This is a genomic window from Pseudoalteromonas sp. SG43-3 (genome assembly GCF_014164385.1).
Lineage (GTDB): Bacteria > Pseudomonadota > Gammaproteobacteria > Enterobacterales > Alteromonadaceae > Pseudoalteromonas > Pseudoalteromonas distincta.
On sequence record NZ_JACJFC010000001.1, the window covers coordinates 1 to 57,671 of the forward strand.

Genomic DNA, 57,671 nt, shown 5'->3' on the forward strand with positions numbered 1-57,671 from the left:
CCGGTGTTTTTTCCGTTTAAGTAGACATGTAATGGACTATGGTGTCACATTTTAAATTATATTACGTCGGTGTGGGGTTACCTCGGGCCGTACAAGAATAAAAGGTAAGGTATATTAATGAGCCAGGATGAAAATATAGTATGGCACACGCAAACGGTGTCACGAGAACAAAAGCAAGGTCATAAAGGACATAAGCCGGTTTTGCTTTGGTATACGGGATTAAGTGGCTCAGGTAAATCGACTATTGCTAATGCGGTGGAATCAAAATTATTTGAATTAGGTTGTCATACTTATTTGTTAGATGGTGACAATGTTCGTATGGGTCTAAATAAAGGGCTCACATTTAGCGATGAAGACCGTATTGAAAATATTCGTCGTATTAGTGAAGTTGCTAAGTTATTTGTTGATGCTGGCTTAATAGTGTCGACAGCATTTATTTCTCCATTTGCTACAGATCGTGCCCAGGCTCGCAGTATTATGGCCAACGGTGAGTTTATTGAGGTGTTTATTGATACTCCAATAGAAGTATGCGAAAGCCGCGATCCTAAAGGTTTGTATAAAAAAGCGAGAGCTGGCGAAATACCTAACTTTACGGGGATTAGCTCTGCTTTTGATGTACCAATATCACCAGAGTTACATGTAAAAACAGCACAGCAAAGTATTGAACAAAGTGTTGAGCAAATTATTCAGTATTTAAAAGAAAAAGAAGTTATAAAATTATAGGTATTCAGATTTTGATACCTGAATAATTTAAAGATTAACCGCTTAGTTAAGCAAAGTACTTTGTTTTCTGACTTTGAGACTATTATGAAATACGATGTTTTTAATGGTGATGCTGATGGTATTATCGCATTACTTCAGTTACAACTCGCTAATCCGACAGACACAGTTAAAGTAACTGGGGTTAAGCGTGATATTCAGTTACTAAAAAAAGTAACACCACAATCAGGCGACTGTATTCGTGTGCTTGATATTTCAATGGAAAAAAATATGCCAGCTCTTCATGATGCTTTAACGGCTGGCGCTAAAGTTATGTATGTTGACCATCACAAAGCAGGTGACATTCCTAATCACGCAAATTTATTTCCTCATATAGATCTGGATGCAAATATGTGCACCAGTTTAATTGTGAGTGATTTACTTAATAATCAATTCCACCTGTGGGCAATTACTGCTGCATATGGGGATAATTTATTTGCAAAGGCTGATGCTGAAGCTGATAAGTTAAAACTGACTGAATTACAAAAATCGCAGCTAAAAGCATTTGGTACGTATATTAATTATAATGGTTATGGGAGTGAAGTTGCTGATTTACATTTTTCTCCAGAAGATCTTTACGAGCAACTTTTGCAATATAAATCGCCGCTTGATGCCATAAACGATGAAAACTCTGCTTACTATACTTTAGAGCGTGCTTATAAAGCTGATATGAAAAAAGCTGCAGGAGCCAAAGTCCTGCATGATTGTGATACTGCCAAAGTTATTTTATTAGATGATGAGCCTTGGGCGCGTCGTGTTAGTGGTGTATTAGGTAATGATTTAGCTAACCAAGCTCCGACTAAAGCGCATGGTGTTGTTACAAGCAATAATAAGGGAAGTTATACTGTTAGTGTACGCGCTCCGCTTAGTAATAAGCAGGGAGCTGTTGATATATGTAGTAAGTTTGCAACCGGTGGTGGGCGAGCCGCTGCTGCTGGAATTAATGAGCTGCCTGAGTCGCAACTTTCAAATTTTATAACTGAACTAGTAGGTTACTATAAGTAATGTATTTAGATGAGTTCTAAATCTTATTTATTAAGTGAATAAGTAATAGTTATCAACACAGAGGGTACAGAGAAGTGAAGGAGAGGAGCTAATAACTTCTCCGTGTAGCGCGAAGCGCCTCGGTGCTCTCGGTGGTAGAATTGTTTTGGGCTAAATGCTTATAAAGTGATTAAGACATTATTATCACCACCGAGAAGATAAGGAGAAGTGAAAGAGAAGATCTAAGAACTTCTCCGTGTAGCGCGAAGCGCCTCTGTGCTCTCGGTGGTAAAATTGTTTTGGGCTAAATACTCATTAAGTGATTAAGACATTATTATCACCACAGAGAAGACAAGGTGAAGTGAAAGAGAAGATCTAAGAACTTCTTTGTGTAGCGCGAAGCGCCTCTGTGCTCTCGGTGGTAAAATTGTTTTGGGCTAAATGCTCATAAAGTAATTAAGACATTATTATCACCACCGAGAAGACAAGGAGAAGTGAAGGGGAAGATCAAATAACTTCTCCGTGTAGCGCGAAGCGCCTCTGTCCTCTCGGTGGTAAAATTGTTTTGGGCTAAATGCTCATAAAGTAATTAAGACATTATTATCACCACCGAGAAGACAAGGAGAAGTGAAGGAGAAGATCAAATAACTTATCTGTGTAGCGCGAAGCGCTTCTGTGTTCTCGGTGGTAAAATTGTTTTGGGCTAAATGCTTATAAAGTGATTAAGACATTATTATCACCACCGAGAAGATAAGGAGAAGTGAAAGAGAAGATCTAAGAACTTCTCCGTGTAGCGCGAAGCGCTTCTGTGTTCTCGGTGGTAAAATTGTTTTGGGCTAAATGCTCATAAAGTAATTAAGACATTATTATCACCACCGAGAAGACAAGGTGAAGTGAAAGAGAAGATCTAAGAACTTCTCCGTGTAGCGCGAAGCGCCTCTGTGCTCTCCGTGTAGCGCGAAGCGCCTCTGTGCTCTCGGTGGTAAAATTGTTTTGGGCTAAATGCTCATAAAGTAATTAAGACATTATTATCACCACCGAGAAGACAAGGAGAAGTGAAGGAGAAGATCAAATAACTTCTCGATGTAGTACCTCTGTGTTATGGGTGATAAAATTGTTTTTAAGTGAACGCTCATAAAGTAAAATTAGAATGATTAACACTATAAATATTAAGGGAATAAAATGAAAATTGCCGTTGTAGGTACAGGCTATGTAGGCCTTTCTAATGCTATGTTGTTAGCACAACACAATGAAGTGGTTGCATTAGATATAGACGAACACAAAATTGCGCTTTTAAACAATAAGCAATCGCCTATTGTTGATACTGAAATTAGTGATTTTTTAACACGCAGTGATTTAAATTTTACAGCCACAACTGATAAAGTAGCCGCATACAAAAATGCCGATTTTGTAATTATTGCGACTCCAACCGATTACGATGTTGAAAATAACTACTTTAATACAAGCTCTGTAGAGGCTGTAATTAAAGATGCGATAGCGCATAACCCAAATGCAGTTATGGTGATTAAGTCGACTATACCGGTTGGTTTTACGCAAAATATTAAAGAGACGTTGGGTATTAGTAATTTAATATTTTCACCGGAGTTTTTACGTGAAGGTAAAGCGCTACACGATAACCTATACCCATCGCGTATTGTTGTTGGTGAGCAAACTGAGCGTGCAAGTGTATTTGCTAACTTACTTAAGCAAGGCGCTATCAAAGAAGATATTGAAGTACTTTTTACTGACTCAACTGAAGCCGAAGCTATTAAGTTGTTCTCAAACACTTATTTAGCAATGCGTGTAGCTTACTTTAATGAGCTTGATAGCTACGCTGAAGCGCATGGCTTAAACTCTAAGCAAATTATACAGGGTGTTAGTTTAGACCCACGTATTGGTGATCATTACAATAATCCATCGTTTGGATATGGCGGTTACTGCTTACCAAAAGATACTAAGCAATTACGTGCAAATTATGCAAATGTACCAAACAACATTATTGGTGCGATTGTTGATGCTAATACGACACGTAAAGACTTTATTGCGGACTCAATAATTAAGCGTAGCCCTAAAGTGGTTGGCGTGTATCGTTTAGTAATGAAAACAGGGTCTGATAACTTTAGAGCTTCTGCTATTCAAGGTATTATGAAGCGCATTAAAGCTAAAGGTATTGAGGTAGTAGTTTACGAACCAGTACTTGAAGAAAGCGAATTTTACCATTCTCGCGTAATTAAAGACTTAAATGAGTTTAAGCAAATATCTGACGTTGTTGTGTCTAACCGTATGGTTGAAGAACTCAGTGATATTGCAGACAAAGTTTATACACGCGATTTATTTGGTAGTGATTAAACTACTAACAAGCTATTAGCTTCTTATTGTTTAATACGTATGTAACCCCGTGGTAATCACGGGGTTTTTTATATCTATATAGTGTGAAGGTCTATAGCATTAAGTGCTATACATTTTATTTGGCTTAATAACAATAATACTTAATAAATTTGAGGGGTTAAATCTGACGCTAACTGTGTTAAAAATTCCGATATATAACAAATAAATAACGAAATTTTTGTCTTGTTACCTACACGATTTTATTACCTCAAAATAGATCACCTAATTAAGCGAATTGATATAATTTAAATGTAAGCACAAAACAGCTATTACTAATTAAAATTAGCCGTAACACCTAATTTAGCAAATGAGTCACCGTATACATCCTCACCGCCATAAAAATCTACACCCCAGCTTTTAACTCCCCAAGCTGCTCTAGAAAGCTTTCTATTATAAGTTATTTGTAACTCATAGCTGGTCGTATAAACATCACTTTTGTTTTTTAAACTGCTGAATGTAGTTTGCAGGCTCTCTTTTCGATTCAATTGCCAGTTCCAATTTAAGCTAACGGCCTTAGCAGCAACATAGTCGTCGTAGATATGCTCATCACCAGCCCAGTGGCCAATTACATTGCCGTTATTTCTATTTCCATCTAGATATATACCATTGGCATACCAAAGCTCTTGCCAGTTACTGTGTTCGATGCGTAAGCTGTGTTTGTCGCTGATAAATGGAAGAAATAAACCAAAGCTATATGCATTATTACGATCCCCTCCAAGGGTGTCTTCTAATGCTATTTCTGCATATAGTTCATAAGGTGTATCATAGAGTGTGTTCGAATACTCAAAAGCAATAGCACCTAGTTGATCACCTAATTCAAAGTTAACGTCGTTTGTGTCATCTTCGCCAACATTATCTTTGCTTCCGGGGCTAAAAAAACCTTCAGCAAAATCTTTTAATGATACATCTCTTGGTCCCCCACCGAACTGCATGAGACGGCTTAAACTGACAGTCAGATTGTCAGTTATTGCTAAGCTAGTATGTAGGCCGAATAAGTAAGGTTTTCCGGGTTCATACTCTCGATCTTCTGCGTTTTCGACTCTTTTGTTTTTTAAGATACCTCTTTGCTCAGAGAGTTGAGTAATAAACATATCGTATCGAATATTAAAGCTAGTTATGGGGGTTACATTACTTATGGATATAGACGGAGTTGTTTCGGCTTGTGTGCTGAGTAACATTGCGCTGTTGTTAAAAGGTGAATACCAATGCTCTCTATAACCGATATCTAGTTGTGCATATTTGAAGCCTAAGTACATGATACTTTGCGTTAGTAATATTTCATCCTCGTTGGCTATACCTACAGCACTCATACCGAAGTAATCACCAAAATTAGAATAAGCACCACCTTCAACTATTAGGTTTGTTTTTGTTGTTTGGCCGCGTTGATTTGGTATGTTCTTTTCATTCGTGCCTGCTGATAAAGTTACTTTAGCAAGAGTGGTTGCGCTTGATTGTATATAAGGATTAATTTGATAAGTAAGTGTGTGATAAAGCTCAGGGTAGTCATACCTTATGGTTTGTAATATTCGATAAATATCGTGAGATTTATAAGGTTTACTCATAATGTGTGTGTTTTTACTTACAGCTAAAAGTTGTTGTACTAAGTGCTCAAGTTCTGGGGCTTGATTTAAAGGTAAGTAGGGTGATACGCCACCTTTAGCAACAGCATTTGCACTGATTGCCATCCCGATAAACAGTGATATTTTTTTGAGCATAATTATTCCGTTAGCAAAAATTTGTTTAAGTAAAAACGTTAACGCGAGGTTAGCAATAAACGCCTAAGTAAGGAAGAAAAAAGCGATATATTAGTGGGGATATATAGGAGTAAGCTATCATTCGCAGGTGATAGACTTTCCGTTAAATTCCGAATTCGAGCGCGTTTTTGCATGTAGTGTTTTGCTATAAAGCAGGTGGCGAACGCATTTAATAAGTTATACCTACAAAAAATAGATTTATAAGTTATTTATTCACAAAGAGGCTAAGAGGGCGCTGCGCTTTAGAGAAGTAAAAATACATAATTACTATTATTTTAATGTCTTCTCATTTACTCCTCTTTTGCTTCTCTTTGTGCAATAAGGTTTTAAGTAATTTATTCTCAAAGAGGCTAAGAGGGCGCTTCGCTTTAGAGAAGTAAAAATACATAATTACTATTGTTTTAATGTCTTCTCATTTACTCCTCTTTTACTTCTCTTTGTGCAATAAGGTTTTAAGTAATTTATTCACAAGGAGGCTAAGAGGGCGCTTCGCTTTAGAGAAGTAAAAATACATAATTACTATTATTTTAATGTCTTCTCATTTACTTCTCTTTGTGCAATAGGGTTTTAAGTAATTTATTCACAAAGAGGTTAAGAGGGCGCTGCACTTTAGTGAAGGCAAAAGTAGGTAATATAAATGTTTAAAATTGCGTTTTTACGTGAGTAAGAGCGGCGCTTACCGGTAAGGTTTTATACCTCACTTTAAAGCCCTAATAAACAAAAAACCCGATGGTGCATAGTACCATCGGGGTTTTTTTAATCGTTTTAGTAAACTTAAACTTTAAATTCGTCTACCGACAAGCGAAGTTCTTCAGCAAGTTTTGCTACTTCTGAACTTGAGATATTAGTTTGATTTGCGCCTTCGGCTGTTTGCTCTGCGATGGCTACAATCGACTCAAGGCGTTCGCTAATTTCTTGTGCTACTTGTTGTTGCTCAAGTGCGGCAGTCGAAATTTCTTCACTTACGTCGTGAGCTTGCGAAACCGCAAATGTAATCGAATCAAGTGCGCTACTTGCTAGGTCTGTTTGTTCAACACACGATACCGCACGTTGTTTACCTTTACTCATTGCGGTTACGGCAGCTTCTGCGCCTGTTTGTAGAGACTCAATCATTGATTGTATCTCTTGGGTCGACTCTTGAGTTTTACTTGCTAGAGAGCGTACTTCGTCAGCTACAACAGCAAAGCCTCGGCCGTATTCACCTGCACGTGCAGCTTCAATTGCGGCATTTAGTGCAAGTAGGTTAGTTTGATCCGCTATTCCGCGTATTACATCTAAAATGCTGCCTATTGATGCGCTATCTTGATGCAGTTTATTAATGACTTGTGAGGCGTCGTCTACTTCACGCGCTAGCTGTTCAATCGTTGCTTTATTGTTATTCGAAATACCTTTAACGCGTTCAGCTTCTTTATCAGCATTTTTAATTTCGCTAAGCGCTTGTTGAGCGCTGTTACTAACTGTTTGCGATGTACTGCTCATTTCGGTTGTTGCAGTAGCTGCTTGTTCAACTTGTGCTTGTTGGTTACGAATTGCTTGGCTTGATTCTGAGGTAATGGCCGATGTTTGCTCTGATGCTGCTGCAAGCTGAGTAGAGCGCGAAATAATACCTTTAATTAGGCTGCGTAGGCTGTCAATTAGTGTATTACAACTTTTAGATAGTTCGCCAAACTCGTCTTGAGCACTGTCGTCTAAACGTTGTGTCATGTCGCCACTGGCAACAATATCTAAAATGCGATTAACTTCGGCAAGTGGTTTAGTAATGCGGCTAACAGTAATAATGGCAATCACAATTGCTAAAAGAGTGGCTATAACCATGCCAACCCACGTCCATAAATTAGCTGAGTCAACGTCGCTGCGCACACCTTGTTGTAATTTAAACGCAACGTCACTCGCTTGATTAACTAGTTCGTCAATTTGGTTAAGTGCCATTTTGGTGGCTTGCTCTGACTGCGCAAGCTCTGATTGCGTAAGCGTAATCGAATCAATTAAACGTTTTTTGTTTGCCGCTAAGCTGTTATTGCCCTTTATGTTATTTTCTAAAATATCAACATACTCTTTTAGGCTTGAATATAAGTCGCTATGCGTTTGCTCTATTGCTGGCTTAATTAAATCAACGGTACGGATTACTTCTTCAAGGTAATACGTTTGCTCGTTTTTAACAATATCGAGAGTATTAAGCGTTTTAACAGTTAGCATGTCGGTGCTGTTACTAACTACCGACATAAAGTTGTTTTCTAAATTATTTGCAGCTTGATAAGCGCGAGGGTGGTTTTGTTCAAATCCGTCAATGTCGATAATGTCGAGTACAACAGAGTTAGCATCTTCTGCACTTAGTTCTATATTTTCTAATTGTGCTTTTAATGCTTTATTTAATGCTAGTTGCTTGCCTTTATCTGCTAATAAATTTTCAACGGTGCTTAAAAAGCTTAAATAGGTTTTTTCTACGTTTTGGCTGCTTTGATTAAGTGCAGCATCGTTTTTTACTACATCTTGAAGCTCACGGTGCAGCGTGTTGAACAATTGTTTTTGTTCAAGGACCTGTGCTTTTATTGGCGCAAGCTCATTGGCTGATGTAGTGTAAAAGCTCGCTTGTGCGGCTTTACTCATTAAAATAAATTCGGCTTGTAGCTCAGAGCTTTTATTTAATGCTGGGAGTGATAGTTGGTTCACTTTTTGAGTGGAACGGTCAATATTTGCAATTTTTATTAAGGAATTACCACCAATTATTAATAATAATAGTGTGATAAATATAAAACCACCCCAAATACGCTGGCTTACTGTCAGGTTCATAAGATTTCCACTCAAAAAGTACTTCAATTAAGACTTATCGGCGTTTGTACCAATAAGTTAAGTAATTAAAATCAATTACTTTAATTAATTTTAACTATTAATTGATAAATCTAACAGATGTATTGTTTTTTTTCAGTTTATTTAGACGAAAGGTGGGAATTTTCTACAATTACTTTTTTAGTACTCAGCTCCATTAGGCTCATGGTGTTACCCCATACGCAGCCTGTATCTAGGGCGTGAACCCTTGGATTACCTGTTCTACCTTCAAGTGCGGCCCAGTGGCCAAAAATAATATCGTGTTTAGATTTAGCTATATTGGGGTGGTTAAACCAAGGAGTGAGAGTTTCGCTGTCGGTTATTGCACCCTTTGCATTAAGCTCGAGTTTGTTATCACTTGTTAAAAAACGCATGCGGGTAAAGTAATTAACTATGTATCTAAACTTTGCAAAGTCATCAAGGGTGTTAGACCACCTAGCGGGGTGAGCCTGGTACATGTGTTCAAAAAACGCTTTTGCGTTACTTGATTGATAACAGCTTTGTGCAAATTGAGCTTGTTTTAGCGCATCTTCAACAGACCAATCGGGATTTAACCCCGCGTGAGATATAAAGCAGTTATGTTTTTTAAGCTCTAAAGCCAAAGGCTGGGTTTGTAAAAAAGCGATGTAGTTAGCCAATTTAGGGCTTTCAAATATTGAGTTTAATTTATCTTTTGGATTAGTGGGTTTGTTAAGAAAGTAGCAGGCAACCATGTGAAGGTCGTGATTGCCTAAAGTAATGGTCATGCTATTTTGATGTTGGTAAATATAGTCTAAGCAGGCTAGGGAGTCTGGCCCGCGAGCAACTATGTCGCCAACTAAATATAGGTGATCTTTACTTGGGTTAAAATCAACCCGTTGTAAAAGGGTGTTAAATTCACTAAAACACCCTTGTAAATCACCTATCGCATAATCTGCCATCTAAGTGCTTAATGCAAAATGTTAGGGCAAGCCAAACGAAAGACATTAATAGGCGCCTGAAACTCAGAGCCAAATTCGTTGCGTAACGTGTAATGGCCTTGCATAGTGCCTACAGGTGTATCTAAAATTGCACCGCTGGTGTATTTATAGCTTTCGCCTGGGCCAATATCTGGCATTTCGCCAACAACGCCTTCGCCTTCAACTTCTACTTGTTTGCCATTTGCATCGGTAATTAACCAATAGCGGCTCAGTAATTTTGCACTGCATAAACTATGGTTTTTAATTGTTACCGAGTAAGCAAATACGTATTTTTCAAGCTCAGGTTGAGATTGGCCTTCTACGTAAAATGTTTCTACAGATACCTTTACAGGCGATCCAATGTTACTGCTTGTTGTCATAAATCCAGTTAGCTATATCAATAAATTGTTGTAAAGATAAGCGCTCAGCACGCAGCGTTATATCAATGCCAATGCTAGTTAGTTCTTCTGCGGTAAGTAAATTACCTAAACTATTACGTAGCGTTTTGCGGCGCTGGTTAAATGCTTCTAAACACACGGTGTTTAAAATTTTAACGCTTTTTGCTGTACGTTGCTCTGGCTTTTTAGGTATTAAACGAATAACAGCAGAGTCAACTTTTGGCGCTGGTTTAAAGCACTCAGGTGGTACTTCAACAACCGGCATTGCATTACAGTAGTATTGAGTCATTACGCTTAAGCGACCAAATGTTTTACTACCTGGGCCTGCTACCATGCGTTTTACTACTTCTTTTTGAAGCATAAAGTGCATGTGCTCAATATGATCTGAAAATTCAAAAAGGTGAAACAATAACGGTGTCGAAATATTGTAAGGTAAGTTACCAAACACTTTTAATTTTTTGTCATCGCGAACCAAGCTTGCAAAGTCAAACGTCATTGCATCGCCTTGGTTAACGGTTAATTTAGGACCCAAAAATGGGTGTTCAATTAATCGTTGTGCTAAGTCTTTATCTAATTCAACAACCGTTAAATGGCCGCTTAAGTCGGCTACTGGCTCAGTAATTGCGCCAAGGCCGGGGCCAATTTCTACTAAGTTGTCTTCTGGTTTAGGATCAATCGCAGAGACTATTTTATCGATGATAGATTCATCAAATAAAAAGTTTTGCCCAAAACGCTTACGAGCGCGGTGTCCTAAATGTACTTTATCGGTCATTGATTTTGTGCTTTTTCTTGGGCGAGCTTAATTGCTTCGCGGATCGCTAATTCAAAACTGCCAACGTCAGCTGTACCAGTCCCTGCTAAATCGAGAGCAGTACCGTGGTCAACTGAGGTGCGGATAAATGGTAAGCCAAGGGTAATATTTACCGATTTACCAAATCCTTTGTATTTTAGCACAGGTAATCCCTGATCGTGATACATAGCAAGTACTGCATCTGCTTCAGATAGGTATTTATGTTGAAATAAGGTATCGGCCGGTAGTGGGCCAATTAAATTCATCCCTTCGCTTCTAAGTATTTCAAGCGTTGGGGTGATTGTTTCTATTTCTTCACGGCCTAAATGGCCATCTTCACCTGCATGTGGGTTTAAGCCACACACTAAAATACGTGGTTTTTCTATCCCAAACTTAGTTTGTAAATCGTGATTTAAAATACCCGCTACTTTAGTTAAGCGCTCAGGAGTAATGGCACGCGACACATACGCAAGTGGAATATGCGTGGTTACAAGTGCAACGCGTAAACCTTCAGTTGCAAGCATCATAACCACATCTGCAGTATTTGATTGCTGCGCAAAATACTCAGTGTGTCCGCTAAATGAAATGCCCGCTTTGTTAATAATGCCTTTGTGAACAGGGCCCGTAACAACCGCATCGAACGTGCCATCCATGTTTTTTTCGCTTGCTATACGCAAGGTATCTAACACGTATTGGCCGTTACCGTCGTTTAGTACGCCAAGCTCTACATCCGCACCTAAATCAACCTGATGAATATACAAACTGCCCGCAGGTGCTGCTATGGCGGGGGCATTATCATCAAATTCAATTAAATTTATTGTTAAGCCTAAATGCTTTGCACGCTTTTTTAATAGTTTGCCATCAGCAATCGCTATAAGTTGAGCGTCCCACGCTTGCTGAGCAAGCGTGAGTAGCAGATCTGGGCCAATACCGGCTGGTTCACCCGGTGTAATAGCAATTCTTAGAGTCATATTTATTGGTCTATAGGGAAAATTTCAACGTGAGCTTGCTCGCGCATTTCTTGCTGCCAGTTAAAACTTTCTTCCTTAAATTTACGGTTAAACAACATGCCATGAGCACGGTTACGTTTAGCTAGTTCAGTTTTATCAGCTACACGTTTGCCAAGTAACTGCACAATATGCCAACCAAACTGTGTTCTAAACGGTTCGCTTATTTCATTTTCTTTAAGAGAAAGTAATGTATCTTTAAACGCAGGTACGTAGGTAGTTGGATCTGTCCAATCGTACTCGCCACCTTTAAGTGCAGAGCCAGGATCTTCTGAGTACTCTTTAGCAAGTTCACCAAAGTCGGCTGTTCCTGCGCGTAAGTCTTTTGCAAAGCCTGCAAGCATTGAGCGTGCTTTTTCTTCACTTAAAATAATTGAAGGTTTAATAAGTATATGGCGTGAACGTACTTCAGTTGTTTCTACAACTTGTAGACCACGAACGTCTTGTACTTTAATGATATGAAAACCAGCACCAGAGCGAAGTGGGCCAACAATAGCGCCTTTCTTTTGGCCTTTTACTGCTTCAGCAAAAAGCGATGGCATTTCGTTAATGCCCATGTAACCAAGTTGCCCACCTTCAAGTGCTTTTGAGCCGCTTGATGATGAAATAGCAATACGCTTAAATTCTTGGCCATCGTTTAATAGCTCAATAACTTTATCTGCACGTGTTTTTGCATCAGCAATTTCGTCAGCTGTCGCATCGTTAGGGATATCTATTAAAATATGACCAATGTCGTACTCTTCAGCACTTTGACCTTGGGTTTCCATAATTTTTAGAAGGTTATCAACTTCTTGTTCGCTAATATAAATACGACGATCAACGCTTGCACGTGTTACTTGCTGCGTTGTGATTTCTTTACGAATTTCTTCACGGTAAGCTTGAAAGCTTTCGCCCGAACCTTCAATAGTGCGGCGTAAGTCGGCGATTGTTCCGCCTTGCTCTTTTGCCATGTTAGCGAGAGTTTGATCGAGTTGGCTGTCTGAGATTTGTAACCCCATACGCTCAGCCATTTGCATCATAAGCGCTTGATTAACTAAACGCTCTACAGCTTGTACACGAAGTGTTTCATCTTTTGGTAATTGCTGGCCTTGTTCTTGTGCTTGCTTTTTAACACGATCAATTATGGTGTCTACTTCGCTTTTTAAAATTACGCCTTGGTTTACAACGCCAATAACTTTATCTATTTCTACTGGTGCAGCCATTACACTTTGACAAAGGCTGGCACTTAAAACTGCTGATGTTAATAATTTTTTTAAATTCATATTCTTTTTACTACTCTTGCTGATAGTACTCTAGTTACTAAGAAAATACGGTCTACGATAGCCAAAAATACCTTGTTGTAATAATTTTTGTGCATCATAACGGCTTTTACTGCCAAGTCCTTTTAATACAAAATTCAAACTAATACCTGAATCAAAAGTTGCTTGTTCTTGTCCTATTGACTGATTTAAATCAGTTTCAATTTGGCGATGGCCAGTAATTTGGATAGCCCAACAGCATGATTCATACTGTAATCCGCTCAATACTTCGATACTTCTGTTGTTTTCAAGATCTCGATGATAGCTCGCAATAAATTGCCATTCGTCGCTAATAGGAATACTTGTAAATACACCTGCTTGCTCGATTGTATTTCCTGAGACATCATTTGCATAGCGATGGTTCAATTGTACTAGCTGATTATTATCACCTTTATAATCAAGCGTTACATTTGACTGTACCATTTGCTTGCCATCTGTATCATATTGAATACCTCCAGCGAGGTACCAACGGCGGTGCCAATGTAACATGGTTTGAGCTGCAAATAGTGCATTATAATTAGTGTCTGAGTTTAAGCCTTGCTCTGTTGGCTTAGCATCGTCACTTAAATAAAATATTTGGCCCGCACTAAAGTTAAACACTTCTTCTTGTTTTTTATCAAATAAGCGCGTTGTAGCACCTAAAGTAAACTGATTAGCAGCTGCTATACGGTCAACACCCGAAAAGCGCACGTCTCTAAATAAACCATAATAATCATCTTGCAGTTTGGTTGTATCAAACAAGCCAATATCTGACTGATCTTTATTAGGTGTATATAAATACTGAATTTGCGGTTCTAGTGTTTGTATACCATCTTCAAAAAAGTAAGATGCGTCACGCTCAAAATTAAGCTGAGAGTACAAACGTACTTTTGGGATAGTACGCGATACAGTATCGCTGTATTGCGTGCCGGTTAAGTTTCCGCTTTGCTTATAATTAGTTTGTAATAAGCTTACTTCAGACAAAAATGACCACGCATGCGTAGCGTAGTTGTAGCGTGCTTTTGGCTCTACGTGTACACGAGTTGCGCTGTCTATGGCCACTTCTGATGAATCATTAGTAAAATGACTAATCTCGCCCGACACACTAAAGTCAAAATTATCAAAACGCCAAGGGGCTGTTTGCGTAAAATTAACTTGTGGTATTGCAGTGTATGACTCTAAGTGATCGCCGAGTACTTCAAAGTTTTGCACTTTAATATCGGTGCGCCATGTATCACCTAAATGGGTAAGTGAACCAGTACGATACAATTGAGTATCGGTTTTACTTGCGTAGTTTGAAGTTAAGTCGGTGATGTAGTTATCATCGCTCACATTGGTTACATCAACGTTTGCGCGCCAGTTTTCACCTAGGTAGCTTTGCTGTTGCCAATGAAACATGTAGCGTTCATTCAAATCAGGCTCAGAATCATCACTATCTAAGTATTCAATCCCTACTAAGCCTTCGTGTTGCTCTGTTAGGTATCTAAACTCTGTCTGTAATTGCAGCCCTTTGTTAGACATATAACGAGGCGTAATTGTGGCATCAAAATTAGGTGCAATATTTAAATAATAAGGCGTAATTGTTTCAAGGCCGTATTTGTCAGAACTTGAAATAGTCGGAGTAAGTAAGCCCGATTTACGGCGTTCATCTAGCGGGAATGTAAAATAAGGTAAATATAGAACCGGTGTATCTAAAATACGCAATACGGCGTTATATGTTTCGCCCCAGCCTTCTTCGCGTGAAAGGTTTATTTCGTCAGCTTCAATTTCCCATGCAGGGGTGTCACTTGGGCAAGTAGTAAAGCTTGCATTCATGAGTAATAGGCCAGACTGATTAACAGTGAGCTTTTCAGCGCCGCCTTTACCTTGTTGTTCGGTTAGGCTGTAGTCGGCGCCTAACAAACTGACTTCTGAATTATTTAAATCGGCATTTAATCCGGTGCTGTTTACTTTACTTACGTAGTCTTGATAAGTAATTGGCCCCGTTGCATTTAATAAACCACGCTGTTTGTCTATCAACGCAGTTTGTGCGGACAAACTCATCTTAAGGGTGTTAATATCAACATTGCCGGTAAATTCAGCGCTTTGAGTGCCAAGTAGCTCAACATCATCAGCTTGGATATCAACTTCACCAAGGTTAAGGCCTTCAAGTGGTTGCCAAGCTCTGGTTTGCATTGAAATGCCACAAAGGTTGTGTGCCAGTTCAGTTTCGGCAAGCGATGGTGCGCTAACTACGCTTAGCATCAATATGCCCCAGGTTTTGCTCATTTATCGACCTTAATACTTTGTGTTTAATATAATATACACATAATAAAGGAAAATAATGGCAATTACAGTAATTGACCTATAAAAATAGATATCTAATAAAATGACACGCTTTGAGAATTTACAACAATTTATAAACACACACCTTAATGCCAAGTCGCATACTTTAAACGCGATCACGGGGGATGCTAGCTTTCGCCGTTATTATCGTTTAAATCACGATAATAAACATTTAATAGTGATGGACTCAGATCCAAAAAAAGTGAATAACGAACCTTACATTTTGCTAAACCAAGTGTTTGTTGAGCAAGGTTTTTTACTTCCCACTATTATTGCAAGCGATGAGAAACAGGGCTTTTTTATTCTCAGTGATTTAGGCAGTACGCACCTAGCTGACATGCTTGATGATGCAAACCGCACCGAGCATTATCAAGCATTAATTAATTTAAGTGCTCAGTGGGCAAAAACGCCCACAGCTTCTGCTATGCAAGCGTATAACGAAGATTTTATAAAGCTAGAGCTTGATATATTTAGCCAGTGGTTAGTAAGCGACTTTATTAATGAGCCACTCAGTGCAGAACAAAAAATAATGTGGCAAACAAGTTCAGAGCTATTAATAAAGGCGATGCTTGAGCAACCTACGGTTACCGTTCATCGTGATTACCATAGCCGTAACATTATGAACAGTAACGGCCAGTGGGCCATTATAGATTATCAAGATGCTGTACGCGGGCCGCTTTGCTACGATTTAGTATCGCTACTGCGCGATTGCTACTTTAAATTGCCAGAGCAAGAATTAACAAGTTTACTTGATTTTGCTTATCAAGAATTTACAGTTCAAAATTTACTGACTAACACTTCATTCGATGAGTTTAAATATTGGTTTGATTTAACCGGATTACAGCGCCACTTAAAAGCTGCGGGTATATTTTGTCGATTGTATTTACGCGATGGTAAAACAGGTTATTTAGATAATATTTTACCGACGCTTGATTACATTATTGAAGTAGCAGCAAATTACCCAGAGCTTAAAGCATTGAGTGAGTGGACAAAAAATACCATAGTGCCAAAAGTGACTGAAAAGTTAGCAAAGGAGCACTCATGAAAGCGATGATTTTAGCTGCAGGGCGCGGGCAAAGAATGATGCCGCTTACGCAAAATATGCCAAAGCCAATGTTAAAAGTGGCAGAAAAACCACTTATTGAGCATCATATAAATAACCTTAAAGCAGCCGGCATTACCGATATTGTAATAAACCTTGCGTGGCAGGGTGATAAAATAAAAGACTACTTTAAAGATGGCAGTCAATTTGGCGTAAATATACTTTATAGCCAAGAAGTTGAAGGTGGCCTTGAAACAGCCGGCGGTATTATTGAAGCGTTACCGTTGTTGGGCGACTCGTTCATTGTAATAAATGGCGATGTATACACCGACTATGATGTAAGTGCGCTAATGCAACTTCATTTGCAACCCGGTGAGGCGCACATAGTGCTTATAGAAAACCCGCCACACAACCCAGATGGCGACTTTGCATTGAGCTATTTGTCGGCCGAGAGTCAAAAATATACCTTTTCGGGGATTGGCCGCTATCAGGCTGATTTTTTTAAAGGATTAACGCAAGGTATTCGCCCTTTAGGGCCTATTTTACGTGAAAAGCTAAATGAACATTTAGTCTCTACTGAGCTCTATATAGGGCAATGGGATGACATTGGTACACCAGAGCGTTTAAACCAATTAAACACGCGCCTTGAGGCGTAACAACTCAATTTTTAAGAAGGCAGTATTATAGATGTGGGGAAAAATTCTCGGTTTTTGTTTTGGCTTTATGTTTGGCAAAATATTTGGTGCTATTTTAGGTTTATACCTAGGTCATTTATTTGATAAAAGCTTAAAAAATAACTTTGATAAAGCAGGCGGTTTTTCTAGCTTATTTAGTGGTGACGATGTTCACGAGCGCCAAGCTTTATTCTTTTCAAGTTGCTTTGCTGTCATGGGGCACATTGCAAAATCGAATGGCCGAGTGAGCGAAATACACATAAAAGCGGCTAACTTGTTCATGGACGAAATGGGCTTAAAGGGCGAAGAACGCCGCGAAGCACAACATGCATTTCAGTCAGGTAAAGAGGGCGACTTTTCACTTAAAGAAACCGTACACGATTTTAAAGAACGCTTTGCTAAACGAAACGATCTAATACAGTTGTTTTTAGAAATACAAATACAAATGGCGTTTTCTGACGGGGTATTAGCCGAACAAGAAAAGCAATTATTAGCAGAAGTAAGTAAACAGCTAGGCATTTCTAAAACACACTTTGCATTTGTATTAAAACGTTATCAAGCTGAGTTTAACTTTAGAAAGCAACAACAGCGCTTTAATCAGCAGCAACAAAGCCAAGGTCAAAGCAGTAGTTACCGTGAGGGTTCTGGCCACCATGTACCGCCAAATAATAATATGAACCGTGCGCAAGCATTGGCGTTATTAGGCTTAAATAGCGATGCAACGCAACGTGACATAAAAGTAGCGTACCGTAAACTTATGTCGCAACATCATCCAGATAAATTAGTATCGCAAGGTTTACCAAAGCACATGATGGAATTGGCTGTTAAAAAGAGCCAAGATATTCAAGCCGCTTATGAGTATTTAAAAAAGTCGGCGTAAAAAACCGTCTATTTCTTTTGTTAGGCGTGCGTGTTGACCAGGTTGATCGCGCAGGCCAAACAATTGGCGTTGGCGGTAATCAAATTTTGCATTTCGCTCAACCCAGCGCTGACGATTTTTAAGGCTCATTAAAATGTCTGTGCTGTCATTTGCATAGTAAATATCAAGCAAGGCGGGTGTAACAAGTGACGCTGTTTGGCTCAAATTTTCGTTACGTTTAGTATTAGGTAAGTAACTGCTTAAACTTATAAACGCATCTAGTCTCTCATCTGGAAAATCTGCATAGTACTCCAACAACACACCCGCACTTGTGCCTTGTGCAATAACCACTATATTACTCGAATCTTCCATAGCGGTTTGATACAGCGCATTAAACCGAGAAATGAGATTTATTTTATAGTCATCAAGTATGTCGTCAGTTACTTTTTCAATTGCATTAACGTAATGAGGCTCATCTTTGATTTTTGCAGGCTGTGATTGTGCGTTTGTTGCTGTGTCGGGCGATGCAGGTTCATAGGCTTTACTAGGCGCTGTTTCTGCTTCATTAGGCGTAGCTTTGGCCATTTTACTTGCTTGCCAATCAATGTCGGGCACTGTCATTGCGTAGGTGCTGTAACCTAAATTATTAAGCTCTTTGCGCAAGTAGTCCACACCTGAGTTATTGGTAGGTGAAGAATGCCAGTCGGGTATAAGTATTACGATACCTCTAAAATTACTACTCATATATTCGCTGTAAAGGCTTAAAAATTCCGTTTCACCCGCTAATATTGGCTTTATTTCATCACTTGGAAGTAGTCGCTCAATATCGCTATTTTCAATACTTGATAGACTAGGTGGGGCAATATGTTCAGCCGCGCTGATGAGGTTAGCTAAAAGTAGCGCACAGCTGAGCTGTATATAAAAAGCTGCCTTTAAAGACCGTGAAAATAGCATAACGCACCTAACTAATGACAATTAGTTAGGTATCGGCAAGGTTATCTAAAAGTTTAATAATTTACGAAGTATTTGCGCCGGTTAAAATTCTGGCTCAGCTTCAAAAGTAAGTACTTGCTCAGTTTTAGGGTGCTTTAATTGCAGCATTTGAGCATGTAACTGTAAGCGAGGAGCTGCAGCAAGTGCCTCTTTGTGGGCGTAAAGCCTGTCACCTAAAATAGGATGACCCAGGCTTAACATATGCACACGTAACTGATGCGAGCGACCAGTGATGGGGGTTAGCTCTACACGGGTTGCATTTTCTTTACGCTCAAGTATTTTAAAATGCGTAAGTGAAGGTTTACCTCTGTCGTGATCAACCATTTGTTTAGGGCGATTAGGCCAATCACAAATAAGGGGTAAATCTACTGATCCTGTTTCAGCTTCAAGTTGTCCGTATACACGTGCTATGTAACGTTTAGCTGTTTCGCGCTCTTGAAACTGCATACTTAAATGTCTGTGCGCTGCTTTATTCATGGCAAGGCACAGTATGCCAGAAGTCGCCATATCTAAGCGGTGCACTATTCTTGCTGTTGGAAAAACACGATTAACACGATTAATTAAGCTGTCGGCATGTTTAGGATCTTTACCTGGGACAGTTAATAACTCACTTGGTTTATTAACTATCAGTAAATCGTCATCCTGAAAAAGTATCGTTAAATACGGACTCATGGGGGGATTGTAGTTAACTAACACGGCCGACCTTAGTAATTTTGAAGGGCGCTATTTTAGTAGAGCAAGCCAACAGGCTCAAGTAAAAGTTTGGCTATATTGTTTTAGTTAGGGCGTGTTGAACGTTGGTGGTTGAATTTGCAGTAGTATGTTTGGTTTTTAGGCAAGGCAGAGCCTATGTAGTGTGGTTATTCCCCATAATTAGGCGATAACGCAGCATAAATGCCAAACATGCTCTGCCCTTTGGGTTCTTTCTAGGGGCGATTAACTCTTTGTTGCTCGATTTTTACTTAGCCCACTAGGTTACAAACCTCGCGCCGCGATTAAATCGCCCCTAGATTGAACAAATTTCAATCCACAAAGCTCAACACGCCCTAGTATATCCAAACTTAGGCTCCTTTAAAGCGCTTTTATAACTTAATTTCTTCGGGTGTTAATAATCGATATTCACCACTGGCCAAGTTTTCATCTAGGGTAATCCCCGCAATCTGCTCGCGATGTAACTCAACCACTTTGTTATCTACCGCGTAAAGCATACGCTTAACTTGATGATACTTTCCTTCACTTATTGATAAACGCAGTCCGTAATTAGCAAGTCGTTCGGCAATAGCTGGGCGGGTTAAATCTTTTTCGTTATGCAGCATGACGCCTGTACGTAATTGCTCAAGTGCTTCATCGGTAATAGGCTCTTGAGTTTCTACTAGGTAGGTTTTAAATTTATTGCTTTTAGGCGACGTAATTTTATGTGACCAATCGCCATCATTAGTAATAATAACTAACCCGGTGGTATCTATATCAAGGCGACCTGCTACGTGAAAGTCGCTCATATTTGGCTCATCAAGTAAGTCAAAAACAGTTTCATGAAGCTCGTCACTGTTGGCACATACATAGCCAACAGGTTTATTTAGCATGTAATAGCGCTTACCTAAAAATACCAAAGGCGTACCTTGGTGCAGTACTTCATCTTGCTGGGCTAGCTGAAAATTATGTGATGTGATTATTTCGCCATTCACGCTTACTTCTTTTCGCTTAATACTAGCACGAGCTTGGGTGCGCGGTATTTCAGCTAAGTGGCTAATAAATTTATCTAAGCGGCAAGGGAATTTCATTTTGGTTCACATTTTTAGTCGGCTACAATGGGCGCGATTATAGCCGATAGTGAAATACCATGACAGTGCACAGCACACAAATTTTAAGCCTTTACCAAGCAAAAATAGACACGGGTGAACTGTGTTTTGATGCAGCGCAGCAAAATGCAGTGGAAGCTTTAAATACGCTAAGCGAGCAACTTCAAGCTCACACATCATGGTGGCAAAAAGCGCCCTTAATAAAAGGCATTTATTTATATGGACCCGTAGGGCGCGGTAAATCCATGTTAATGGATTTATTTTATAAAAACCTACCTACTGAGCAAAAGCAGCGGCTGCATTTTCATCATTTTATAGCGCAAGTGCATGCCCAACTTACGCAGCTACAAGGTCAAAAAAATCCATTAACTCTGATTGCAAAACAGTGGGCTAAAAATATTCGAGTACTGTGTTTTGACGAGTTTTTTGTGAGCGACATTGGCGATGCTATGATCATGGCGAGATTGTTCAATGCGTTGTTTGAACAAGGTGTTGTGCTGGTGGCCACATCGAACGCAAAGCCAGAGCAGCTTTATTACAACGGCCTACAACGAGCGCGGTTTTTACCTACTATTGATTTAATTAATAACCATTGTCATATAATTAACGTGGCAGGGGAGGACGATCACCGCTTTAGATATGGTAAAAACAGCCGTCACTATTTTATTAATTTATCAAATCACGATTATAAAAATGAGTTTTTAGCTTCGTATCCAGTAGTAACATGCAACAATACAATTACTGTGCATGGGCGCAATTTACCTTATTTATTAAGAGCCGATAATGCCTTGATGATTGATTTTATGGCGCTATGTTCAGGCCCACGCAGTGCTAACGACTATATGTTTTTAGCAACGCAATTTGATGTGTTATATGTATCGAACGTGCCGCAAATGGGAGCTAAAGCAACGGGTAAAGTTATTGTTCACGGTATAGAAGATAGTTACCAACGCGAAAAACAAACACTTGATGAGCACACATTTGACGACGAAGCACGGCGCTTCATTGCCTTAGTCGATGAATTTTACGATTGCCATAAATTGCTGGTAATAAATGCGCAAACCGACATTGAACATTTGTACAAAGGTAAAAAGTTGAGCTTTGAATATGCACGCACGCAATCACGCATAGTCGAAATGCAAAATTGGTAACGCTTTAATATATATTGTAAACGAGCTTGCTCACGCGAAAAGCGCAGCGCCTTCTCAACCTCTTTGTGAATAAATCACTTAAGATCTTATTGCACAAAGAGAAGCAAAAGAGGAGTAAATGAGAAGACATAAAACAATAGTAATTATGTATTTTTACTTCTCTAAAGCGCAGCGCCTTCTCAACCTCTTTGTGAATAAATCACTTAAGATCTTATTGCACAAAGAGAAGTAAAAGAGGAGTAAATGAGAAGACATTAAAACATAGTAATTATGTATTTTTACTTCTCTAAAGCGCAGCGCCTTCTCAACCTCTTTGTGAATAAATCACTTAAGATCTTATTGCACAAAGAGAAGTAAAAGAGGAGTAAATGAGAAGACATAAAACAATAGTAATTATGTATTTTTACTTCTCTAAAGCGAAGCGCCCTCTAAACCTCTTTGTGAATAAATTATCTAAAAACTTATCGCACAAAGAGAAGTAAAAGAGGAGTAAATGAGAAGACATAAAACAATAGTAATTATGTATTTTTACTTCTCTAAAGCGCAGCGCCCTCTAAACCTCTTTGTGAATAAATTACTTAAAACCTTATTGCACAAAGAGGGGTAAATGAGAAAACATCAAAGCATAGAAATTACGAGCTTTGCTCGTCACAGCCAGCAAGCTGTGCTTATACAAGTAAATTTAACCACGGTGTTAAACTTACCCTTCTTGGCGCACTATATTCTCAAGGGCGCGAATATTAGTAATTAAGTCCTGGCGTTGTGGGTTGGCTTGTAATGCTTTTCTAAGATGCTTTAGCGCACTCGGGTAGTCTTTAGAATCAATCGCTATTTGCGATAATCCAAGCCACGCCGATAGTTGGTAATCAGGCAGAGCTTGTGCACGAACATACATAAGTTTAGCTTGGGTGAGTTGGCCTTTACTACGATATATACTTGCTAAACTAAGTAGGGCATCACCTAAATTCGGGTTTATTTTAAGTGCATTATTTAAGCTTTTAAGAGCACGTTTAGTATTACCTTGTTGCATAGCAATTTGTGCGCTGTATACAGAAAACTGCGCTTGTTCATCACGGGGTAGCTGCTTAGTTAATCTTTTTGCGCTGCCTATTAGCTCTTTAGCTAAATCCCATTTTTGTTGAGATACAAGCCAGCCTAAAGTTTGCATCGTGGTATTAATAACCTCAACTTGCTGCTGTTTAGTGGCGTGTTTTAAACCTTGCTTTAATAAACTCACAGCGCGTTCAGTGCTGCCTTCACTTAAATGCAGTTGGGCTGCTAAAAGCTGGTTACTGGTATCTTTAGGGTTGAGTTTTAAGGCCACTTCAATAGCAGCAAGCGCTTGCTTTTTTTGATCAAGCTGTAATGCTATTTGTGCACGTTGCAGCCAAAGTTCAGCTTTATCAGGGCTTTTATTAAGTAATTCTTTTAGTAATGCACTTGCCTGACTTAAATCACCCGATTCAATTAACGCAAACAATAGACCTTGTTGATATTGGCTTGTTTCTGGCGCTAGCATAAGCGCTTGGCGGTAGGCCGCTACTGCGCTCCAAGGTTGGTTGTGCTGTACGTGTATATAAGCAAGTTGCGCATAACTTTGTGCATCAGCTTGGCCAAGTTCAATACTGTGAACTAGATGTGTTTGCGCTTTATCATACTTTGCTTGTTGCATGTATAAAAGGCTCAAACCTTGGTGAGCTTTTACTAAATCAGGTGATGCTTTTAAACATGCTAAATAAGCGGCTTCTGCTTTATCAAAATCTTTTGTTGAAAGCAGTACTTGTGCACGTAATAAGTTTAAAGCAGTGCTATCTTGGCTTATATCTCGGCCTTTAAATAGCGCCGCAACTTCACTGTAATTACCTGCTTGTAAAAGTGGTTGCACTTGGCGAGCAAAACCGCGCTCGGTCGGTTCAATAAGGACCTCTGTAGGGCCTAGTAATTTATTATTTATAGCCAACTGCCATGTTGGATCGCTAGGCGATAACGTTACTTTTAGTGGCGCACTTTTTAATGGCGTACTAGCAGCGCTTGCATGCACGCTACTTACACCTAATAAAGGGAGTGAGCACATTAAAGTAGTGATAACTGCGCGAGTTAATGGTTTTAGCGTTTTAAATATATTCATATTTTTCATTTTAATAGGCTTAAGGTTTAAATTCGATTGGCCAAATAAAGCGAGCGCGTACGGTTTCACCTTCTTTTTTAGGTGCACTAAAGCGGCTTTGTTTAATAATTTTGTCGATAGCTGGTTTAAGTTCAGGGTATGGGTTTTGTACTACCTCAATTAAACTTAACTTGCCACTTTCATCAATAAATACATCGAGTTTTACAGTAAATACATCAACACCTCGGCGGGTTAAGCTTTTTGGTAAAACGGCCTTGACGGGAGTAAGTAAAGTGGGGAGACCATCGAGTTGATTTAAGCTAAATGCATCCCAATTTACACTCATTGATTGCCATTGTGGCGCGCTTACTTTTACGTTGGGTGTATCGGGTTTTACAATACTTAAATCACTCTTTATCTTAATTTTTACGGCTTGAATTGACGCGCCTGCACCTTCTACCGCTAAGCTTTGCATTGGCTCACTTGTTTGCTGTTGTGATATTGATGGAGGTGGCGGAGGTGGCAGTGCCACCATGGCAATCTCACGTACAACCACTTTGTCTTGTATATGGTGTTCAGCAAGTTGCCCAAGCCATAAAAGCAGTAATGCAGCACTAAGCACAATGAGGCTAAGGCCAAATGCAAACAGCGGATGGCGATTGTTTTTTGTTTTTTGAAGCGAGTTAATCGTGTGCATACTATTGCTTGGTCGCTAAGTTAACTTGCGCCGCGCCTGCCAGCTTTGCTTCGTCAATTACTTGAACAAGTAACTCAGTAGGTACTGTTTTATCAGCTTGAATAACCACAGGACGTTGTTGCTGTTTTAACATTTGCTCGACACTACTACGCACACCAGCAACACCAATTTGGCTGCCATCAAAAAATACTTGTTGGTTGTCGGTTATTGCTAAAAATATAACTTGCTGCTCAAGACGACTAGCCGATACGGCTTGTGGTTTATCAACCTCAACGCCGCTTTCGCGTACAAATACGGTTGTAACAATAAAAAATATTAGCAATATAAATACCACATCAAGTAGCGGCGACATATCGATATGTTGCCCCGCTTCTTGCTCTAGCTTGTGCTTTAAACGTGATTGCATAGTGTTACCCTAACTGCTTACTTAACGTATGTAATTTAGGATTACGCTGTGAATACGCTAAATACGCTTGCATTAACCACGCAGGAATAGCGCACACAAGACCCAATTGAGTTGTTAGTAATGCGTCACCAATGGCGTCACTCATTAACTCGTTATGGCCCAGCGCCATTACTTTAAATGTATCAAGCAAACCAACAATGGTGCCTAATAAACCAAGTAGCGGAAGCGCTGCAGTTAAAATAGAGCTAACTTCTTGCCAATAACCTTTGCGCTGCGCTTGGTATTGTTTAAGGTGCAGTAAGTCATGAAAAATCAGCTGGTATACAAATAAAGCGAGTAAAAGAATACACCAGCAAATAGGGTTACTAACGATTTTCTCAAACATTGTTTTCTCCTTTTTCTAGTTGACTTAGCTGTAATGCAAAGCCTTCTAGTTGGCTGTAGTACGCTTTTGCTTTACGCGATAACAGTGCATTTAAAACGAGTGCTGGTATAGCAACAACTAAACCTAACTCGGTTGTTATAAGTGCCTGTGCAATACCGCCCGATACAACTTCTGGGTCGCCTGAGCCAAACAAAGTCATCATTTTAAATGTTTCGATCATGCCGCTAACAGTGCCTAACAAGCCAAGTAGTGGGGCTACTGCAGCCGTAACGGCAATAGCGCCAATAAAGTTATCGAGTTTATGCTTATCATGAATTAACTGATTAAATAATTGATCGTCTCGTACTTGGCCTTTTTCGCTTTGCAGCGTTAAGTTAAATAGCTGCTGCTGCATACCTGAAAATTCACTGCTATTTTCAGCTTTAAAAAGTTGCTGTAATTGCATTTGAGAGTGCATTTTAATTTTACTTAAACGCAGTAGCTGTGCGGCTTTTAATAGCGCAATGGTAAGTGCAAAGCAGGCAAATAAAATAATAGGGATAGCCCATAAACCTCCTTTTTCTAGGTGTTCAAGCGGACTTTCTTGTTGGGCTTGGCTAGTTACTAAGTGCGTTAAACTAGGATCAAAAGTAAGTAATGTAGAGCCTACACCGTTTTGCTTTAAAGTATTATCGAGTGGGTTGTCGTCACTTGTTGATTGTACTAACGCTACTTTTAATGCATTAGATTCATCATCTAAATTTAATAAACCCATAAGTTTAGGTGTTTGCGTACTAAACCATGCAACAGGCCCGACTTGAAGGGTATTAGCTTGGCTTAATTCGCCATTACTTAGCACAACCGATTGTTTTTTAAACTGTGGATAAAGTGCCTGCTCTTGATTATTAATTAGCGATACAACACGGCTTAATAACTCGTTTTGGCTATTAGCCGACTCGTTACTGCTAGCACTATTGCTGGTGTTTTGGCGTACAAAACGGCTAAGTAAGTTTAATTGATATTGCTGCTGCTGTTGCCAAGTGTCTAATCGGGTTTGTAACTGATCAAGACTTAATGTGTTTTCGTCAGCTAGGCGGCGATTAACAGCGGCTTGTTCGCGTAATTTACTGAGCGATTGCTGCTTGGTAAAAATTTGCTTTGCAAGGGTCGCTTGCTCTTTTGAAATGCTATTTTGAGTTTTACTTAGAGTACGCTGCGCTGTTTTAATATCACTTAAAATACTTTGCTTAGCATCATCACTGCTAGCTGCAAAAGATATGTTTGCACTAAAAAGTAAAACTGTGGCGCTAAATACTTTAATTATGCTGTTAGTAGCCATTATTTAGCCCCTTGCTGGTTTTTATTTACATAACTTAATATTGGGAGTGTTACCCAATCAGCAGCGCGCTTTTTTTGCTGTACAGCAATACCCAGTGCAACTTGTTCTGCATTAATGCTTGGATCAAACTCCCACTGCCAACCTAAATCACTTGGAAAACCAATACCTACATAACTTAAGTCTTCGCTTACAAACCATGCTTGAGCTGCACCTAAATAAAGCTGCTTAACCCATACTTCTTGCCCGTCAGGGTGTTTAATAGCCATTTCGTGAATAGAAATACGTTGTTGAAAATCATTAAGTAGAGTCAGCATTTTTAGTGCTGTTTGTAATTTGTCAGTTGTACTGAGTTTTGAATCGCTTAAATCACCAGCGTTTTTCCAACTACTCAAAAGTGGCGGGGGGAGTTGCACTTGTAATGAAAGTAATTGCCCAGAAATACGTGCTAGTTGATCATTTAATTGCTGTTGATCATTTTCAAGCTCTGATTGCTGAGTTACAAGCTGTTCGCGTTTTTGGGCAAGCTCACTGGTGCTTTTTTTTCTACGCTGATTAAGCTCGCTAAGTTGCTGCTGCTCGGCATTAAGAAGCGTTAAGGTTTGCTCCATACTGCTTTTTTGTTCAAGCCAATGAGTATTTAATTCTGTGTTTTGATTTTCTATTTGTAGCCATTTATTAACGAGTTGTTCTAGCTCACTAACAGTGTCGGCTTTTACTGCCATAGTGCTACAAAGCGCGATAACTACGCTAATTGGTTTAATTAAGCTTCGCATTACTTAACAACAATCCTGAAAGTTACGACAAGCAATTACAAGGACGTAATTACTGTTAATTTTTAAGTGTGTATACAATATAGGAATTCACATAACAATGCAATTGATAACAGTTATCGTTTACATTGCTTTGTTTGAGTGGTAGGATTTCGCCGAAATTAAATATGTACCTTAAATTAACAATAGTTAAGTGCTTAATAAAAACTACGGAGTAACCATGAGTAAGCCATCGAATAAAGGAAATGCGTACGTGAAGCCAATTGCAGCGGTTGTTACAGCTACGCTTTCAACTTGGGCAAGTGCACAGGATGTTCAAGAACTATCGGTAACCAAAGCAGAAACTAAAACTGAGTCTAGTTATGTTGTAGAAAAATCAACGTCGCATAAATACACTCAACCGCTACTCGATACAGCTAAAACGGTAACAGTAATCAACCAAGCGGTAATGAAAGACAGAAACGTAGATAGCCTACGTGATGCTTTGCGTAATGTTTCAGGTATTTCTTTAGCAGCAGGTGAGGGTGGCTCACCTACTGGCGATAGCATGTCGATTCGTGGTTTTAGTGCAACAAATGATATTTTTGTTGATGGTATTCGCGATGTTGCAGGTTACACACGTGATATTTACAACATTGAAGCCGTTGAAGTTGCAAAAGGCCCAGGCTCTGCAGTTTCTGGTCGTGGCGCAACAGGTGGTAGTGTTAATTTAGAAAGTAAAAAGGCGAAGTTAGACAACTTTAACGACGTTTCGCTACGTTTAGGTACAGAAAACGATTACCGTGGTCGTTTTGATACTAACATTCAAGTAAACGACACAAGCGCACTACGTATAAACCTTCTTACTGATAAAGGTGATGTTGCAGGTCGTGATCATGTTGAAAACGAAACAAATGCTGTTGCGTTTGCATTTGCAACAGGGCTTGGTACAAACAGCCGTTTTGATTTAAATCTAGAGTATCAACGCCAAGACAATTTACCAGATTATGGTATTCCTTGGGTTTACAGTGATACGCCAGTAGCTGAACTTGCAGATAGCGCGCGCTCACCTTCTCCTGTCGACTTTGATAACTTTTACGGTAATATTTACCGTGATTACGAAGATATTGAAGCCTACTCAACAACAGCTCGTTATGAGTATGATTTTTCTCAAAATACTACGTTACGTGTGCAAGGTCGTTTAGGTAAAGTTAAGCGTGAATCAGTAACAACTGCACCGCGTTATTTCTCGGTTACAACAGACACTGACATTACCTTTGCAGATGAAAAAACACGTGATACTGAAAATTCACTTGCTGCACTTCAAGTTGATTTAATTGGTAACTATGAATTTGCTGGCTTTACTCACGACGTAGTAGTGGGTGTTGAACTTGCAAATGAAACGTTTACACGCCATAACTTTGTTGCAACTACGCCTGATAACCTGATTGAAGATGGAATACGCAATGACTTATACAACCCTGACGCAACAATTGCATTTACGGGTGTGTACGGCCGTGACGGTACAAGCATTGAAGCTAAAGCTAAAAACCAAGCTATTTATGCATTTGATACAGTGACGCTTAACAAGCAATGGGAAGTTACAGGTGGAATTCGCTTTGATAGCTTCACTACGGATTATCACAACGATTACAATGATCCAAGCGCTTTAATTTCTACAAGTGACGATTTATTTAGCTGGAATGCAGCTGTAGTTTATAAACCTACAGAAAATGGCAGTGTGTATTTAGGCGCAGGTAATTCATTTAATCCATCGGCGGAAAGCCTAACGGTATCTACGCGTTCAAATGCAGCTGATTTAGACGCAGAAGAAAGCCGTAGTTATGAATTAGGAACTAAATGGAGCCTAATGGATGGCCGCCTGCAAACTAATGCTGCACTTTTCCGTACTGAAAAAACCAATGCCCGTACTGATGACCCATTTGCAGATAGCTCAAGTGACGAAATACTCGGTGGTGAACAGCGCGTTCAAGGTTTAGAGCTTTCAGCAACGGGCCTAATTACTAAAGAGTGGACTGTAATTGCTTCATACACTTACCAAGATAGCGAAGTAACAGAAGCATTAGGCGACGACGCAACTCAAATCGGTAACGAGCTTGCACGTACGCCTAAAAATAGCGCAAGTGTTTGGACTACGTACGATATGTCGGATAAGTTATCGTTTGGTTTAGGTGCGCAGTATATAGGTGAGCGTTACAACGGCACTACGTCAACACGCTCTCGTGCGCCAGGTTATACTATTTTTGACCTGATGGTTGCGTATGACATATCAAAAGATTTGAGCCTGCAGCTTAATGGTGAAAACCTAGGTGATAAAGATTACGTTGATCAGTTAGGTGGTGGACACTTTGTACCAGGTGATGGTCGTAAGTTTAGTTTAACAGCGAGCTACTCTTTTTAATTTTAAAACAAATTAAAAAATAAAAGTAAGCATAAGGGCAGGCCTATTACCTGCCCTTAATTATTTGATGAAAATGTGAGAGGGCGCACATGATAGTTAAAATTCCAGAGCTATTAACGAAAGAAGAAGTGGCGTATTGCCATGAGGTTTTGCTTAAAGCGCAGTGGGCCGATGGCAGTATTACCGCAGGTCATCAATCAACCAAAGCAAAAAATAACTTACAGCTACCTGAAAATAGTCCTGAATGCCAAGAGCTTGGCGATATTATTATGGCAGCACTTGCGCGTAGTAATTTGTTTATGTCGGCAGCGCTTCCTGCAAAAATTTTTCCTCCGTTATTTAATTGCTATCAAGGCGGGCAATCGTTTGGTGTGCATGTAGATAATGCAATTAGACAAGTGCCGGGTACGCCAGTAAAAATTCGTACAGATGTATCAATGACGTTATTTATTAATGACCCTGAAGACTATGAGGGCGGAGAACTTGTTATTGAAGACACTTATGGCTCACACAGTGTAAAGCTGCCCGCAGGCAGTATGGTGTTATACCCTTCAACGAGTTTACATCGTGTAATGCCTGTAACGAGTGGGCGCAGATTAGCCTCATTTTTTTGGCTGCAAAGCATGGTAAACAGCGACGAAAAACGTGGTTTGTTATTTGATTTAGATATGTCGATTCAAAGTTTGCGCAGCAAAGTAGAAGATAGCCCAGAGATTATTCAATTAACAGGTGTGTACCATAACTTACTAAGACAGTGGGCACAGACATAATGAATATACTCGTTATTAAATACTGGATATAAGTAATTAAATATAAGTAATTAAAAGCTGCGCTTTTCGCGTGAGCAAGCTCAACGCCTACAGCCAAAACTTAACGCTGTGGTTAAATTACTTGTAGGTACCATCTCTCATTTTAAGCTTCAAGGTCTTAATTAACTTTCTTGGAGCTTAAACGCTTCTTGGTTTTTTATTACACCAAAACATATATGAATTAGCTTTCGCATATTTGCATACACAGCTTGCATCGGTGTTCTACCATTATTTATTAACGTTAACTTGTGTCTCTTTATTGTTTTATTCCATTGCCCTGCAACAATGGCTGCCATATAAAGTTTGCATCGAATTCTGGCTGGCCCAAGTTTACTGATTGATGTTCGCCCTTTTAATTTACCCGATTCATTATGCCGTGGAATTAATCCACAATAAGCGGCCGCTTCTTTGGCTTTATTAAATTTTTTAGCCGCAAATAAATACGTCAGCTCTCTCGATAGTACGGGCCCAATGCCAGGAATAGACTCAAGTAGTTTCCTGTTTCTTTTTAAATCAGGTTCATTATCTATGTGGTTATCAATGTCAGATTTAAGTTGTTTAATTTCATCGTCTAAAAACGCGATAGTCACTTTTATAGATTGGCAAACACGTGCTGAAACGCTACTGAATTCACTTGCTTCTAATCGGTTAGCTTCTCGTTGTCAGTTACTCTCAAGCGCATCTAAACGACGAATAAGGGCTTTAAGCTCTCTAATTGCTAATGCTTCAGGTTGCCAATAATTAACGACTGCGTGCTTAGCACAGCCATAATGAGCAAGCATCGTTGCATCAGATTTGTCTGTTTTGTGAATTATGTTTAAAGCGTCTGCATACTTTTTAGCTTTACCGGGATTCGCTAAAATAATATTAAAGCCTTGCTCGTGTAAAAAATACATCAGTGCTTCATGATAAACACCCGTTGGTTCGAGGGTGATAACGAGCTCATTAGCAGCGCTTTTTGTTGTATTTAAAAGCCATTTTTCTATTGCTAAAAAGTCTTGATGCTTGTTTTTAAAGACTTTTGTTTTAATCTTGTTTGTAAGTTGGTCTCTCAACCACGATAAATCAATCTTCTCTTTACTAATATCAATGCCGATAAACATCATCTCTACTTACTCCCCTTGTACATACAGCATCTACTTAAATAAAAGTGTGCTTGGATACCATTCAGTTTGTGAGAATAGAAAGTCAGGGCTTTATCTACGGAGCAGTATTAAATACTAGACGCACAGGCAAGCTCACTGACTTCGATGTGATAAATGATAGCTAATCATTTATCAATGAGAGATACAAGACGCACAGCTTGCTGGCGTGACGAGCGAAGCTCGTAATTTCTAGGTTTTGGTTTCTTCTCATTTATTCCTCTTTTACTTCTCTTTGTGCAATAAAGTTTTTAAGTGATTTATTCACAAAGAGGCTAAGAGGTCGCTGCGCTTTAGAGAAGTAAAATACATAATTACTATGTTTTTATGTCTTCTCATTTACTTCTCTTTGTGCAATAAGGTTTTAAGTGATTTATTCACAAAGAGGCTAAGAGGGCGCTGCGCTTTAGAGAAGTAAAAATAAATAATTACTATGTTTTATATCTTCTCATTTACTCCTCTTTTGCTTCTCTTTGTGCAATAAGATTTTAAGTGATTTATTCACAAAGAGGCTAAGAGGTCACTGCGCTTTAGAGAAGTAAAATACATAATTACTATGTTTTTATGTCTTCTCATTTACTCCTCTTTTACTTCTCTTTGTGCAATAAGATTTTAAGTGATTTATTCACTAAGAGGCTAAGAGGGCGCTGCGCTTTAGAGAAGCCAAAATACATAATTACTATTGTTTTATGTTTTCTCATTTTCTCCTCTTTTACTTCTCTTTGTGCAATAAGATTTTAAGTGATTTATTAACAAAGAGGCTAAGAGGTCGCTGCGCTTTAGAGAAGTAAAAATACATAATTACTATGTTTTATGTCTTCTCATTTACTCCTCTTTTACTTCTCTTTGTGCAATAAGATTTTAAGTGATTTATTCACTAAGAGGCTAAGAGGGCACTGCGCTTTAGAGAAGCCAAAATACATAATTACTATTGTTTTATGTTTTCTCATTTGCTCCTCTTTTTCTTCTCTTTGTGCAATAAGGTTTTAAGTGATTTATTCACTAAGAGGCTAAGAGGGCGCTGCGCTTTAGAGAAGCCAAAATACATAATTACTATTGTTTTATGTCTTCTCATTTACTCCTCTTTTACTTCTCTTTGTGCAATAAGATTTTAAGTGATTTATTCACAAAGAGGCTAAGAGGACGCTGCGCTTTAGATAAGCAAAACTACATAATTTCTATGTTTTCTCACTTGCCGTTTTTACTTAACCCTTATAACCGTTAGGGTTATTTGACTGCCAGCGCCAGGTATCTTGCATCATTTCATCAATACCGCGCACTGCTTCCCAACCTAGCTCTTTAAGTGCTTTTTCTGGCGCTGCATAACACGCTGCAATATCACCAGGACGGCGAGGTGAAACCTGATAGGGTACAGCCTGATCGCTTGCTTTAATAAATGCATTAACCATTTGTAGTACAGAGTAACCATTACCAGTACCTAGGTTATAAACTAATGCCCCTGTGCTGCTGGCAATTTTATCAAGCGCTTTTAAATGACCAATCGCTAAATCTACAACGTGTATATAGTCGCGCACACCAGTGCCATCAACTGTGTCGTAGTCATCACCAAATACAGCGAGTTGCTTTAATTTACCTACCGCAACTTGTGCGATAAAAGGTAAAAGGTTGTTTGGAATACCATTAGGATCTTCACCAATTAAGCCCGACTCATGTGCACCCACTGGGTTAAAGTAACGCAAAATAGCAAACGCAAAGCGCTCATCTGATTTAGCGATATCTTGTAGCATCATTTCAACCATTAGCTTTGACGTACCGTATGGGTTGGTAGTGCCGCCTACAGGGAAATCTTCTTTGATTGGTAAGCTTGCTGGGTCGCCGTAAACCGTGGCTGACGAGCTAAATACCAATTTAAATACACCTGCGTCGCGCATCGCATCAACAAGTGTAAGCGTACCTTGAACGTTGTTTTGATAGTACTCAACTGGCTTTGCAACCGACTCGCCTACTGATTTTAAACCCGCAAAATGTATAACACTATCAACCGTGTGTTTTGCAAATACAGAATCTAAAAAGGGTTTATCGAGAATATCGCCTTGGTAAAAAGTGGCTTCTTTACCTGTTATATTTTTTACGCGCGCAAGTGATTCTTGTGATGAGTTACTTAAGTTATCAATAACAACAACATCGTTACCTTGCTGTAAAAGTTCTAAAACAGTGTGCGAGCCAATATAGCCTGCGCCACCGGTTACTAAAATAGTCATGAAAGCTCCGTGGGTACCTTTTATCAATTAAGTTAATTTCACCATAAATAGAGGTGTTTTACATGTTTTATCTGTAATTTATATGATTTTAATCGTATTTTTTTGATATCAGCACATTAAATACTTTTGATTACATTTTGTGCAAAACAAGTAACACTTGATTCGTAAGATTAAGTTATAGTTAATAAACAAGTGCTAAAATAGCTTTAGTAATAGCTAATGCTAGGTTTACTCCAATCCACACTTTTGTGATTGGTTACCTCTTTGGAGAAAGATATGAATTTAGTTAAAAAAATAGCAACAACAATGTGTATCGCATTACCTGCGCTTGCCCATGCTGGTGAGTCTGTTGTTAAATGGAATGACTTTAATGATTATCGTGATGTGCGAGCGTCTAACCAAGCTAAGGGCTCGTATCACAAAAGTATTGCGGCAAGTTTTGAAAAACATATGTCTAAATTAGCTGAGCAACTACCAAAAGATTATAAGTTAAACGTAGAGTTTACTGATTTAGATTTAGCGGGAGATGTGCGTTATGGTGGTATGGAGGAAATTCGTGTAGTAAAACCAATATACTTTCCACGCATTAAGCTTAATTATTCGTTAACCGATAACGACGGTACAGTGCTTAGTAAAGATACTGATGTGGAGCTCAAAGATATGGGCTTTATGAATAAAATTAAAATGGGCCGCGACGAATCACTATATTACGAAAAACGCTTATTAACAGAGTGGTTTGGTGAGCAAATATTACCAAGTTTAGATTAACTTAAAATAAAAATGCCGCTAAATAGCGGCATTTTTGCTTTTTAATCTTTACTTAAAAGTAGCTAACAGCGTGAGTATTTGTTGTAACTTAATAACGGTTGTTTTAAGTTTTTCTTCATCAAAACCATCGTTAGATAAGCTTTCAACGTCAGCGGCTACGTCAAGAACATACGGCTTAAAGCGTTTAGCTTCAAAGCTAAAACCAGCATCTTGTGCAAATAAGGCTTTAAATTTGCCATGGCCTTGCTGTTGTAGTTCATCGAGTTTTTTGTCGGCATCAAGCGCCTGACGATAAACAATTTTTAAATTAGTATTGAGTTGTTCAATAATTGAATCCATGGTTTTCCTAAAGCTTTGTACTGCATGGCCGACATAATACTTGGATTACATTTAAAAGTCAGGTTTGTTATATGAATATATCAGGCACAAGTTTACCCGCTGTTTCTGGCTCAGGCCAAGGCAGTGAGCTTTATAGCGCTGCTTTATCTAAAAAGCAGCAACTAGCAGATGGCGCAGCAGCACTTGCACTTATTGAAGGTGCTGCACAATCGTCAAGTGCGCAAACACCGGCTAAATCGGTAACAGCATCATTGGGTAACAACGTAAATATATACGTTTAAATGCTGTTTTAAATTAGCTTAAGATCGATAGGTGTTTTACTTTTTTGACCACCTATTTCTCTAACTAATTTAGGCACTAAAAATCCAGGCAGGGCTTTTAATAGCTCTGCCATTATTTTTATAGCGTCTTCTTCGTTAATATCAAAGTGGCTGGCCCCTTCAACTTTATCGAGCAAATACAAATAATACGGTAATACGTCTGCGTCAAATAACGCTTCGCTTAAATTTATTTGCGCATCGAGCGTATCATTCACATCTTTTAAAATTACAGCTTGGTTTAAAAGCGTTACGTTTGCTTGTTTAAGCTTTTGCATGGCTGCTTTAAAGTCAGCGTCTATTTCGTTGGCGTGGTTTATGTGATTAATAAAAATAATTTTTAATGGCGATTTTGCTAATCGCTCACATAGCTCATCGGTTATTCGCGCCGGTATAACTACTGGTAAACGACTATGAATTCGCATTCGTTTAATTTGTGGTAATTGCTCAAGCTCATCTAAAAACCAACTTATTGCATCGTCTTTGGCCATAAGTGGATCGCCGCCACTTAAAATCACTTCGTTTATATTGGCATCAGATTTTATGTAGCTTAGTGTTTCAAGCAGACTTTTTTTATTAAGTTGGTTTTCTTGATACGGAAAATGCCTTCTAAAGCAGTAACGACAATTGACGGCACAGCCGGTTTTAAACATTACTAAAACACGCGATTTATACTTATGTAAAAGGCCGGGTTGTTCGTTATCTTGCTCAAGTAGGGGATCTTTATTAAAACCCGACTTAGTTAAAAATTCTTGATGGCGTGGCATGACTTGCAATAAAAGAGGATCGTTTGGATCGCCTTTGCGTATTTTTTTTATAAAAGGGATAGGCACGCGTACCGGAAATAAACTGCGGGCTTTTAGGTCGTTTTCATGGACTTGGCTCGATAAACCGACCATTTCAAGCAAGGTTTTTGGGCAGGTAACTACATTTGCTAATTCTTTTTGCCAGTTTTTATGCAAATTTGCTTCATTTCTTTGTATCATTGGCATGTAGATTACTCGAAAAAATATAAATAGAGGAAACGATGGCGAATTATAGCACCAACGAGTTCAAGGGCGGCCTAAAAATTATGATGGACGGCGAGCCTTGCAGTATCTTAGAAAATGAAATGGTAAAACCTGGTAAAGGCCAGGCGTTCAACCGTGTTCGTATCCGTAAACTTATCTCTGGTAAGGTGCTTGAAAAAACCTTTAAATCGGGTGAATCAGTTGAAGGTGCTGACGTAATGGATACAGATTTAGCGTATCTATACACAGACGGCGAATTTTGGCACTTCATGAACAACGAAACATTTGAGCAAATTGCTGCTGACGAAAAAGCACTAGGCGATGCAGTTAAATGGTTAGTTGAAAATGATTTATGTACAATTACATTATGGAACGGCAGCCCTATTGCTGTTACACCACCTAACTTTGTTGAGCTTGAGATCACTGAAACAGATCCTGGCCTTAAGGGCGATACAGCGGGCACTGGTGGTAAACCAGCAACGCTTAGCACAGGCGCTGTAGTACGAGTTCCATTATTTGTACAAATTGGCGAAGTAATTAAAGTAGACACTCGTAACGGTGAATACGTAAGCCGTGTTAAGTAAGCTTTAACATTGTTTATAAAATCCCAGCTTAAGCTGGGATTTTTTTTGGAGAAAATATGTCAGCAGATCTTTGGGCCCCAAGCGCAAGCATTGAAACACTAAAACAACGTGCAGCGATATTACGTAACATTCGTGAGTTTTTTTATACGCGTAATGTAATGGAAGTAGAAACGCCGAGCTTAAGTGCTGCCAGTGTAACCGATGTGCACTTAGCCAGTTTTAACACCACATTTGTAGGTCCAGGGCATGCTGGTGGGCTTCCTCTTTTTTTACAAACATCCCCAGAGTTTGCTATGAAACGCTTGTTAGCAGCAGGCTCAGGCGCTATTTTTCAGCTTTGTAAAGCATTTAGAAATGAAGAAGCAGGTAGTCATCACAATCCCGAATTTACAATGCTTGAATGGTATCGCCCAGGCTTTGATGAGTTTGCACTTATGGATGAAATGGATGAACTAATGCGGCTTGTTTTAGATGTTGAGCCGGCAACAAGGCTTACTTATCAGCAAGCGTTTGAACAAGCACTTGGGCTCGATCCGCTAACAGCGAACATAGAGCAATTAAAGCAACTAGCGTGTGAGCATGGATTTGCTGATATAGCCCAAAATGAAACGCATAAAGATACCTTACTGCAATTATTATTTTGTATGAAAGTGGAGCCCACAATAGGACAAAATAAGCCATGTTTTGTGTATCACTTTCCAGCTTCTCAAGCGGCACTTGCACAAATTTGTGAACACGATACACGCGTAGCAGGGCGCTTTGAGCTTTATTACAAAAATATGGAATTGGCGAATGGCTTTAACGAACTCACAAATGCCAGCGAGCAAGCTAAACGTTTTAATGAAGATAACGCATACCGCGCTGAAAACGGTTTAAAGCAAGTGCCAATGGATACGCGTTTAATTAAAGCGCTGGAGCATGGATTACCTCAGTGCGCAGGGGTGGCTTTGGGTATAGATAGGCTTGTAATGCTCGCAACAAATAAAGAGAAAATTAAAGACGTAATCGCGTTTGATGTGCAAAGAGCGTGATGCTTGGCTTGTAGGCGTAGGTGGAAAACCTGTCGGTGCGAATTTATTTCGCGCTCATGTAATTTAACTTTATAAAAAAGCGAGGTATAAAACCTCACTTACAATAAACATCAACCCCAACAACCTACGGCAAACCTGTAGGTGCGAATTTATTTCGCGCTCGTGTAATTTAACTTTATAAAAAGCGAGGTATAAAACCTCACCTACAAATAAAAAACACCGCGTTTAAATTAAACGCGGTGTTTTTTTATTGCTTGCTGTAGCTTTCATTTGAAAGCCAACGGCTATGCTTTACAGATTAAGTGTGAACGTAACACCTGCTACGCGAGGCTCACCTAATTGTGTATAGGTATGCGTTGCGTAACCATCTTGTGGGTCATTACCAAATTCAAAACCACGTGTAGGGACTGTTTCGTCAAATACATTACGAGCCCATGCGCGAACTGCCCACATGCCTGCTTCGTAGCCAAAGCTTAAATTAACTAAGTTGCTGCTTGGTGCTTGTGAATTGTGACTATCTGAGAAGTAGTAATCGTCCTTACCTTCAATACCAACCATGCCGTAAAATGCGTTAGTAAAGTTGTAACGTGCAGTAAACGCATACTGGTATTTAGGTGACTGTGCTTGTTCGCGACCGTCTTGATTTAAGCCTGATTGTGTTACAAAGTCGTCAATTTCAGTGTTTAAGTAACCAGCACTACCTGTTAAAAATAGATTATCAGTTAGTTGGTAACTACCTTCAACTTCAAGTCCGTAGTTGCTACCAGAACTTGCGTTATCAACATAACCGGTAAATTGCTGACCTTCTACTTGCCATGCTTTTAACTGAATATCGTCGCGGTGCATGTAAAATGCTGCTAAGCGAAGTGTAAATTTGTCATCAAGCGATGAACCTTTAACACCAAATTCGCCACTCCATAAATATTCAGGGTCAAAACTGGTGTGCTGTTGGAAAAAATCAGCGCTTAGGTTTAAGCCTTCATCTTTGGCTTTAGCAAGCGCTTCTGAGTTAATACCGCCAGCTTTGTAGCCACGCGTAATGCTGGTGTAGATCATAGTGCGATCAATTACTTGATATTCAAGCGCTATTTTACCGCCAACCATTACATCGTCAGTATCTTGTATAAAGCCATTGCTATCAGTGTAGTCGCCTTGGTATTGCTCTACACGTAAACCTGTAATTAATGTTGTTTTAGGACCAATTGGTGTCGCTACTTGACCGTATACTGCAACGTTACTCGTTTCGTAAGTTGAAGAGAACGGGCTTGCTAACCATGTGTACTGGCGCTCTAAATCAACATCACGGTTTTGGTAATAAATACCTGCAACCCAGTTACCTGTTTTAGAATTAAATTGTAAATCTACAGATTGGTCATCGCGATCGCGACTGTAAAGATCGGTGGAGCTGTATCCATCTGGATGTAAGCCAGCAGCACATAACTTTGGCTCACTTGTATCGTTACATACCCAGTCTTCGTCAAAGCTATAAAGCAACTCGGTATCAATAGCCGACAGGTTTAAATTTACATCAAAAGCGTCAAAACCCGTGTAAGTATTATTAACGCCTATAGCGTAGCTTTGTTGATTATCTTGTCCTGGTTCATCGGCAACACTATTGCGGCTGTTATCAAGCGTAAACGCATCATAGCCGTTGTTTATATCAATATAGTGCAGGTTTAGCTCAGTATTTAAATGCTTTGTAAGCTGGCTGTTTAATTTAAAACGGGCTACTTGTTCGTCTTGATTTTGTGTTTCGTCATTTAAGTACAGGTTATCTACGTAACCGTCTGACTTTCTACGAAAGTAGCTAACGCGTGCGCTAGTGTCATCTGTTAAGCCAGTGCTTGCTGCAATGCCTGCTTCGCGGGTGTTGTATGTGCCAGCACCTACTTGTAATTTTAAGCTTGGATCGCTTGTGGCTTTAGCTGAACCCATTTGGATCATACCGGCCATACCGTCTGCGCCAAAGCGTGTACCTTGTGGCCCACGATAAATTTCTACTTGGTCTATATCAAATAATAATGAACTGCCACCAAGGCCAGAATAGTTAATACCATCAATAACTAAGCCTACAGATGGATTAATAGGGTCTACAAATTGTGAACGAAGTCCCACGCCACGAATTTGAATATAACGACCGCGCGACGCACCAGATGCAAAATTTACATTGGCGGTACTGCCTAACATTTCGTCTAAGTAACTTGCACCACGTTGATTAATTTCATCTTCGCTGAATAAGCTCGCACTCGCGCTTAAAGTTTGAATGCTTTCGCGCTGAAAATCGCCGGTTACAACAATTCTTTCTAGGTCGCTATCATCAGCGTTAGCTGCAATTGGTGCACCAAGCAGCGGTAAAAGTGCGGCAGTAATTAAAGACAAACGTAAGTTCATTGGGTTACTTAACTCCATTTTAGGGACTCGTATGGTAGCAATTATTTAAACACATGTGCTATAAACGCGGCAATTATACGTTAAATAATCAGGATTACTAATATGACCTTTAAAGTTGACTTCAAGGTACGTGATTACGAATGTGACTTACAAGGTATTGTAAACAACAGCGTCTATTTTAATTATTTAGAGCATGCTCGACATGAGTTTTTGTACGCACACGGTATTGATTTTGCTCAGTTAGCAAAAGATAAAATTAACCTAGTCGTGATGCGCAGCGAAATGGATTATAAGCATTCTCTATTACCAGGTGATGAATTTTATGTGGCTGTAGAGCCGCAGCGTATTAGTCGTTTAAAATTTGCCTTTAAGCAAACGGTTATACGTAAAAGCGATGAAAAAGTAATGCTCAATGCACTGGTTATAGGAACGTCTGTTAATGAAAAAGGTAGGCCATTTTTACCAGAGCAAATAGATAACGTATTCAAAACTACAACTTAGTACTTAATCGGACAACTTTTAAACTATCATAGAACAAAAATTTACATTTAAAACATGCATTTTTAACGGATAAAGTGCATAAATATTGTTACTATTACATTAATTAGACAATTAGTTAGTAGTAGCATGAAATTAGCAGCAATACCGATGCTTATAGTCGGTTTATGTGTTGGTTGCGCATCAACAGGGACGGTTACCAGTGAGCAGCTTAAATACACCCAATGGCAATTATCACGTGTTGATGGTTTAGCAATTCCACCTTCGTTTAATGCATCAATGAGCTTTATTGAAGCGCTGCAAGTAAACGGTTTTGCTGGCTGTAACAAATTTTTTGGTGAAGGCTCGCTTGAAGAAAGTAACCTTACCGTAAGTAAATTAGGAATGACGCGCAAGTCGTGTGGCGAAGAGCTTGATGAGTTTGAGCAGCAGTTATTACAAGCCTTAAAGCAAGGTGCAGAACTTAAAATGCAAGACCAGCAATTAGTCATGCAAGGTGAGCAAACATTTGTGTTTATCCCTAAATAATTTTAAGTTTTTGAAAAACAGCCCCTTGCGGGCAGTTTTTAACTGACGTACACTCAGCGCAGATTTGTTGAATAATATCTTCGAATCGACGAACAAAATTTATATATCAATACTTGTCGGAGTGCCAAAGCTAAGTAATTAGTTTTTGGCTGAGATCGCGAAAGCGGGATCCGTGAACCTGATCAGGTTAATACCTGCGTAGGGAACAAGCTGTCTAAAATGGGACGCTTGTGCGTCTTTTTTTATGCGCACAATAAAGTGATTTTGTTTTTTAGGCTGCAAAGTAGCATGTACGCTACTTTACGATCTTTCTCTATTCCTCGGAATATCTGACAAGACAACCCTTAAGCAATGAGGCAAGTCATGTCAAATACTACAAATAAAGCGTCACGCCGAGAAACTCGTGCTGCCGCGTCTGAATATATTTATAACTTAACGGGTCAACCGTTCCCAAATTCTCATAAAGTATACGTTGAAGGAACTCAACCAGGCGTGCGCGTTGGTATGCGTGAAATCACGTTAAGTGATACGTTTATTGGCGGCACAGATGAAAACCCTGTTTATGAGTCAAACGATCCGCTACGTGTTTACGATACGTCGGGCCCGTATACCGATCCTAATTTTAAACTAGACGTGCGCAAAGGTTTACCAAAATTTCGTGAACAATGGATTGAAAACCGTGGTGACACCGAAATTTTAGAATCAGTGACGTCGCAGTTTTCGCAGCAGCGCATGGCAGATGAAGGGTTGGATCATATTCGCTTTGATCACCTTCCAAAAATTCGCCGTGGTGTCGCTGGTAAAAACGTAACGCAAATGCACTACGCACGCCAAGGGATTATTACCCCTGAAATGGAATACGTAGCCGTTCGCGAAAATATGGGACGTGCAGAAATTCGTAAAGAATTACTAGCCGCGCAGCATAAAGGCGAGTCGTTTGGTGCGAGTATTCCTGAATTTATTACCCCAGAATTTGTACGCGACGAAATAGCCCGTGGTCGCGCTATTTTACCAAATAATATAAACCATCCAGAAACAGAGCCTATGATTGTAGGTCGTAACTTTTTAGTAAAAGTTAATGCCAACATTGGTAACTCATCGGTTAGCTCATCTATTGAAGAAGAAGTAGAAAAAATGGTGTGGTCTACCCGCTGGGGCGCAGACACCGTGATGGACTTATCAACGGGGCGTTACATTCACGAAACGCGCGAATGGGTTGTACGTAACTCGCCTGTACCTATTGGCACAGTACCGATTTATCAAGCGCTTGAAAAAGTAAACGGTGTGGCTGAGGATTTAACGTGGGAGATTTTCCGCGATACGCTTATTGAACAAGCCGAGCAGGGTGTTGATTACTTTACTATTCATGCCGGTGTACTGCTTCGCTACGTACCAATGACGGCTAAACGTGTAACCGGTATTGTGTCGCGCGGTGGCTCAATTATGGCTAAGTGGTGTTTAGCGCATCACAAAGAAAACTTTTTATACACGCACTTTGAAGACATTTGCGAAATTTTAAAACAATACGATGTGTGTTTTTCATTAGGTGATGGCCTTCGCCCAGGTTCTATTGCTGATGCCAACGATGAAGCGCAGTTTAGTGAGCTGCGCACATTAGGTGAACTGACTAAAATTGCGTGGAAGCACGACGTACAAGTATTTATTGAAGGCCCAGGGCATGTGCCAATGCACATGATTAAAGCCAATATGGATGAGCAATTAAAGCATTGCGACGAAGCGCCATTTTACACTTTAGGCCCGTTAACGACCGATATTGCACCAGGGTACGATCATATCACCTCTGGTATTGGGGCGGCCCAAATAGCATGGTACGGCTGTGCAATGCTTTGTTATGTAACACCTAAAGAGCATTTAGGTCTGCCAAATAAAGAAGATGTTAAAGAAGGCTTAATTACCTACAAAATAGCTGCACATGCCGCCGATTTAGCAAAGGGGCACCCAGGCGCGCAAGAGCGCGATAATGCGCTATCAAAAGCACGTTTTGAGTTTAGATGGCATGATCAATTTAATATTGGTTTAGATCCAGAGCGTGCTCGTGAGTATCACGACGAAACCCTTCCGCAAGAATCAGGCAAAGTGGCTCACTTTTGCTCTATGTGTGGCCCTAAATTTTGCTCTATGAAAATTAGCCAAGAAGTACGCGATTACGCTAAAGATTTAGAAACACGCGGTATTGATCCAAATGACGCTGGCGAGGCTATTGAGATCAAAATGATTGATGTAGAAGCCGAGATGAAAGCTAAATCTGCCCAGTTTAAGCAAACAGGCTCAGAAATTTACCACAAAGCGGTATAGCAATAAGTTAGATGCAGATGTAGGTGAGGTTTTATACCTCGCTTCTTTAAACATTGAAGAAGTGCGAGTGAGTTCGCACCTACTAATAACTGCTTTTGGAGGTTTTATGTTTTATAACATTGCTGTGGTGGGTTTTGGTTTAGCAGGGCGCTTAGCTGCCCTTGAGCTAAGTAAGTTGCATCATGTAACGGTGTTTGAAGCAGACGATGAGCAAACCCCAAATAGCGCCGGTAAAGTGGCAGCAGCCATGCTGGCACCGCTGGCTGAGTCGGTATTGTGTGAGGCTGATTTAGCTTTAATGGGTCTTGATTCAATGAAGCGCTGGCCAGAAATAGTGAGTGAACTTGAGGGGGATGTGTTTTTTCAGCAGCAAGGCACATTGGTCGTTGCGCATCAGCAAGATAAGGGCGACCTACAAAGCTTTACTCAGAGAATAAAGCCCATAGCAGGGCACAGCGCTCAGGCATTAAATGCTCAGCAAATAGCGCAGTTAGAGCCAGAGCTTGCTAATCGGTTTAACCAAGGTCTATTTTTACCCTGCGAGGGGCAAATAGATAACCAAGCCTTTTATAAAGCAAGTTTTACCATGCTCAACAAGCGCAAAGTTAAGTGTGTGTTTAACCAGCGCGTAACCATTAAAAACGGCGAAATAAATAATCGGCCATTTGACTATATTATAGATTGTCGTGGGCTTGGTGCTAAAAGCGATAAACCGCTTAGAGGTGTGCGCGGTGAAGTAGCAAGACTATATGCACCTGAAGTAAATTTAACTCGACCTGTGCGTTTAATGCATCCGCGTTACCCAATTTATATAGCGCCTAAACCTAATCATGAATATGTAATTGGTGCGACCGAAATAGAATCGCAAGATAGCGGCGCCGCAACAGTGCGCTCAACTCTTGAGTTACTTTCAGCGGCTTATACCGTACACAGCGGATTTGCCGAAGCACGACTACTTAATATTCAAACCGGATTACGCCCTGCATTTAGCGATAACCGCCCAGAAGTATCACAAGTTGGCAATGTAATTAGCATTAACGGCTTATATCGTCATGGTTATATGCTGGCACCGGCATTAGTGGCGCAAGTAGCTTCACGAATAGAGTGAGAATAAAATGAACATTACAATTAATGGCGAGCTACTTAATGTTAATAGCAAAGCGCTCGTCGAGGTACTTCAAAGTTTTGGTGCAGTTGCGCCTTTTGCTGTGGCTGTTAATGGCGAATTTATTCCACAAAGTCGGCACAGTAACTATGTACTTAATGAAGGCGACAGTGTTGAGTTGCTGTCACCCATTCAAGGCGGATAAAGCTCATGCAAACTAAAGACTGTTTAACTATTTATGGTGAGCAAGTAAATAGCCGTTTATTAATAGGCTCTGCGCTTTATCCGTCGCCTGATATTATGACCCAATCGATAGTCGCCTCTGGTGCTGAAATTGTTACCGTGTCGCTTAGGCGCCAACAAAGTGCAGCAGCCGGTGATGACTTTTGGCGGTTAATAAAAAATACAGGCTTAAAAATACTGCCTAATACCGCCGGGTGCCACAGTGTTAAAGAAGCCATAACGCTTGCAAAAATGTGCCGAGAGGTATTTGCCACCGACTGGATTAAGCTGGAGCTGATTGGCGATGATTACAATTTACAGCCTGACCCTTTTGCGTTACTTGAAGCCACAAAAATATTAATTAATGATGGCTTTAAAGTATTGCCTTATTGCACCGATGACTTAGTACTTTGCCAGCGCTTAAATGAGCTAGGGTGTGAGGTGCTTATGCCGTGGGGGGCGCCAATAGGCACCGGTAAAGGCTTGTTAAATAGCTATAATTTAAAAACTATTCGAGAGCGTTTACCCGATACCACATTAATAGTAGATGCAGGTTTAGGTTTGCCATCGCATGCCTGCCAAGCACTCGAAATGGGGTATGATGCGGTATTATTAAATTCAGCCATTGCAGGGGCGGGCTGCCCAATTACTATGAGCCGCGCATTTAAAGCCGCAGTTGAAGCAGGGCGCTTTGCATATCAAGCAAAAGCAATGCCTGAAAAAGACGTTGCAGCCCCATCAACCCCAACAATGGGTATGCCATTTTGGCATCAGCAGTGAAGGAAAAAATATGAATAACGTAGTGTGGACAATTGCCGGATCTGATTCTGGCGGCGGTGCAGGCATTCAAGCTGATATAAAAGCAATGCAAAGTTTTGGTGTACATGGCTGCACGGCAATTACGGCGCTTACTGCACAAAATAGTTTAGGCGTAGAGGCTATTAATGCAGTGTCGACTGATATTATTGAGTCGCAGTTACTAGCGCTTGAAAAAGACATGAAAGCCAAAGTTATCAAAATTGGTATGTTAGCCAATGTGCAGCAAATTCAGTTAATCAGTGAACATATAAGTCACTATAAAGCTAAGTGGCCAGTGCCTCCCGTTATTGTATATGACCCTGTTGCTATTGCCTCAAGCGGTGACTTACTAACTGAAGAGGACACCGTCAGCGCAATAAAAGAATGCCTACTGCCGCTGGTGGATGTAATAACCCCAAACACTCACGAAACACAGCTATTAACCGGTGTGTATTTAATTGGCCCTGCTGCAATAAAAGAAGCGGCTAATAAGCTATTAAGCTGGGGTGCAAAAGCCGTTGTTATTAAAGGCGGACATTGGGATTACCCAAGTGGCTACTGCATTGATTATTGTATTGATAGTAATACGCAAAGTGGTGAAGAATATTGGCTTGGCAATCAAAAAATACAAACACCGCATAACCACGGCACCGGATGTAGCATGGCTTCGGTAATTGCTGCGTGTTTAGCTAAAGACTACCCATTAAAAGATGCCTTTATTTTAGCTAAAGCATATATAAACCAAGGGTTAAAACAGTCTGTACGCTACGGCGAGGGAATTGGACCGGTTGCTCATACATCGTTCCCCACTAATTTAGCTGACTACCCACAAGTAATTGAGCCAGGGAGCTGGCTGGGTGATGAATTAGATTTTGATGTGCCGCTTGATTTTAATATGGCTGCTGATTTTGCTCCATGTGAAAGTAAATCGCTTGGCTTATATGCGGTTGTAGATAGCACAGATTGGTTAGAAAAATGCTTACAACAAGGCATTAAAACAGCGCAGTTACGCGTTAAAAATAAAACGCAAGATGAGCTTGATGGGCTCATTAAGCAAGCTGTTGAGCTGGGAAAGCAATACAACGCACAGGTATTTATAAACGACTACTGGCAGTTAGCTATTAAGCACGGTGCATATGGCGTGCATTTAGGGCAAGAGGATTTAGAGATTGCCAATTTAGCGGCAATTAAAGATGCTGGGTTAAGGCTTGGGCTTTCTACTCATGGTTTTTATGAAATGCTGCGTGCGCATAATTATCGCCCTAGTTATATGGCATTTGGTGCTATTTACCCAACCACAACAAAAGATATGACAGGCCAAATACAAGGCCTTGAAAAGCTCATTAAATTTGTACCTCTTATGCAAAGCTACCCAACAGTAGCAATAGGCGGTATTGATTTAAGCCGTGCTGAGCAGGTAGCTAAAACAGGCGTGGGCAGTGTTGCCGTAGTGCGTGCGATTACCGAAGCTGATAATTACGTAGAGGCTATAAGCGCTCTGCAAGTGGCCATAAGCAGTGCCAATTAAAACTAACAAGGGTAATACTAATAAGGCTGATAAACGTGAGTGAGCTAAGCGATAAAGAAACCCTGCGTTACAGCCGCCATTTATTGCTTAGAGAAGTTGGGCTTGAAGGGCAATTAGCACTTAAATCCTCAACGGTTGCAGTAGTGGGGGCTGGTGGTCTAGGTAGCCCAGCGCTTTTATATTTAGCCGCTGCAGGTATTGGAACGCTTATTTTAATTGACGATGATGAGGTTGAGCTTTCAAACTTACAGCGCCAAGTGCTTTATAAAATAAATCACTTAGGACAAAGCAAGGTCGCCGCAGCGGGTAAAGTATTAGCGAGTCTTAATAATCAAATAAACATAGTAACGCATTGTCAAAAGCTAGATGAGAGTAATGCAGCTAACATGCTCAAAGGTGCTGACATCGTACTTGATTGCTCTGATAACTTTAGTACTCGCTATAGTGTTAACCGTTATTGTATTAGCAATAAAACACCGTTAATTTCGGGTGCTGCACTCGCAACCAAAGGGCAATTAATGGGCTTTGATTTTAGGCAAAGTGATAGCCCATGTTATGGCTGTGTTTTTCCACGGGGCGAAGCTACACCGGTTATCAATTGCAGTAACGCTGGGGTTATTAGCCCGTTACTTGGTGTAATAGGCTCTATGCAGGCGCAACTTACGCTCAACTTATTGCTGGGGCATGCAGAGGGAGGTGTGTTTATAACCTTTGATGCGCTCACTTTAAAACAACAGCACTTTAAAGTGATTAAAGATTCAGAGTGTAAAGAGTGTGGTAAATAAGTTTTTGAGGGGCTTGTGCCTTTTATTAAATGTAGCGTTAAAGAATTAAAAGCTGCGCTTTTCGCGTGAGCAAGCTTCACGCCTACAACATATCAAACTTTTGCACCAAGCTTGTTGACGCACAGCTTGCTGGCGTGACGAGCAAAGCTCGTAATTTCTATGCTTTGGTGTCTTCTCATTTACTCCTATTTGTGCAATAAGGTTTTAAGTGATTTATTCACAAAGAGGTTAAGAGGGCGCTGCGCTTTAGAGAAGTAAAAATAAATAATTACTATGTTTTATATCTTCTCATTTACTCCTCTTTTACTTCTCTTTGTGCAATAAGATTTTAAGTAATTTATTCACAAAGAGGCTAAGAGGGCGCTGCGCTTTTCGCGTAAGCAGGCTTTGCGCCTACAAAAATAAAAAACCGCGTTAATTAAACGCGGTTTTTTTAATTTCGAATTAACGATTGATTTTAATCGTTAATTTTTGCAAATGCAGTACCTAAGCGAGTAACCACTTCTGGTAGTTGGTCATCCAGTATTTCAGCTTTATCAGCACCCCATGCTAGTACCACAGTAGAGCCTAATTTAAATCGACCCATTTCTTCACCCTTTTTAAGCGTGATAGCGTTATCGCCAGTGGTTGGGTATTTCCAACTAAATACATCGCTACCTGCTGGTGGCGTGACAGTACCTGCCCAAATAGTTTCTATGCTGGCTACAATTGTTGCGCCAACAAGTACCATAGCAAGCGGACCAATCTCAGTTTCAAAAATTGCTACTACTCGTTCATTACGCGCAAACAAGTTAGGCACGTTTTGCGCTGTAAGTGGGTTTACTGAAAATAAATCACCTGGCACGTAAATCATTTTGCTTAGTGTGCCATCAATTGGCATATGAATACGGTGGTAATCTTTAGGTGCTAAATAAATCGTTGCAAACTTACCGCCTAAAAATGGTGTTGTATCATCTTGTGAGCCGCCTAGTAGCGCTTGTAAGCTGTAATCGTGACCTTTAGCTTGTATTAGCTGTCCGTCAACAATATCGCCTAGCTGGCTGATTGCGCCATCCACTGGATGAATGATGATATTGCTATCTTCTACCATTGGGCGCATGCCGTCTTTTAAAGGGCGAGTAAAAAATTCATTAAAGCTTTTATAATGAGCCGGATCTGGGTATTGGGCTTCGCTCATATCTACTTTATATTGCTTAATAAATAGTTTAATTAAAGTCGTTGTTAAAGCACCTGCTTTAGCTGCGGCTAATTTACCCACTACACGTGAAATAAAATGTTTTGGCATTGCGTACTGCATTGCGATTTTAAATTTGTCTAAACTCACAGTATTTATCCTAAATTATACGCGAGGCGCACGGGCGCCTGCACGGCCATCGGCCATTGTTTCTAAAATTCGGTGGTAGCTGTCAAAGCGCAATTGAGAAATTTTTCCATCTGCTACAGCTTCTTTAACTATACAGCCCGGATCGTTTAAATGTTTACAGTCTCTAAAGCGGCATCCGCCTATAAATTCTCTAAACTCTTTAAAGCACCAGGTTACACGCTCAACATCTAAATGCCATAAACCAAATTCGCGAATTCCTGGCGAGTCGATTAGGTTACCGCCACTTGGTAAATGGTGAAGGCGTGAAACAGTTGTTGTGTGCTGGCCTAGGCCGCTGTTTTCAGATACTTCTTTAGTTAATATTTCAGCGTTAGGTAATACAGTATTAACGAGGGTTGATTTACCCACACCACTTTGGCCAACAAAAATGTTATTTTTACCAACAAGTACTTCTTTTAATTCATCAATACCATTACCCGATATATTACTAACAAGGAGTACTTGGTAATCAAGTTTACGATAGATATCGAGAACTTTTTGTATTTCGCTAAGACCTGCGTCATCAATTAAATCTATTTTATTGAGTACTAAAATTGGCTCAATACCCATATCTTCACAGGCTATTAAATAGCGGTCGATAATACTTGGGGTAAACTCAGGTAATACCGCCGATACCATGAGTATTTGATCAATGTTAGCCGCAATAACTTTTACGCCGTCGTAAAAGTCAGGGCGGGTAAGTTGCGAGCGACGCTCTTGCGTGGCTTCAATTACTCCGGCTAAATCACCTTCACTTACTTTGGCACGGCGAAACAATACCTCATCACCACACACTAAATTTGACACGGTACGTCGTATATTACAACGAAGTACATCGCCATTTTCAGTTTCGACATCGGCGTGTTGGCCAAAACGACTGATCACAATTGCGCTCTCGACCTGACCTAAATTATCGGTTTGCCACTCTTGCGCGCCTTTTTTAGCTGGTCTTGAGTCTGCGCTATTAATGCGCTTTTGGTGGTTGGCCTTGATCTGACGCGATTGGCCTTTACTTAATTTTTTCTGTTTTGCCACTGGAGGCCTATAACCTTAGTTAAATGTCGCTTTTCCTAAAAAAAGCTTTAGCTCGACGGTTGATGCTAATATGATATATCGAAATGCGTTGGATCTAAAGGAAAGCACCGCTTAGGTAATTATGACTATTAATAAATCAAACTTAATTTGGCTCGATCTTGAAATGACAGGACTCGAACCAGAGACCGATAAAATACTCGAAATTGCGACGGTTGTCACTGACGCAGACCTGAATATATTAGCTGAAGGGCCAACCATAGCTATTCATCAAAGTGATGAATTACTAAATGGTATGGACGAGTGGTGTACTACGCAGCATGGTAAGTCGGGTTTAACAGCGCGCTGTAAAGCAAGTACATTCGATGAAGAGTATGCCGTGGCACAAACGTTAGATTTTTTAAAACAGTGGGTGCCTGCAGGTGTATCACCAATGTGTGGTAATTCAATTGGGCAAGACCGCCGCTTTATGAATAAATACATGCGTGAACTTGAAGATTTTTTTCATTACCGCAATCTTGACGTGAGTACTATTAAAGAATTAGCACGTCGCTGGAAACCCGAAGTGCTTGCAAAAGTGAATAAAAAAGGCTCGCACCTTGCTTTGGATGACATTAAAGATTCGATTATGGAATTAAAAGTCTATAGAGAAAATTTCTTTAATTTGTAAAAAACACTTGCAAACACATCGGATTATTGTAGAATCCTGCCCCGCTCAAGACGATAACCCACGCGGGGTTAGTGTGTTTGAGTGATTGAATTACCATCAATAAATGCGGTACTAGCTCAGTTGGTAGAGCGCGACCTTGCCAAGGTCGAGGTCACGAGTTCGAGCCTCGTGTACCGCTCCAATTTCTAACCAAAAGAAATTGTAGTGTTGAATGAAAATATAATGCGGTACTAGCTCAGTTGGTAGAGCGCGACCTTGCCAAGGTCGAGGTCACGAGTTCGAGCCTCGTGTACCGCTCCAATTTCTAACCAAAAGAAATTGTAGTGATTAAAAGAAGTAAAATGCGGTACTAGCTCAGTTGGTAGAGCGCGACCTTGCCAAGGTCGAGGTCACGAGTTCGAGCCTCGTGTACCGCTCCAATCTTTTTATATCCTTTCAAAATTCTCTGTATTAAAAATCATAAATAAAATTATAATTTAAAATCTCTCTTATCTACTTTATTCTATGTACAATATTCAGCATTAAAGTTTTGGTTGTTAGAAATTATTACTTCGCGCGCCTAAGATTTACGTCTATAGAGTGGCGTATTTTGAATCTATGAGGGTATGGCTGAAGAAAAACAGAGGTTAACATTTTAAACCGAGAAGCTTGAGTTAAAAAAGCTCCCCCTGAATAGTTGCTATAACTCGTCTAGAGCCACCAGAATCACGATGTTCACCTAAATAAATACCTTGCCATGTACCTAACGCTAAATAACCATTTGAAATAGGAATACTTAACTCGCAGCCTAACGTACTGGTTTTTATGTGTGCAGGCATGTCGTCGTCACCTTCATAATCGTGGCGATAATAAGGCTGACGCTCAGGAACGAATTTATTGAAATGGCTCTCCATGTCCATACGAACAGTGGGGTCTGCATTTTCGTTTATTGTAAGGCTCGCTGAGGTATGCTGAATAAATAAGTGCAACAAGCCTATTTTGTAACTCGCCAGTTCTGGAAGCTGAGACAATATTTCGTCATCGATTATATGAAAACCTCGCGGGCGAGGCTTTAATGTAATTTGCTTTTGCTGCCAACTCATAATTTATCGAAACTAACTTCAATGTTTGCATTACCAGCATCACAGCTAAATGGCATTATGATTTTTTTACCTTGGCTTTTGTGAGTAATTGTATGACCCTTACCCGATACCACAATAGGCGTTGCCATATCAAAGTCGAAGCCTTTCTCGCCAAGTAAATTTTTAGCACCACCTGTTACCATGTTGGTTATTTCGCCAACCATATCAGTAACTTCTTCATCTATAGCATCAGGGCGTTCGCCAAGCATACGCTCCATGATGGTCAATGCTAATCCTTCATCAAATGTAATTGAAAATGATCCTCGCGTTTGCGGGCCAACCATGCCAATCAAACCTGATACATCACCACAGGCTATCTCATCAGTTTTAATGCGAGGTTTACCCGGTTTTAATTGAGTTTGAGCCATAGTGCTCAAAACATTAATTAAAGAAGATAAAAAGGGATTGATGAATTCTACATTCATAATGGCTACTCTTAAATTTGTTCTGTGAAATGACTATATAGTTTGAGTATAGTCACTAAGGATAACTTTGAAGGATTATGATGCTCTGCAAGATTCACATTTACCATGTGCTTCTATTGTCTGCCCTGATACAACAAACCCACCTTCGGCAGCTAAATTATTTAGCTCATGCGAAATTACACTCGAGTGTAACTCTTTGACAAAACCACAGGTATCGCAAATTAACAATTGTACTGGGTGTATATGGTCAAAATGATGACACAGCATAAATGCATTTGTGCTTTCAATTTTATGAATAAAACCTAGCTCAGCTAAAAAGTCTAATGCACGATAAATAGTTGCAGGTTTAGCACCCGTTTCAGTTATTTTTAATTGCTCAAGCAAATCGTATGCACCAACACCACCTTGTGCGCTGGCTAATAGGCGAAATACTTTCTCGCGGATAGGCGTAAAACGCGCACCACGGTTGTCACAAACTTGTTTTGCTTTACTTACGAGTGATTCTATATTCATCATTACTCTTATCCTTATGCTACCGTGATATACTAACATACTGTGTTGTAGTTGCAGCGTTTTTATTAAGCGCTTTTTACCTAGGAAACCCAGTAATGCACGAACTATTAGCTATATTTATTTTCTTTTTTGCGGTTATTGACCCCATTGGTACTGTACCTGTATTTATTGCAGTCACACGTGGTGATGATGAGAAATTTAAACGCAAAGTTATATATAAAGCGGTAGGCGTATCTGCATTAGTGCTCTTATTTTTTGTACTTGCAGGTGAGCAATTACTTAACGCAATTGAAATTCCGCTTTCGGCTTTTCAAATAGCCGGCGGTATCATATTACTTATTTTTGCGCTCTCAATGATATTTGGTGAAAGTAAACCAGAAGCCGAAATTAAAAGTGTACGCGACAGCACTGAAACCGCTATTTTTCCGCTTGCGATTCCCTCTATCGCGAGCCCTGGCGCTATGTTAGGCGCCGTATTAATGACTCGTAATGAAGAATATACCTGGGTTGAGCAGTTACTAACGTCTTCGATGATGCTTGCTGTATTAGCGGTTGTACTGGTTTTGTTACTGCTTGCAACACATGTACATAAATTAATTGGTGATAGTGGTGCAAGTATAATAAGTAGAATTATGGGGCTTATTTTAAGCTCGGTTGCGGTTACCAATATTTTAAATGGCATAGCCCATTATTTTGGCTTGCAGGTTTTCTCTTAACATTGATGCTCGCTAGGCTTTTGTGTAAAATGCAGCGCCTTTTAAGCTGTGCTTAATAACTTTAATACCCTGAGGTTTGCTTTGAATAAATGTACTTTGGATAGACGCTTTTCTGTGGCCCCAATGCTTGATTGGACTGATCGCCATTGTCGTACTTTTCATCGCAAAATGACTAAACATACTGTGCTTTATACTGAAATGATAACCACAGGGGCTATTTTATTTGGTCGAGGCGACTACTTACATTTTAATAAACACGAAGGCCCAGTTGCGCTGCAACTTGGTGGCTCTGATCCTAAAGCGCTTGCGCAATGTGCAAAACTTGCAGGTGAGCGTGGTTATGACGAAATAAATTTAAATGTAGGTTGCCCGTCAGACAGAGTTCAAAATGGCCGATTTGGCGCATGTTTAATGGCTGAACCTCAATTAGTTGCTGAGTGCGTAGCTGCAATGAAAAACGAAGTAAGCATTCCTGTTACCGTTAAAACGCGTATTGGTATTGATGAGCAAGATTCGTATGAGTTTTTATGTGCGCTTATTGAAGCGTCTCATAAAGTAGGGTGTGATGATTTTATTATTCATGCTCGTAAAGCATGGCTTAATGGTTTAAGCCCGAAAGAAAATCGTGAAGTTCCACCGCTTGATTATCCACGTGTTTATCAACTTAAAAAAGATTATCCGCAGCTAGACTTAAGCCTAAATGGCGGTGTTAAAACAATTGAGCAGAGCCTAGAACATTTGCAACATATTGATGGTGTAATGATTGGGCGTGAGGCTTACAGCAACCCATTTATGCTCAATGACGTTGATGAGAAAATTTATGGTGATGCTGCAAACACGCAGTCACGCCACGACGTAGTGCGTTCAATGTATGACTACATTGAAGAAGAAATGCGTTTGGGTGCTAATTTTTGGCATATTGCACGTCACATGCTCGGTATTTTTCAGGGGCAGCCTGGTGCGCGAGGTTTTAGACGCCACCTTTCTGAAAGTGGTCACGGTAAGCAAGCTGATTTATCGGTAATGGATAAAGCATTAAGCTTTGTACCAGAATAAAAGCTAAGCTTTAAAAATTCTAAATTTTAGCCACTTTCGAGTGGCTTTTTTGATCCTAAAAATTAGTCAAAATCATAATTTATTGGCCAATTACACTCTATGTTGTTCAGCTTAAAGTCACTAAAATTTAGAGTGATTATTGTTTATCATTATGATTTTAAATGTTTTATTTTTGTTTTGATGGACTTGGCACAACTCTTGGAATCTTCTTGTTGAAATTAATTAAAAATCAACAGGAGAATACCATGGGAATCTTTAACCGCGTAAATGATGTAATTCAATCAAACATTGTCGCCATGCTTGATAAAGCAGAAGATCCAGAAAAACTTTTAAACCTAATGCTTACCGAGATGCAAGATGCATTGAATGAGTGTCGTAGTACAGCAGCCGCTTTATTGTGTGAAGAGAAAGTAATTAATCGCCAAATTGATACTAAAAAAACAGAATTAGCAGCTTGGCAAATGAAAGCAGAACGTGCTGTTGAGAAGGGCAGTGATGACCTTGCTAAATCAGCTTTACTTGAGAAGCAACGCGTTAACGAAAGCATTGAAAATAAGCAAACTCAACTAGAAACATTGCAAGAGTCTATTGCAAAAATTAAGTCTGATTGTGAGCGCTTGCAGCAAAAAATGGCTATGGCTAAAACTAAGCAAGCTCAGTTAATGCAACGCCATAATGTTGCTATTGCTAGAGGGCGAATCAGTACGCAACTACAAAGCGATAAAGTAGCTCATGCGTTGTCTCGTTTTGAACAAATAGAGCAGCGTGTTGAAGGTATTGAAGCTCAAGTAGAGGCTTATGAGCTGACTGATACAGCAAGTTCTACCAGTGCCCAAATTGAGTCGTTAGTTAAAAATGAAAAAATTGATGCTGAACTGGCTCGCTTAAAGGCGAACTTAAATACTAATTTAAAACACACTGCTTAGGAGATTGCTATGAACAGCTTTAATCGTCAACAAGGTTGGTATAAAGATACTCTGAATAAAAAAATATCGGGTGTTTGTAGTGGTTTAGCCCATAGATTGGACTTTCCGGTATGGGCAACACGCGTAGTTACTATTTTATTGTTTTTGAGTTTTCCGTTTGCAGTTGCACTTGGCTATTTTATAGCGCATTGCTGTCTTGAAAATAAAGAGTATTAATACCAACAGGCATAAATATTTGAACAATTTAACGAATTAAATCACCCTATAACGTTGTTAAAAATTTTAATTTAGAACAGCTAAGTATAAAAATTTTTGCCTAGTTATAGCGCAATTTTCTTATCGTTAAATAGACCTCATGTATAAGCCGGTTGGTATAAGGAGAATTACTATGAAAGCTTTGGCAGTATGTGTAATTATCTATTTATTACTGTTTACTGATTTAATAACGTTTGTGCAGATTGATTCTTGGCAGTTGCCGTTATGGATTGCTGACATTAGTTGGGCTGGGCTCGAGCTTGTAGGTGCTTTGGCCGCAATTATTGCTGTAGTTGCGGTAGTGGCTTTAATTACTATGGGATTAGTTGGTGCCGGTGTAGTGGCATTAGCAGGGACTGTTTTAGCGCTTTTATTCGGATCTATAATGATTGCATGGCCGTTACTATTTGTTGCAGTGTTGTGTTGGCTTGTTGCCGATAACAAAAAAGTAGCCTCTTAATCCTTAATTTGACTGACTATTATAGGTTAACTATGTTAAATTTAGCCTGTAATTTAAAGTTTTCATAAGGATAATAATGATGACGAAACTATGTTTTTCGATGGCTTCTGCATTAATATTTAGTTTTTTTTCGTCATCGTTGGCGGCGCACTCAGGACACGATCATGGTTCTGATGTGGCTGTGCTCGAAGTAACTAACGCGCAAGTTAGAGAGTTTTTACCTGGCAGTACTTCAACTGTAGGTTATTTAACCCTTATTAATCACAGTGGAGCCGCAGCAACTTTAACTAAGGCAACTATTGATGGCTTAGGGCGTGTTGAAATACACGAGCATTCACATGTAGACGGCATGATGAAAATGCAACAAGTTGAATCGGTTGAAATTAAGGCGCACGAAAGTGTCAGCTTTCAGCCTGGCGGTTATCATTTAATGGCATTTGAACCACAAGAGCCATTAAAAGTAGGACAAGAACGTAAACTCACACTATATTTTAGTGACGGTAATCGCTTATTTACTAATGCTCAAGTCGTGTCGCTTGAGGCGCAAGCTAAGCAGTCAAAACCATCTACTCAACACGCTCATCATTAGGAGTACACATGTCGCAACATAAAGGAAAAATAGCAGGAATAATTGTTTTACTGCTTATCATTTTTTACGCAATTGCTGTTTATTGGAGCACAGAACCTTCACGT

The 57,671-nt window shown here is 39.8% G+C and carries 57 protein-coding genes, 3 tRNA genes and 1 riboswitch (1 of these 61 running past the window's edge); of the genes, 32 read left to right on the forward strand and 28 right to left on the reverse strand.

Going from position 1 to position 57,671, the window contains the following annotated elements:
* Positions 1–117 precede the first annotated feature (117 nt).
* The 3 genes from cysC (at position 118) to H5157_RS00015 (ending at position 4,092) form a co-directional block, all read left to right on the forward strand.
* On the forward strand, positions 118–723 hold the full coding sequence (gene cysC / locus H5157_RS00005) for an adenylyl-sulfate kinase (RefSeq protein ID WP_024596724.1): 606 nt from the start codon (positions 118–120) through the stop codon (positions 721–723).
* A gap of 84 nt (positions 724–807) precedes the next feature.
* A complete protein-coding gene (locus H5157_RS00010) occupies positions 808–1,764 on the forward strand; it encodes a DHH family phosphoesterase (RefSeq protein WP_154904286.1) in 957 nt (318 codons plus the stop codon).
* A gap of 1,161 nt (positions 1,765–2,925) precedes the next feature.
* Complete coding sequence (locus H5157_RS00015; RefSeq protein ID WP_182719919.1) at positions 2,926–4,092, forward strand: nucleotide sugar dehydrogenase; 1,167 nt, start codon at positions 2,926–2,928, stop codon at positions 4,090–4,092.
* A gap of 311 nt (positions 4,093–4,403) precedes the next feature.
* On the opposite strand, the gene H5157_RS00020 is transcribed toward H5157_RS00015, so the two are convergent.
* The 8 genes from H5157_RS00020 to lptD form a co-directional block, all read right to left on the reverse strand.
* Positions 4,404–5,846: a capsule assembly Wzi family protein gene (locus H5157_RS00020; protein ID WP_182694753.1), complete on the reverse strand. Its 1,443-nt coding sequence runs from the start codon at positions 5,844–5,846 to the stop codon at positions 4,404–4,406.
* 813 nt (positions 5,847–6,659) lie between these two features.
* Positions 6,660–8,675 carry a methyl-accepting chemotaxis protein gene (locus tag H5157_RS00025; protein ID WP_182719918.1) on the reverse strand — a complete coding sequence of 672 codons (2,016 nt, stop codon included), beginning with the start codon at positions 8,673–8,675 and terminating at the stop codon, positions 6,660–6,662.
* 137 nt (positions 8,676–8,812) lie between these two features.
* Complete coding sequence (locus H5157_RS00030) at positions 8,813–9,631, reverse strand: symmetrical bis(5'-nucleosyl)-tetraphosphatase (RefSeq protein WP_182694752.1); 819 nt, start codon at positions 9,629–9,631, stop codon at positions 8,813–8,815.
* Between the two features lie 8 nt (positions 9,632–9,639).
* The gene (apaG, locus tag H5157_RS00035; protein ID WP_002960839.1) at positions 9,640–10,029 is read right to left on the reverse strand and encodes a Co2+/Mg2+ efflux protein ApaG; all 390 of its coding nucleotides are present in this window, start codon (positions 10,027–10,029) and stop codon (positions 9,640–9,642) included.
* A complete protein-coding gene (gene rsmA / locus H5157_RS00040) occupies positions 10,013–10,819 on the reverse strand; it encodes a 16S rRNA (adenine(1518)-N(6)/adenine(1519)-N(6))-dimethyltransferase RsmA (protein WP_002960838.1) in 807 nt (268 codons plus the stop codon). The genes apaG and rsmA overlap by 17 nt, the downstream gene beginning before the upstream one ends.
* Positions 10,816–11,808 (reverse strand): 4-hydroxythreonine-4-phosphate dehydrogenase PdxA, encoded by a 993-nt coding sequence (gene pdxA / locus H5157_RS00045; protein ID WP_182719917.1) that lies wholly within the window; start codon positions 11,806–11,808, stop codon positions 10,816–10,818. Before pdxA ends, rsmA begins: the two co-directional genes overlap by 4 nt.
* 2 nt (positions 11,809–11,810) lie before the next feature.
* Positions 11,811–13,106, reverse strand: coding sequence for a peptidylprolyl isomerase SurA (gene surA / locus H5157_RS00050; protein WP_002960833.1), 1,296 nt, complete (start codon positions 13,104–13,106; stop codon positions 11,811–11,813).
* 30 nt (positions 13,107–13,136) lie between these two features.
* Complete coding sequence (gene lptD / locus H5157_RS00055; protein ID WP_039485527.1) at positions 13,137–15,389, reverse strand: LPS assembly protein LptD; 2,253 nt, start codon at positions 15,387–15,389, stop codon at positions 13,137–13,139.
* 100 nt (positions 15,390–15,489) lie between these two features.
* Between lptD and H5157_RS00060 the strand changes: the two genes are divergently transcribed.
* Genes H5157_RS00060 through djlA form a run of 3 tightly spaced genes read left to right on the forward strand, consistent with a single transcriptional unit; the run spans position 15,490 to position 18,042 of the window.
* Entirely contained in the window at positions 15,490–16,491 is a 1,002-nt protein-coding gene (locus tag H5157_RS00060) for an aminoglycoside phosphotransferase family protein (protein WP_182719916.1), read from the forward strand.
* The gene (gene murU / locus H5157_RS00065; protein ID WP_182719915.1) at positions 16,488–17,144 is read left to right on the forward strand and encodes an N-acetylmuramate alpha-1-phosphate uridylyltransferase MurU; all 657 of its coding nucleotides are present in this window, start codon (positions 16,488–16,490) and stop codon (positions 17,142–17,144) included. The genes H5157_RS00060 and murU overlap by 4 nt, the downstream gene beginning before the upstream one ends.
* 31 nt (positions 17,145–17,175) lie before the next feature.
* Entirely contained in the window at positions 17,176–18,042 is an 867-nt protein-coding gene (djlA, locus tag H5157_RS00070) for a co-chaperone DjlA (RefSeq protein ID WP_165724335.1), read from the forward strand.
* Here djlA and H5157_RS00075 read toward each other — a convergent pair.
* The 3 genes from H5157_RS00075 to rsuA all read right to left on the reverse strand — a co-directional run bounded on the left by H5157_RS00075 (position 18,025) and on the right by rsuA (position 20,795).
* Positions 18,025–18,975, reverse strand: a complete 951-nt coding sequence (locus H5157_RS00075; protein ID WP_182723902.1) for a DUF3530 family protein — start codon at positions 18,973–18,975, stop codon at positions 18,025–18,027. The genes djlA and H5157_RS00075 overlap by 18 nt on opposite strands.
* 81 nt (positions 18,976–19,056) lie before the next feature.
* Positions 19,057–19,710, reverse strand: coding sequence for a bifunctional tRNA pseudouridine(32) synthase/23S rRNA pseudouridine(746) synthase RluA (gene rluA / locus H5157_RS00080; RefSeq protein ID WP_182719913.1), 654 nt, complete (start codon positions 19,708–19,710; stop codon positions 19,057–19,059).
* Positions 19,711–20,096: 386 nt separating this feature from the next.
* Positions 20,097–20,795 (reverse strand): 16S rRNA pseudouridine(516) synthase RsuA, encoded by a 699-nt coding sequence (rsuA, locus tag H5157_RS00085; protein WP_182719912.1) that lies wholly within the window; start codon positions 20,793–20,795, stop codon positions 20,097–20,099.
* 59 nt (positions 20,796–20,854) lie between these two features.
* Between rsuA and zapE the strand changes: the two genes are divergently transcribed.
* Complete coding sequence (gene zapE / locus H5157_RS00090; protein WP_182719911.1) at positions 20,855–21,964, forward strand: cell division protein ZapE; 1,110 nt, start codon at positions 20,855–20,857, stop codon at positions 21,962–21,964.
* A 700-nt stretch (positions 21,965–22,664) separates the two neighbouring features.
* Here zapE and H5157_RS00095 read toward each other — a convergent pair.
* The 6 genes from H5157_RS00095 to H5157_RS00120 are packed head-to-tail and all read right to left on the reverse strand — an operon-like array spanning position 22,665 to position 27,650.
* A complete protein-coding gene (locus tag H5157_RS00095; protein ID WP_182719910.1) occupies positions 22,665–24,092 on the reverse strand; it encodes a tetratricopeptide repeat protein in 1,428 nt (475 codons plus the stop codon).
* A gap of 19 nt (positions 24,093–24,111) precedes the next feature.
* A complete protein-coding gene (locus H5157_RS00100) occupies positions 24,112–24,768 on the reverse strand; it encodes an energy transducer TonB (protein WP_154904278.1) in 657 nt (218 codons plus the stop codon).
* A 1-nt stretch (position 24,769) separates the two neighbouring features.
* Complete coding sequence (locus H5157_RS00105) at positions 24,770–25,174, reverse strand: biopolymer transporter ExbD (protein ID WP_036981164.1); 405 nt, start codon at positions 25,172–25,174, stop codon at positions 24,770–24,772.
* Between the two features lie 4 nt (positions 25,175–25,178).
* On the reverse strand, positions 25,179–25,559 hold the full coding sequence (locus tag H5157_RS00110; protein WP_002960812.1) for a MotA/TolQ/ExbB proton channel family protein: 381 nt from the start codon (positions 25,557–25,559) through the stop codon (positions 25,179–25,181).
* The gene (locus H5157_RS00115; protein WP_182723903.1) at positions 25,552–26,877 is read right to left on the reverse strand and encodes a MotA/TolQ/ExbB proton channel family protein; all 1,326 of its coding nucleotides are present in this window, start codon (positions 26,875–26,877) and stop codon (positions 25,552–25,554) included. The genes H5157_RS00110 and H5157_RS00115 overlap by 8 nt, the downstream gene beginning before the upstream one ends.
* A complete protein-coding gene (locus tag H5157_RS00120; RefSeq protein WP_182723904.1) occupies positions 26,877–27,650 on the reverse strand; it encodes a DUF3450 family protein in 774 nt (257 codons plus the stop codon). Before H5157_RS00120 ends, H5157_RS00115 begins: the two co-directional genes overlap by 1 nt.
* A gap of 217 nt (positions 27,651–27,867) precedes the next feature.
* On the opposite strand from H5157_RS00120, the gene H5157_RS00125 reads away from it, so the two are divergent.
* Together H5157_RS00125 and H5157_RS00130 are read left to right on the forward strand one after the other, a co-directional pair.
* Entirely contained in the window at positions 27,868–30,048 is a 2,181-nt protein-coding gene (locus H5157_RS00125; RefSeq protein WP_182711407.1) for a TonB-dependent siderophore receptor, read from the forward strand.
* A gap of 89 nt (positions 30,049–30,137) precedes the next feature.
* Entirely contained in the window at positions 30,138–30,818 is a 681-nt protein-coding gene (locus H5157_RS00130) for a Fe2+-dependent dioxygenase (RefSeq protein WP_002960803.1), read from the forward strand.
* 161 nt (positions 30,819–30,979) lie between these two features.
* On the opposite strand, the gene H5157_RS21025 is transcribed toward H5157_RS00130, so the two are convergent.
* The 3 genes from H5157_RS21025 to galE form a co-directional block, all read right to left on the reverse strand.
* Positions 30,980–31,447 (reverse strand): transposase, encoded by a 468-nt coding sequence (locus tag H5157_RS21025; RefSeq protein WP_310736813.1) that lies wholly within the window; start codon positions 31,445–31,447, stop codon positions 30,980–30,982.
* Between the two features lie 72 nt (positions 31,448–31,519).
* Positions 31,520–31,963 carry a transposase gene (locus tag H5157_RS21030; protein ID WP_310736814.1) on the reverse strand — a complete coding sequence of 148 codons (444 nt, stop codon included), beginning with the start codon at positions 31,961–31,963 and terminating at the stop codon, positions 31,520–31,522.
* Positions 31,964–33,204: 1,241 nt separating this feature from the next.
* On the reverse strand, positions 33,205–34,221 hold the full coding sequence (gene galE, locus H5157_RS00140; RefSeq protein WP_182694742.1) for a UDP-glucose 4-epimerase GalE: 1,017 nt from the start codon (positions 34,219–34,221) through the stop codon (positions 33,205–33,207).
* Positions 34,222–34,497: 276 nt separating this feature from the next.
* Here galE and H5157_RS00145 point away from each other — a divergent pair, with 276 nt between their 5' ends.
* Complete coding sequence (locus tag H5157_RS00145) at positions 34,498–34,989, forward strand: DUF3016 domain-containing protein (protein WP_182723905.1); 492 nt, start codon at positions 34,498–34,500, stop codon at positions 34,987–34,989.
* Between the two features lie 48 nt (positions 34,990–35,037).
* Here H5157_RS00145 and H5157_RS00150 read toward each other — a convergent pair whose 3' ends face one another.
* Positions 35,038–35,328 (reverse strand): hypothetical protein, encoded by a 291-nt coding sequence (locus H5157_RS00150; protein ID WP_002960798.1) that lies wholly within the window; start codon positions 35,326–35,328, stop codon positions 35,038–35,040.
* 71 nt (positions 35,329–35,399) lie between these two features.
* Between H5157_RS00150 and H5157_RS00155 the strand changes: the two genes are divergently transcribed.
* Positions 35,400–35,609 carry a hypothetical protein gene (locus H5157_RS00155; RefSeq protein WP_002960797.1) on the forward strand — a complete coding sequence of 70 codons (210 nt, stop codon included), beginning with the start codon at positions 35,400–35,402 and terminating at the stop codon, positions 35,607–35,609.
* 8 nt (positions 35,610–35,617) lie between these two features.
* On the opposite strand, the gene epmB is transcribed toward H5157_RS00155, so the two are convergent.
* Complete coding sequence (gene epmB / locus H5157_RS00160) at positions 35,618–36,631, reverse strand: EF-P beta-lysylation protein EpmB (protein WP_182694835.1); 1,014 nt, start codon at positions 36,629–36,631, stop codon at positions 35,618–35,620.
* 41 nt (positions 36,632–36,672) lie between these two features.
* On the opposite strand from epmB, the gene efp reads away from it, so the two are divergent.
* On the forward strand, positions 36,673–37,239 hold the full coding sequence (gene efp / locus H5157_RS00165) for an elongation factor P (RefSeq protein WP_024596699.1): 567 nt from the start codon (positions 36,673–36,675) through the stop codon (positions 37,237–37,239).
* Positions 37,240–37,295: 56 nt separating this feature from the next.
* Positions 37,296–38,270, forward strand: a complete 975-nt coding sequence (gene epmA / locus H5157_RS00170) for an elongation factor P--(R)-beta-lysine ligase (RefSeq protein WP_182694741.1) — start codon at positions 37,296–37,298, stop codon at positions 38,268–38,270.
* A gap of 291 nt (positions 38,271–38,561) precedes the next feature.
* On the opposite strand, the gene H5157_RS00175 is transcribed toward epmA, so the two are convergent.
* Positions 38,562–40,679 carry a TonB-dependent receptor gene (locus H5157_RS00175; RefSeq protein WP_182723906.1) on the reverse strand — a complete coding sequence of 706 codons (2,118 nt, stop codon included), beginning with the start codon at positions 40,677–40,679 and terminating at the stop codon, positions 38,562–38,564.
* An 84-nt stretch (positions 40,680–40,763) separates the two neighbouring features.
* Here H5157_RS00175 and H5157_RS00180 point away from each other — a divergent pair, with 84 nt between their 5' ends.
* The 8 genes from H5157_RS00180 (at position 40,764) to H5157_RS00215 (ending at position 48,441) form a co-directional block, all read left to right on the forward strand.
* Positions 40,764–41,162 carry a thioesterase family protein gene (locus H5157_RS00180; RefSeq protein WP_010555268.1) on the forward strand — a complete coding sequence of 133 codons (399 nt, stop codon included), beginning with the start codon at positions 40,764–40,766 and terminating at the stop codon, positions 41,160–41,162.
* 126 nt (positions 41,163–41,288) lie between these two features.
* Positions 41,289–41,687, forward strand: coding sequence for an META domain-containing protein (locus tag H5157_RS00185; protein WP_032826923.1), 399 nt, complete (start codon positions 41,289–41,291; stop codon positions 41,685–41,687).
* Between the two features lie 107 nt (positions 41,688–41,794).
* Positions 41,795–41,909, forward strand: a riboswitch (TPP riboswitch).
* Between the two features lie 141 nt (positions 41,910–42,050).
* On the forward strand, positions 42,051–44,003 hold the full coding sequence (gene thiC / locus H5157_RS00190; RefSeq protein WP_220491753.1) for a phosphomethylpyrimidine synthase ThiC: 1,953 nt from the start codon (positions 42,051–42,053) through the stop codon (positions 44,001–44,003).
* A gap of 106 nt (positions 44,004–44,109) precedes the next feature.
* Complete coding sequence (locus H5157_RS00195) at positions 44,110–45,111, forward strand: FAD-dependent oxidoreductase (RefSeq protein WP_182711410.1); 1,002 nt, start codon at positions 44,110–44,112, stop codon at positions 45,109–45,111.
* A gap of 7 nt (positions 45,112–45,118) precedes the next feature.
* Complete coding sequence (thiS, locus tag H5157_RS00200; RefSeq protein ID WP_002960781.1) at positions 45,119–45,313, forward strand: sulfur carrier protein ThiS; 195 nt, start codon at positions 45,119–45,121, stop codon at positions 45,311–45,313.
* Between the two features lie 5 nt (positions 45,314–45,318).
* Positions 45,319–46,110, forward strand: coding sequence for a thiazole synthase (locus H5157_RS00205; protein WP_182694737.1), 792 nt, complete (start codon positions 45,319–45,321; stop codon positions 46,108–46,110).
* Between the two features lie 10 nt (positions 46,111–46,120).
* Positions 46,121–47,656 carry a thiamine phosphate synthase gene (gene thiE, locus H5157_RS00210; RefSeq protein WP_182723907.1) on the forward strand — a complete coding sequence of 512 codons (1,536 nt, stop codon included), beginning with the start codon at positions 46,121–46,123 and terminating at the stop codon, positions 47,654–47,656.
* Between the two features lie 35 nt (positions 47,657–47,691).
* Complete coding sequence (locus H5157_RS00215) at positions 47,692–48,441, forward strand: HesA/MoeB/ThiF family protein (protein ID WP_182723908.1); 750 nt, start codon at positions 47,692–47,694, stop codon at positions 48,439–48,441.
* Between the two features lie 457 nt (positions 48,442–48,898).
* Here the strand turns inward: H5157_RS00215 and asd are convergent, their stop codons facing one another.
* Together asd and rsgA are read right to left on the reverse strand one after the other, a co-directional pair.
* Positions 48,899–49,765 carry an archaetidylserine decarboxylase gene (gene asd, locus H5157_RS00220; RefSeq protein ID WP_004336058.1) on the reverse strand — a complete coding sequence of 289 codons (867 nt, stop codon included), beginning with the start codon at positions 49,763–49,765 and terminating at the stop codon, positions 48,899–48,901.
* Between the two features lie 15 nt (positions 49,766–49,780).
* On the reverse strand, positions 49,781–50,839 hold the full coding sequence (gene rsgA / locus H5157_RS00225; protein WP_004336055.1) for a small ribosomal subunit biogenesis GTPase RsgA: 1,059 nt from the start codon (positions 50,837–50,839) through the stop codon (positions 49,781–49,783).
* A 121-nt stretch (positions 50,840–50,960) separates the two neighbouring features.
* Here rsgA and orn point away from each other — a divergent pair, with 121 nt between their 5' ends.
* The 4 genes from orn (at position 50,961) to H5157_RS00245 (ending at position 51,925) form a co-directional block, all read left to right on the forward strand.
* Entirely contained in the window at positions 50,961–51,506 is a 546-nt protein-coding gene (gene orn, locus H5157_RS00230) for an oligoribonuclease (RefSeq protein ID WP_004336052.1), read from the forward strand.
* 105 nt (positions 51,507–51,611) lie between these two features.
* Positions 51,612–51,687, forward strand: a tRNA-Gly gene (locus H5157_RS00235).
* A 43-nt stretch (positions 51,688–51,730) separates the two neighbouring features.
* Positions 51,731–51,806: transfer RNA gene (locus H5157_RS00240), tRNA-Gly, on the forward strand.
* 43 nt (positions 51,807–51,849) lie between these two features.
* Positions 51,850–51,925: transfer RNA gene (locus H5157_RS00245), tRNA-Gly, on the forward strand.
* A gap of 234 nt (positions 51,926–52,159) precedes the next feature.
* Here the strand turns inward: H5157_RS00245 and H5157_RS00250 are convergent.
* From H5157_RS00250 to H5157_RS00260, 3 genes are all read right to left on the reverse strand, one after another.
* A complete protein-coding gene (locus H5157_RS00250) occupies positions 52,160–52,588 on the reverse strand; it encodes a secondary thiamine-phosphate synthase enzyme YjbQ (protein ID WP_024589772.1) in 429 nt (142 codons plus the stop codon).
* Positions 52,585–53,052, reverse strand: a complete 468-nt coding sequence (locus H5157_RS00255; protein ID WP_182719901.1) for a chemotaxis protein CheX — start codon at positions 53,050–53,052, stop codon at positions 52,585–52,587. Before H5157_RS00255 ends, H5157_RS00250 begins: the two co-directional genes overlap by 4 nt.
* A gap of 75 nt (positions 53,053–53,127) precedes the next feature.
* Positions 53,128–53,565 (reverse strand): transcriptional repressor, encoded by a 438-nt coding sequence (locus tag H5157_RS00260; RefSeq protein WP_002957918.1) that lies wholly within the window; start codon positions 53,563–53,565, stop codon positions 53,128–53,130.
* A 95-nt stretch (positions 53,566–53,660) separates the two neighbouring features.
* Between H5157_RS00260 and H5157_RS00265 the strand changes: the two genes are divergently transcribed.
* The 7 genes from H5157_RS00265 to H5157_RS00295 all read left to right on the forward strand — a co-directional run.
* On the forward strand, positions 53,661–54,281 hold the full coding sequence (locus H5157_RS00265) for a MarC family protein (protein WP_002957920.1): 621 nt from the start codon (positions 53,661–53,663) through the stop codon (positions 54,279–54,281).
* Between the two features lie 123 nt (positions 54,282–54,404).
* Positions 54,405–55,337, forward strand: a complete 933-nt coding sequence (dusA, locus tag H5157_RS00270) for a tRNA dihydrouridine(20/20a) synthase DusA (protein ID WP_039485439.1) — start codon at positions 54,405–54,407, stop codon at positions 55,335–55,337.
* Between the two features lie 245 nt (positions 55,338–55,582).
* Positions 55,583–56,263 carry a PspA/IM30 family protein gene (locus H5157_RS00275; RefSeq protein ID WP_039485436.1) on the forward strand — a complete coding sequence of 227 codons (681 nt, stop codon included), beginning with the start codon at positions 55,583–55,585 and terminating at the stop codon, positions 56,261–56,263.
* Between the two features lie 9 nt (positions 56,264–56,272).
* Complete coding sequence (locus H5157_RS00280) at positions 56,273–56,479, forward strand: PspC domain-containing protein (RefSeq protein WP_002957924.1); 207 nt, start codon at positions 56,273–56,275, stop codon at positions 56,477–56,479.
* A 172-nt stretch (positions 56,480–56,651) separates the two neighbouring features.
* On the forward strand, positions 56,652–56,978 hold the full coding sequence (locus H5157_RS00285) for a hypothetical protein (protein ID WP_002957925.1): 327 nt from the start codon (positions 56,652–56,654) through the stop codon (positions 56,976–56,978).
* Between the two features lie 79 nt (positions 56,979–57,057).
* Positions 57,058–57,567, forward strand: a complete 510-nt coding sequence (locus tag H5157_RS00290) for a copper chaperone PCu(A)C (protein ID WP_024595803.1) — start codon at positions 57,058–57,060, stop codon at positions 57,565–57,567.
* 8 nt (positions 57,568–57,575) lie between these two features.
* Positions 57,576–57,671, forward strand: the 5' end (the start) of a protein-coding gene (locus H5157_RS00295; protein WP_024603343.1) for a DUF2333 family protein. Its footprint extends 891 nt past the window's final position; the window shows 96 of its 987 coding nt (coding positions 1–96); it begins with the start codon at positions 57,576–57,578; its stop codon lies off the right edge, out of view.

Excerpts from the sequence above, each read along its gene's own strand:
- rsmA (WP_002960838.1), bottom strand. The coding sequence starts at position 10,819 with ATGACCGATAAAGTACATTTAGGACACCGCGCTCGTAAGCGTTTTGGG.
- djlA (WP_165724335.1), top strand. The coding sequence starts at position 17,176 with ATGTGGGGAAAAATTCTCGGTTTTTGTTTTGGCTTTATGTTTGGCAAA.
- H5157_RS00250 (WP_024589772.1), bottom strand. The coding sequence starts at position 52,588 with ATGAGTTGGCAGCAAAAGCAAATTACATTAAAGCCTCGCCCGCGAGGT.
- H5157_RS00185 (WP_032826923.1), top strand. The coding sequence starts at position 41,289 with ATGAAATTAGCAGCAATACCGATGCTTATAGTCGGTTTATGTGTTGGT.
- H5157_RS00260 (WP_002957918.1), bottom strand. The coding sequence starts at position 53,565 with ATGAATATAGAATCACTCGTAAGTAAAGCAAAACAAGTTTGTGACAAC.
- H5157_RS00280 (WP_002957924.1), top strand. The coding sequence starts at position 56,273 with ATGAACAGCTTTAATCGTCAACAAGGTTGGTATAAAGATACTCTGAAT.
- H5157_RS00030 (WP_182694752.1), bottom strand. The coding sequence starts at position 9,631 with ATGGCAGATTATGCGATAGGTGATTTACAAGGGTGTTTTAGTGAATTT.
- H5157_RS00255 (WP_182719901.1), bottom strand. The coding sequence starts at position 53,052 with ATGAATGTAGAATTCATCAATCCCTTTTTATCTTCTTTAATTAATGTT.
- H5157_RS00195 (WP_182711410.1), top strand. The coding sequence starts at position 44,110 with ATGTTTTATAACATTGCTGTGGTGGGTTTTGGTTTAGCAGGGCGCTTA.
- epmB (WP_182694835.1), bottom strand. The coding sequence starts at position 36,631 with ATGATACAAAGAAATGAAGCAAATTTGCATAAAAACTGGCAAAAAGAA.
- H5157_RS00115 (WP_182723903.1), bottom strand. The coding sequence starts at position 26,877 with ATGGCTACTAACAGCATAATTAAAGTATTTAGCGCCACAGTTTTACTT.
- H5157_RS00015 (WP_182719919.1), top strand. The coding sequence starts at position 2,926 with ATGAAAATTGCCGTTGTAGGTACAGGCTATGTAGGCCTTTCTAATGCT.
- H5157_RS21030 (WP_310736814.1), bottom strand. The coding sequence starts at position 31,963 with ATGATGTTTATCGGCATTGATATTAGTAAAGAGAAGATTGATTTATCG.
- H5157_RS00010 (WP_154904286.1), top strand. The coding sequence starts at position 808 with ATGAAATACGATGTTTTTAATGGTGATGCTGATGGTATTATCGCATTA.
- H5157_RS00120 (WP_182723904.1), bottom strand. The coding sequence starts at position 27,650 with ATGCGAAGCTTAATTAAACCAATTAGCGTAGTTATCGCGCTTTGTAGC.
- surA (WP_002960833.1), bottom strand. The coding sequence starts at position 13,106 with ATGAATTTAAAAAAATTATTAACATCAGCAGTTTTAAGTGCCAGCCTT.
- H5157_RS00060 (WP_182719916.1), top strand. The coding sequence starts at position 15,490 with ATGACACGCTTTGAGAATTTACAACAATTTATAAACACACACCTTAAT.
- epmA (WP_182694741.1), top strand. The coding sequence starts at position 37,296 with ATGTCAGCAGATCTTTGGGCCCCAAGCGCAAGCATTGAAACACTAAAA.
- H5157_RS00020 (WP_182694753.1), bottom strand. The coding sequence starts at position 5,846 with ATGCTCAAAAAAATATCACTGTTTATCGGGATGGCAATCAGTGCAAAT.
- H5157_RS00100 (WP_154904278.1), bottom strand. The coding sequence starts at position 24,768 with ATGCACACGATTAACTCGCTTCAAAAAACAAAAAACAATCGCCATCCG.
- H5157_RS00275 (WP_039485436.1), top strand. The coding sequence starts at position 55,583 with ATGGGAATCTTTAACCGCGTAAATGATGTAATTCAATCAAACATTGTC.
- H5157_RS00265 (WP_002957920.1), top strand. The coding sequence starts at position 53,661 with ATGCACGAACTATTAGCTATATTTATTTTCTTTTTTGCGGTTATTGAC.
- galE (WP_182694742.1), bottom strand. The coding sequence starts at position 34,221 with ATGACTATTTTAGTAACCGGTGGCGCAGGCTATATTGGCTCGCACACT.
- apaG (WP_002960839.1), bottom strand. The coding sequence starts at position 10,029 with ATGACAACAAGCAGTAACATTGGATCGCCTGTAAAGGTATCTGTAGAA.
- H5157_RS00290 (WP_024595803.1), top strand. The coding sequence starts at position 57,058 with ATGACGAAACTATGTTTTTCGATGGCTTCTGCATTAATATTTAGTTTT.
- rsuA (WP_182719912.1), bottom strand. The coding sequence starts at position 20,795 with ATGAAATTCCCTTGCCGCTTAGATAAATTTATTAGCCACTTAGCTGAA.
- H5157_RS00175 (WP_182723906.1), bottom strand. The coding sequence starts at position 40,679 with ATGGAGTTAAGTAACCCAATGAACTTACGTTTGTCTTTAATTACTGCC.
- thiS (WP_002960781.1), top strand. The coding sequence starts at position 45,119 with ATGAACATTACAATTAATGGCGAGCTACTTAATGTTAATAGCAAAGCG.
- H5157_RS00150 (WP_002960798.1), bottom strand. The coding sequence starts at position 35,328 with ATGGATTCAATTATTGAACAACTCAATACTAATTTAAAAATTGTTTAT.
- efp (WP_024596699.1), top strand. The coding sequence starts at position 36,673 with ATGGCGAATTATAGCACCAACGAGTTCAAGGGCGGCCTAAAAATTATG.
- H5157_RS00155 (WP_002960797.1), top strand. The coding sequence starts at position 35,400 with ATGAATATATCAGGCACAAGTTTACCCGCTGTTTCTGGCTCAGGCCAA.
- zapE (WP_182719911.1), top strand. The coding sequence starts at position 20,855 with ATGACAGTGCACAGCACACAAATTTTAAGCCTTTACCAAGCAAAAATA.
- cysC (WP_024596724.1), top strand. The coding sequence starts at position 118 with ATGAGCCAGGATGAAAATATAGTATGGCACACGCAAACGGTGTCACGA.
- dusA (WP_039485439.1), top strand. The coding sequence starts at position 54,405 with ATGCTTGATTGGACTGATCGCCATTGTCGTACTTTTCATCGCAAAATG.
- H5157_RS00285 (WP_002957925.1), top strand. The coding sequence starts at position 56,652 with ATGAAAGCTTTGGCAGTATGTGTAATTATCTATTTATTACTGTTTACT.
- pdxA (WP_182719917.1), bottom strand. The coding sequence starts at position 11,808 with ATGACTCTAAGAATTGCTATTACACCGGGTGAACCAGCCGGTATTGGC.
- murU (WP_182719915.1), top strand. The coding sequence starts at position 16,488 with ATGAAAGCGATGATTTTAGCTGCAGGGCGCGGGCAAAGAATGATGCCG.
- H5157_RS00025 (WP_182719918.1), bottom strand. The coding sequence starts at position 8,675 with ATGAACCTGACAGTAAGCCAGCGTATTTGGGGTGGTTTTATATTTATC.
- thiC (WP_220491753.1), top strand. The coding sequence starts at position 42,051 with ATGTCAAATACTACAAATAAAGCGTCACGCCGAGAAACTCGTGCTGCC.
- H5157_RS00130 (WP_002960803.1), top strand. The coding sequence starts at position 30,138 with ATGATAGTTAAAATTCCAGAGCTATTAACGAAAGAAGAAGTGGCGTAT.
- lptD (WP_039485527.1), bottom strand. The coding sequence starts at position 15,389 with ATGAGCAAAACCTGGGGCATATTGATGCTAAGCGTAGTTAGCGCACCA.
- H5157_RS00180 (WP_010555268.1), top strand. The coding sequence starts at position 40,764 with ATGACCTTTAAAGTTGACTTCAAGGTACGTGATTACGAATGTGACTTA.
- H5157_RS00125 (WP_182711407.1), top strand. The coding sequence starts at position 27,868 with ATGAGTAAGCCATCGAATAAAGGAAATGCGTACGTGAAGCCAATTGCA.
- H5157_RS00105 (WP_036981164.1), bottom strand. The coding sequence starts at position 25,174 with ATGCAATCACGTTTAAAGCACAAGCTAGAGCAAGAAGCGGGGCAACAT.
- H5157_RS00095 (WP_182719910.1), bottom strand. The coding sequence starts at position 24,092 with ATGAATATATTTAAAACGCTAAAACCATTAACTCGCGCAGTTATCACT.
- orn (WP_004336052.1), top strand. The coding sequence starts at position 50,961 with ATGACTATTAATAAATCAAACTTAATTTGGCTCGATCTTGAAATGACA.
- H5157_RS00145 (WP_182723905.1), top strand. The coding sequence starts at position 34,498 with ATGAATTTAGTTAAAAAAATAGCAACAACAATGTGTATCGCATTACCT.
- thiE (WP_182723907.1), top strand. The coding sequence starts at position 46,121 with ATGAATAACGTAGTGTGGACAATTGCCGGATCTGATTCTGGCGGCGGT.
- H5157_RS00205 (WP_182694737.1), top strand. The coding sequence starts at position 45,319 with ATGCAAACTAAAGACTGTTTAACTATTTATGGTGAGCAAGTAAATAGC.
- H5157_RS00110 (WP_002960812.1), bottom strand. The coding sequence starts at position 25,559 with ATGTTTGAGAAAATCGTTAGTAACCCTATTTGCTGGTGTATTCTTTTA.
- H5157_RS00075 (WP_182723902.1), bottom strand. The coding sequence starts at position 18,975 with ATGCTATTTTCACGGTCTTTAAAGGCAGCTTTTTATATACAGCTCAGC.